The sequence below is a fragment of the Sutcliffiella horikoshii genome (assembly GCF_008180725.1).
Lineage (GTDB): Bacteria > Bacillota > Bacilli > Bacillales > Bacillaceae_I > Sutcliffiella_A > Sutcliffiella_A horikoshii_B.
Genome location: NZ_VTEV01000009.1, coordinates 57,672 through 115,342, shown reverse-complemented (window position 1 = coordinate 115,342; position 57,671 = coordinate 57,672). Strand labels below are relative to the sequence as shown.

53 protein-coding genes (2 of these 53 cut by a window edge) are annotated in these 57,671 nt (G+C 39.7%); 6 read left to right on the top strand and 47 right to left on the bottom strand.

Annotated elements, in window-relative coordinates; all coding sequences use genetic code 11:
• The 9 genes from FZC76_RS19435 to FZC76_RS19390 all read right to left on the bottom strand — a co-directional run.
• On the bottom strand, positions 1 to 5,194 hold the 5' portion of the coding sequence (locus tag FZC76_RS19435; RefSeq protein WP_148989831.1) for a DNRLRE domain-containing protein. The gene continues 548 nt to the left of window position 1, outside the view; the window shows 5,194 of its 5,742 coding nt (coding positions 1–5,194); its start codon is at positions 5,192 to 5,194; the stop codon falls past the left edge of the window.
• Between the two features lie 777 nt (positions 5,195 to 5,971).
• On the bottom strand, positions 5,972 to 7,174 hold the full coding sequence (locus FZC76_RS19430) for a toxic anion resistance protein (protein WP_148989830.1): 1,203 nt from the start codon (positions 7,172 to 7,174) through the stop codon (positions 5,972 to 5,974).
• An 18-nt stretch (positions 7,175 to 7,192) separates the two neighbouring features.
• The gene (locus tag FZC76_RS19425; RefSeq protein ID WP_148989829.1) at positions 7,193 to 7,831 is read right to left on the bottom strand and encodes a 5-bromo-4-chloroindolyl phosphate hydrolysis family protein; all 639 of its coding nucleotides are present in this window, start codon (positions 7,829 to 7,831) and stop codon (positions 7,193 to 7,195) included.
• A 195-nt stretch (positions 7,832 to 8,026) separates the two neighbouring features.
• Positions 8,027 to 9,427 carry an NAD-dependent succinate-semialdehyde dehydrogenase gene (locus tag FZC76_RS19420; protein WP_187442159.1) on the bottom strand — a complete coding sequence of 467 codons (1,401 nt, stop codon included), beginning with the start codon at positions 9,425 to 9,427 and terminating at the stop codon, positions 8,027 to 8,029.
• A gap of 108 nt (positions 9,428 to 9,535) precedes the next feature.
• The gene (locus FZC76_RS19415; RefSeq protein ID WP_148989827.1) at positions 9,536 to 10,741 is read right to left on the bottom strand and encodes an MFS transporter; all 1,206 of its coding nucleotides are present in this window, start codon (positions 10,739 to 10,741) and stop codon (positions 9,536 to 9,538) included.
• A gap of 445 nt (positions 10,742 to 11,186) precedes the next feature.
• The gene (locus tag FZC76_RS19405) at positions 11,187 to 11,927 is read right to left on the bottom strand and encodes a phosphatase PAP2 family protein (protein WP_148989825.1); all 741 of its coding nucleotides are present in this window, start codon (positions 11,925 to 11,927) and stop codon (positions 11,187 to 11,189) included.
• A gap of 62 nt (positions 11,928 to 11,989) precedes the next feature.
• Complete coding sequence (locus FZC76_RS19400) at positions 11,990 to 13,915, bottom strand: vWA domain-containing protein (protein WP_148989824.1); 1,926 nt, start codon at positions 13,913 to 13,915, stop codon at positions 11,990 to 11,992.
• Between the two features lie 10 nt (positions 13,916 to 13,925).
• Entirely contained in the window at positions 13,926 to 14,798 is an 873-nt protein-coding gene (locus tag FZC76_RS19395; protein ID WP_148989823.1) for an ATP-binding protein, read from the bottom strand.
• 150 nt (positions 14,799 to 14,948) lie between these two features.
• Positions 14,949 to 15,731, bottom strand: a complete 783-nt coding sequence (locus tag FZC76_RS19390) for a TerC family protein (protein ID WP_148989822.1) — start codon at positions 15,729 to 15,731, stop codon at positions 14,949 to 14,951.
• A 419-nt stretch (positions 15,732 to 16,150) separates the two neighbouring features.
• Here FZC76_RS19390 and FZC76_RS19385 point away from each other — a divergent pair, with 419 nt between their 5' ends.
• Positions 16,151 to 17,515, top strand: a complete 1,365-nt coding sequence (locus FZC76_RS19385) for an MATE family efflux transporter (protein ID WP_148989821.1) — start codon at positions 16,151 to 16,153, stop codon at positions 17,513 to 17,515.
• 91 nt (positions 17,516 to 17,606) lie between these two features.
• Entirely contained in the window at positions 17,607 to 17,984 is a 378-nt protein-coding gene (locus FZC76_RS19380; protein ID WP_148989820.1) for a hypothetical protein, read from the top strand.
• 42 nt (positions 17,985 to 18,026) lie between these two features.
• Here the strand turns inward: FZC76_RS19380 and FZC76_RS19375 are convergent, their stop codons facing one another.
• The 16 genes from FZC76_RS19375 to FZC76_RS19300 all read right to left on the bottom strand — a co-directional run bounded on the left by FZC76_RS19375 (position 18,027) and on the right by FZC76_RS19300 (position 36,004).
• A complete protein-coding gene (locus FZC76_RS19375; protein ID WP_148989819.1) occupies positions 18,027 to 18,881 on the bottom strand; it encodes a CAP domain-containing protein in 855 nt (284 codons plus the stop codon).
• A 380-nt stretch (positions 18,882 to 19,261) separates the two neighbouring features.
• Entirely contained in the window at positions 19,262 to 20,413 is a 1,152-nt protein-coding gene (locus FZC76_RS19370) for a homogentisate 1,2-dioxygenase (protein WP_148989818.1), read from the bottom strand.
• Between the two features lie 23 nt (positions 20,414 to 20,436).
• The gene (locus tag FZC76_RS19365) at positions 20,437 to 21,348 is read right to left on the bottom strand and encodes a fumarylacetoacetate hydrolase family protein (RefSeq protein ID WP_148989817.1); all 912 of its coding nucleotides are present in this window, start codon (positions 21,346 to 21,348) and stop codon (positions 20,437 to 20,439) included.
• Positions 21,349 to 21,367: 19 nt separating this feature from the next.
• Positions 21,368 to 21,976, bottom strand: a complete 609-nt coding sequence (locus FZC76_RS19360; protein ID WP_148989816.1) for a flavin reductase family protein — start codon at positions 21,974 to 21,976, stop codon at positions 21,368 to 21,370.
• Positions 21,977 to 21,995: 19 nt separating this feature from the next.
• The gene (hisC, locus tag FZC76_RS19355; RefSeq protein ID WP_148989815.1) at positions 21,996 to 23,084 is read right to left on the bottom strand and encodes a histidinol-phosphate transaminase; all 1,089 of its coding nucleotides are present in this window, start codon (positions 23,082 to 23,084) and stop codon (positions 21,996 to 21,998) included.
• 58 nt (positions 23,085 to 23,142) lie between these two features.
• Positions 23,143 to 24,261 carry a 4-hydroxyphenylpyruvate dioxygenase gene (gene hppD / locus FZC76_RS19350; protein WP_148989814.1) on the bottom strand — a complete coding sequence of 373 codons (1,119 nt, stop codon included), beginning with the start codon at positions 24,259 to 24,261 and terminating at the stop codon, positions 23,143 to 23,145.
• Between the two features lie 119 nt (positions 24,262 to 24,380).
• Positions 24,381 to 25,817 (bottom strand): dihydrolipoyl dehydrogenase, encoded by a 1,437-nt coding sequence (lpdA, locus tag FZC76_RS19345; RefSeq protein WP_148989813.1) that lies wholly within the window; start codon positions 25,815 to 25,817, stop codon positions 24,381 to 24,383.
• Positions 25,818 to 27,071, bottom strand: a complete 1,254-nt coding sequence (locus FZC76_RS19340; protein WP_187442157.1) for a dihydrolipoamide acetyltransferase family protein — start codon at positions 27,069 to 27,071, stop codon at positions 25,818 to 25,820.
• An 18-nt stretch (positions 27,072 to 27,089) separates the two neighbouring features.
• Positions 27,090 to 28,052 (bottom strand): alpha-ketoacid dehydrogenase subunit beta, encoded by a 963-nt coding sequence (locus FZC76_RS19335; protein ID WP_187442158.1) that lies wholly within the window; start codon positions 28,050 to 28,052, stop codon positions 27,090 to 27,092.
• A 32-nt stretch (positions 28,053 to 28,084) separates the two neighbouring features.
• Positions 28,085 to 29,149, bottom strand: coding sequence for a pyruvate dehydrogenase (acetyl-transferring) E1 component subunit alpha (gene pdhA / locus FZC76_RS19330; RefSeq protein ID WP_148989811.1), 1,065 nt, complete (start codon positions 29,147 to 29,149; stop codon positions 28,085 to 28,087).
• A gap of 16 nt (positions 29,150 to 29,165) precedes the next feature.
• On the bottom strand, positions 29,166 to 30,302 hold the full coding sequence (locus FZC76_RS19325; protein ID WP_010193997.1) for a Leu/Phe/Val dehydrogenase: 1,137 nt from the start codon (positions 30,300 to 30,302) through the stop codon (positions 29,166 to 29,168).
• 36 nt (positions 30,303 to 30,338) lie between these two features.
• Positions 30,339 to 30,722 carry a thioesterase family protein gene (locus tag FZC76_RS19320; protein WP_148989810.1) on the bottom strand — a complete coding sequence of 128 codons (384 nt, stop codon included), beginning with the start codon at positions 30,720 to 30,722 and terminating at the stop codon, positions 30,339 to 30,341.
• Between the two features lie 1,239 nt (positions 30,723 to 31,961).
• On the bottom strand, positions 31,962 to 32,756 hold the full coding sequence (locus tag FZC76_RS19315) for an ABC transporter ATP-binding protein (RefSeq protein ID WP_148989809.1): 795 nt from the start codon (positions 32,754 to 32,756) through the stop codon (positions 31,962 to 31,964).
• Positions 32,734 to 33,756 (bottom strand): ABC transporter permease, encoded by a 1,023-nt coding sequence (locus tag FZC76_RS19310; protein WP_148989808.1) that lies wholly within the window; start codon positions 33,754 to 33,756, stop codon positions 32,734 to 32,736. The genes FZC76_RS19315 and FZC76_RS19310 overlap by 23 nt, the downstream gene beginning before the upstream one ends.
• Positions 33,757 to 33,789: 33 nt before the next feature.
• On the bottom strand, positions 33,790 to 34,788 hold the full coding sequence (locus FZC76_RS19305; RefSeq protein ID WP_148989807.1) for an ABC transporter substrate-binding protein: 999 nt from the start codon (positions 34,786 to 34,788) through the stop codon (positions 33,790 to 33,792).
• A 268-nt stretch (positions 34,789 to 35,056) separates the two neighbouring features.
• The gene (locus tag FZC76_RS19300; RefSeq protein ID WP_148989840.1) at positions 35,057 to 36,004 is read right to left on the bottom strand and encodes an NAD(P)H-dependent flavin oxidoreductase; all 948 of its coding nucleotides are present in this window, start codon (positions 36,002 to 36,004) and stop codon (positions 35,057 to 35,059) included.
• A gap of 78 nt (positions 36,005 to 36,082) precedes the next feature.
• Between FZC76_RS19300 and FZC76_RS19295 the strand changes: the two genes are divergently transcribed.
• On the top strand, positions 36,083 to 36,598 hold the full coding sequence (locus FZC76_RS19295) for a gamma carbonic anhydrase family protein (RefSeq protein ID WP_148989806.1): 516 nt from the start codon (positions 36,083 to 36,085) through the stop codon (positions 36,596 to 36,598).
• Between the two features lie 833 nt (positions 36,599 to 37,431).
• On the opposite strand, the gene paaX is transcribed toward FZC76_RS19295, so the two are convergent.
• The 17 genes from paaX to FZC76_RS19215 all read right to left on the bottom strand — a co-directional run bounded on the left by paaX (position 37,432) and on the right by FZC76_RS19215 (position 52,052).
• Positions 37,432 to 38,307, bottom strand: coding sequence for a phenylacetic acid degradation operon negative regulatory protein PaaX (gene paaX / locus FZC76_RS19290; RefSeq protein WP_148989805.1), 876 nt, complete (start codon positions 38,305 to 38,307; stop codon positions 37,432 to 37,434).
• Positions 38,308 to 38,453: 146 nt separating this feature from the next.
• Positions 38,454 to 39,665: a 3-oxoadipyl-CoA thiolase gene (pcaF, locus tag FZC76_RS19285; protein WP_148989804.1), complete on the bottom strand. Its 1,212-nt coding sequence runs from the start codon at positions 39,663 to 39,665 to the stop codon at positions 38,454 to 38,456.
• Positions 39,666 to 39,686: 21 nt separating this feature from the next.
• Positions 39,687 to 40,532: a 3-hydroxyacyl-CoA dehydrogenase gene (locus FZC76_RS19280; protein ID WP_148989803.1), complete on the bottom strand. Its 846-nt coding sequence runs from the start codon at positions 40,530 to 40,532 to the stop codon at positions 39,687 to 39,689.
• Positions 40,533 to 40,614: 82 nt separating this feature from the next.
• A complete protein-coding gene (locus tag FZC76_RS19275; RefSeq protein ID WP_148989802.1) occupies positions 40,615 to 42,132 on the bottom strand; it encodes an aldehyde dehydrogenase family protein in 1,518 nt (505 codons plus the stop codon).
• A 24-nt stretch (positions 42,133 to 42,156) separates the two neighbouring features.
• Positions 42,157 to 42,930 (bottom strand): enoyl-CoA hydratase-related protein, encoded by a 774-nt coding sequence (locus tag FZC76_RS19270; protein ID WP_148989801.1) that lies wholly within the window; start codon positions 42,928 to 42,930, stop codon positions 42,157 to 42,159.
• 12 nt (positions 42,931 to 42,942) lie between these two features.
• On the bottom strand, positions 42,943 to 43,722 hold the full coding sequence (locus FZC76_RS19265) for an enoyl-CoA hydratase/isomerase family protein (RefSeq protein WP_148989800.1): 780 nt from the start codon (positions 43,720 to 43,722) through the stop codon (positions 42,943 to 42,945).
• Entirely contained in the window at positions 43,715 to 44,023 is a 309-nt protein-coding gene (locus FZC76_RS19260) for an EthD family reductase (protein ID WP_148989799.1), read from the bottom strand. Before FZC76_RS19260 ends, FZC76_RS19265 begins: the two co-directional genes overlap by 8 nt.
• 233 nt (positions 44,024 to 44,256) lie before the next feature.
• Positions 44,257 to 44,748 carry a 1,2-phenylacetyl-CoA epoxidase subunit PaaD gene (gene paaD, locus FZC76_RS19255; protein ID WP_148989798.1) on the bottom strand — a complete coding sequence of 164 codons (492 nt, stop codon included), beginning with the start codon at positions 44,746 to 44,748 and terminating at the stop codon, positions 44,257 to 44,259.
• A gap of 41 nt (positions 44,749 to 44,789) precedes the next feature.
• Complete coding sequence (gene paaC / locus FZC76_RS19250; RefSeq protein WP_148989797.1) at positions 44,790 to 45,611, bottom strand: 1,2-phenylacetyl-CoA epoxidase subunit PaaC; 822 nt, start codon at positions 45,609 to 45,611, stop codon at positions 44,790 to 44,792.
• Positions 45,608 to 45,955: a 1,2-phenylacetyl-CoA epoxidase subunit PaaB gene (gene paaB / locus FZC76_RS19245; protein WP_148989796.1), complete on the bottom strand. Its 348-nt coding sequence runs from the start codon at positions 45,953 to 45,955 to the stop codon at positions 45,608 to 45,610. The genes paaC and paaB overlap by 4 nt, the downstream gene beginning before the upstream one ends.
• 17 nt (positions 45,956 to 45,972) lie before the next feature.
• Positions 45,973 to 46,941 carry a 1,2-phenylacetyl-CoA epoxidase subunit PaaA gene (gene paaA / locus FZC76_RS19240; protein WP_148989795.1) on the bottom strand — a complete coding sequence of 323 codons (969 nt, stop codon included), beginning with the start codon at positions 46,939 to 46,941 and terminating at the stop codon, positions 45,973 to 45,975.
• An 89-nt stretch (positions 46,942 to 47,030) separates the two neighbouring features.
• Entirely contained in the window at positions 47,031 to 48,350 is a 1,320-nt protein-coding gene (locus FZC76_RS19235; RefSeq protein WP_148989794.1) for a phenylacetate--CoA ligase family protein, read from the bottom strand.
• A gap of 155 nt (positions 48,351 to 48,505) precedes the next feature.
• Entirely contained in the window at positions 48,506 to 49,687 is a 1,182-nt protein-coding gene (locus FZC76_RS19230) for a DUF2812 domain-containing protein (RefSeq protein ID WP_148989793.1), read from the bottom strand.
• 94 nt (positions 49,688 to 49,781) lie between these two features.
• Entirely contained in the window at positions 49,782 to 49,922 is a 141-nt protein-coding gene (locus FZC76_RS23270; protein ID WP_187442156.1) for a hypothetical protein, read from the bottom strand.
• Between the two features lie 381 nt (positions 49,923 to 50,303).
• Complete coding sequence (bshB2, locus tag FZC76_RS19225; protein WP_148989839.1) at positions 50,304 to 50,969, bottom strand: bacillithiol biosynthesis deacetylase BshB2; 666 nt, start codon at positions 50,967 to 50,969, stop codon at positions 50,304 to 50,306.
• Positions 50,970 to 50,987: 18 nt separating this feature from the next.
• A complete protein-coding gene (locus FZC76_RS19220; protein ID WP_148989792.1) occupies positions 50,988 to 51,329 on the bottom strand; it encodes a YojF family protein in 342 nt (113 codons plus the stop codon).
• Between the two features lie 129 nt (positions 51,330 to 51,458).
• Positions 51,459 to 52,052, bottom strand: coding sequence for an alpha/beta hydrolase (locus tag FZC76_RS19215; protein ID WP_148989791.1), 594 nt, complete (start codon positions 52,050 to 52,052; stop codon positions 51,459 to 51,461).
• Positions 52,053 to 52,200: 148 nt separating this feature from the next.
• Between FZC76_RS19215 and FZC76_RS19210 the strand changes: the two genes are divergently transcribed.
• Positions 52,201 to 52,701 carry a hypothetical protein gene (locus FZC76_RS19210; protein WP_148989790.1) on the top strand — a complete coding sequence of 167 codons (501 nt, stop codon included), beginning with the start codon at positions 52,201 to 52,203 and terminating at the stop codon, positions 52,699 to 52,701.
• Between the two features lie 40 nt (positions 52,702 to 52,741).
• Here the strand turns inward: FZC76_RS19210 and FZC76_RS19205 are convergent, their stop codons facing one another.
• The gene (locus FZC76_RS19205) at positions 52,742 to 53,869 is read right to left on the bottom strand and encodes a hypothetical protein (protein ID WP_148989789.1); all 1,128 of its coding nucleotides are present in this window, start codon (positions 53,867 to 53,869) and stop codon (positions 52,742 to 52,744) included.
• Between the two features lie 127 nt (positions 53,870 to 53,996).
• On the opposite strand from FZC76_RS19205, the gene FZC76_RS19200 reads away from it, so the two are divergent.
• The gene (locus FZC76_RS19200) at positions 53,997 to 54,728 is read left to right on the top strand and encodes a ZIP family metal transporter (RefSeq protein ID WP_148989788.1); all 732 of its coding nucleotides are present in this window, start codon (positions 53,997 to 53,999) and stop codon (positions 54,726 to 54,728) included.
• 42 nt (positions 54,729 to 54,770) lie between these two features.
• On the opposite strand, the gene FZC76_RS19195 is transcribed toward FZC76_RS19200, so the two are convergent.
• The 3 genes from FZC76_RS19195 to deoD all read right to left on the bottom strand — a co-directional run bounded on the left by FZC76_RS19195 (position 54,771) and on the right by deoD (position 56,980).
• Positions 54,771 to 55,622 carry a M15 family metallopeptidase gene (locus FZC76_RS19195; RefSeq protein ID WP_148989787.1) on the bottom strand — a complete coding sequence of 284 codons (852 nt, stop codon included), beginning with the start codon at positions 55,620 to 55,622 and terminating at the stop codon, positions 54,771 to 54,773.
• Between the two features lie 183 nt (positions 55,623 to 55,805).
• Positions 55,806 to 56,213: a secondary thiamine-phosphate synthase enzyme YjbQ gene (locus tag FZC76_RS19190; RefSeq protein WP_148989786.1), complete on the bottom strand. Its 408-nt coding sequence runs from the start codon at positions 56,211 to 56,213 to the stop codon at positions 55,806 to 55,808.
• Positions 56,214 to 56,275: 62 nt separating this feature from the next.
• Entirely contained in the window at positions 56,276 to 56,980 is a 705-nt protein-coding gene (gene deoD, locus FZC76_RS19185; protein ID WP_148989785.1) for a purine-nucleoside phosphorylase, read from the bottom strand.
• Positions 56,981 to 57,302: 322 nt separating this feature from the next.
• On the opposite strand from deoD, the gene FZC76_RS23265 reads away from it, so the two are divergent.
• Positions 57,303 to 57,446, top strand: a complete 144-nt coding sequence (locus tag FZC76_RS23265) for a hypothetical protein (RefSeq protein WP_187442155.1) — start codon at positions 57,303 to 57,305, stop codon at positions 57,444 to 57,446.
• A gap of 39 nt (positions 57,447 to 57,485) precedes the next feature.
• On the opposite strand, the gene FZC76_RS19180 is transcribed toward FZC76_RS23265, so the two are convergent.
• Positions 57,486 to 57,671, bottom strand: partial view of a YodL domain-containing protein gene (locus tag FZC76_RS19180; protein ID WP_148989784.1) — the 3' portion only. It continues 129 nt past the right edge of the window; the window shows 186 of its 315 coding nt (coding positions 130–315); its start codon lies beyond the right edge, outside the window; its stop codon occupies positions 57,486 to 57,488.

The following is a 57,671-nucleotide window of genomic DNA, read 5'->3' as shown; positions in this document are numbered from 1 at the left end:
ATGGGTCATATTCATAACTAGCTACTGTCTTTCCTGTTGTATCAATTATTTTGGAGACATCACCACGGTAATTGGTCACATAATAGAACGTGGTCCCTTGTTGATTGGTCATGCTTACTGGTTTACCACTCAACCATGTAAAGCTCCAAACAGTCACATTATTTGTATTGGTGATACGGATCAGTTCGGTCCCATCATAATGATAATTGAATGTATTGGACCCAACCTTTTTACTTTTTCTTAATCCATTTGGATGGTACGTATAGCTAGAAAGTGTAGATCCACTTAAATTCTTTACTTCTGTAAGTTGACCCAGCCCATCCCATAGGTACGAATATTTATCATCTTTAACAAGTTGGCCAGCATTATCATAAGTAAATGTTGCTACTTCATTCGCTTTATTAAAACTTAATGATTTTCCATTTGGATTTAGGAGGTTACCAGATTTATCATATTGATAATTTACTTGCGTACCTTTATGTTTCCAAGTCTCTAAGCGGCCTGCAAAATCATAGGTGAACTCTTGGGTAGTAGCCCCATCTGTATAGCTTTGCATATTCCCATCTGACTTATACAGATATTTAAATTGATGCTGCTCTAAACCAACTAAAGTTTGCTGTTTGTATAAACCATTCTCATCGAACTCCTGATAGTAATTGGTGGAACCATATTTCACACGAACCGGATTGCTTTTCTCATCATAATGGAACTCGAGCTTTCCGGAACCCGGTGCAGTTACATCTGTTACCCTACCAAGGATATCATGGTTATAACTGGTGGTAAATGAAGCATTCCCAACAGTTTCTATCATAGTTTTACGTAAACCATTGGAGAGGCTTGTTTCTACTGTATCATAAACATTTACTAATTTAATTCCACTTGGTTCTTGTGCCATTTTCACTCGCTTATTATCATCATACTTATACACGTAAGCCTGCTGATTTGCGAGTATCTGTTTTTTGATATTTCCTACTTTGTCATATTCATTCGTAAATAGCTTTAGTCCGTTTACCCACGTTTCTGTTTGTTGATCTTTCCGATCGTACTTATATTCTACTTTAGAAAGAATACTTGATCCCTTACCTCGTTCAACTAACTTTGTGTTACCGGCTTCATCGTAATCATATTGAATAAATTTACCTTCGGGATCCGTTTCTTTTGTAACTTGGTTTACGGCATTGTATTCAAAATCCGTGATGTACCCCCTAGGCTCTATTCTTTGTTTAAGGTTTCCTTGATTATCAAAGTGATAGTTTGTATGAATGCTATTGGCACTGTTAGGGTCGACAATGGATATTCTCGTAAGCCTATCTAAAAAGTCATAGTCATATGCTAAATGTTTACCAGTAGAGTTCGTAAATTTAATCTTGTTTCCATTATTATCGTACTCATAATTAGTGGCATTATTTAAGCTATTTAGTTGTTTTTCTACAAAATTACCATCTTTATAAAAAGTTTCACTTGTTGAACCATTCTCTTCCACTTTAATATTATCGAAGAATACTTCCCCGGTTTGTTGTCCATTAAAGATAGCGTAGATTTTCGCGGATATAATTTCCTTGTCTGCAAAAATGGTTTTCTTCGCAAATTGCCATTGATTCAAAACGTCTGGTTGAAATGGGATGGAATAAGGACCACTCTCCGTGTTATCCGGATGTCTTAACCACATTCGCAATTCAAACTCTTTATCTTTCGCATAGGGAACTGCATGGGTCGCATATGCCCAACCTGAAAAGGTTATCGGGGTATTTGCTTTTCCCTTTATAGGAAGTTCTTGCCCAATAAATCGTTTTCCGGATGAACCATGGATTTTAAAAGACTGAAGCCCTCTTCTTTTTCTCTCTGTGGTCAACCCGTCAATGGCTGTATTAATGGAATTGAGTGTCCATGAATCCGCTATATCCCATTCCATACCTGCATTTTCATTGGAATAATAAGTGTCAACCACTCTTCCATACATAACTTGGATGGCATCAAATGAAGCAGATCCCGTTCCTGTTACCAACAAGTCCACCCGTATAGAAGCCGTGTTGGAAGGTGCCTTAATAAAATCGGAAATCTGTGTCCAGCCTTGAGTTCCTTTTATTGTGGGGGTGAAATGACGAATGGATACGCCTTGAGCATCCGTAATAGTTTTATTCTGACTATCCAAGAAATACAGTCGCAATTGTGCTCCGTCACCCGTTAGGTTCTCTGTTTTAATAAAAGAAGATATCGTATATGCTTTGTCCGACTCATCCGGATCCACAGGAAATATTTGAGATAAGTACCCCGCATCCTCAGAACTTGATAAGGATATTTTTGCACTTTGGTTTCCTTTCGGAGCATCCGAGCTGATAGAATATTGACCGATACTTCGTTTAGTCCAATATTTTGGAAGTCCGTTGGTTGCGGATAATTCAAAATTACTATTTTTAATACGATTATGGGTAAGCCTTGTTGGAGTTGCATTCGACACGATATTCCCGTAAACATCATAGGTATTATAATCTGTTTCTCTGTAGTTATTGGAAGTAGAAACTAGATTACTTTTCGCATCATAGATATGTTCTTCAAAGGAACCATTAATAAGCATCTCTTTAGTTAAATTTGATTTATCATCATAATTATTGGTAACTTTTATATTGTTTGGTTCTACAACTTCTGTTACATTCCCTTTGTTGTCATATTCTGCTGTAGAAACTGCACCACTAGATGCACCAGAGATGCTGTCGGGTTCTGTAACTTTTGTTATCGTATTTCTATACCACTCATATTTTGTGGTTGCTGCAGTCGTCCCGCCAAAGTCCTCTGTTATCTCTATTACATTAGCCGTTGCCTTATTCTCATGATTGTCATGTTTATAATGCGTTTGATGACCTCTAGCATCTTTAAAGATAGTAGTAGATGAAGAAGGATACGTAATAGATGCAAAGTAACTTGTACTTCTTGGATCAATAATCTTCGTAGCTCTATTGGAAGCATCATACTCGAATGCACCTTTATTACCTAATGCATCCAAAACTTCTGTCAGGTAGTGGTTAGGGTTATAATTGAATCCTACAAGTTTCTTTTGAAGATCAGTCCGATTTGAAGCAAAAGTAATACTTTTTAAGCGTGTTTTTGTATTAACAGATTCATAGGTAAAAGAGGTTTCCGTACCCCTAAAGTCTTTTATTTTGTCCAGCATTCCATTATCCGTCCGATAGACAAGACTGATACTTCGTCCTGGTGTACCATTAAAACTTTCTGATATGGTGATAAGTTTTTTTGAGGAATTAAATCCATAATGTATAGTATTACCTTTTTCGTCTACTATACTTGTATTTTTTCCTTCTTCATCAAAATAATAAGCCGTTTCACTTGGATCTGTCATTTTGTATCCAGTTGGTGTTTTTTCCAGATTTAAAAAGACACCTTCAGGTGCGGAGTAACTGTTTGTACTATCATGTTGTTGCTTATTAAAATGATACCTCGTTCCATTACCATCCACATACTCCACAATAGATTTGTCTGAATTTGGCATTAAATGCCTTTGTCCACTAAACGTCCAACCGTATCCATAATTACCTGAATGATAGGACCGGCTATTATAGACCATTTTTAGATTAAAGGCATCTGTTTTACTTGGAAGGTTAAGAACATTTATATCGTAAACCACATTGCCATTTATGACATTGACGACTGCAGTACCTTCTCCTTGAAATAAATCAGGTGTATAGGTCCAATAATCCGTTAATCCTAATAATTCTTTCGGACGGTAGGTAATGACAAGCTTCGGTTTACCAATAATAGAACCATTCGGATTATTCCATTCTGAAGTACGGAAACGATGATTTTTTTTCTTGGCAGACTCCTCTGCGCTTGTTTGTTTTAGAATGAATCCGTAGTTAGGAAACTCATTGTTATACCAACCTTTAACTAAGGATGTAACATTAAGATAAGTTGGCCAGGAGGAGTTAATATTAAATTGATTAATACTAGCAACTGGAGTGGTGAGAAATGATGGCATGGTATCCCAACGTAACGTTTTAATGTCTGAAAAATTGCTAGTAATTCGATGAAGGTGTAACGACGGTGTTCCTGTATCATTATTTTCAAATATATTGATACCAAGTTTAGCATCGACAATTTCAGCATTAGGAATGGTTGGGAGCTGATTCCATTTCATGATACTTCTCGTATTTCCGTAATAGTCTGTATGCCCAACAGACATAAAGTCTAAATTATGATAGTTATCAGTAGGTCTAGCACTGGATAAGAACGTATCCTGAGGATAAAACAAATCTAACCATGGATCTATAATAACTGGATAAACTCTATCAGGGTGAGATAGGTATTCTTCGCTAGCAGTAATAACTAGAGTAAAAGTATCCTCAGATACTTCTATAATTTCCTGTGAGACATCCAGGGATATCTCATCATTTTCTTGGTTAGAATCAAACATAAACGGAGATTGAATATAAAACAAAAATTCTTTGGTGCCTTTATCAAGAAATTCTATACTTCCATCCTCTCGAGTTTGAGGAAGTACTCCTTCTGCGTGAATATTAAACTTAAATACATTTTTCCCGTTATAGGAATCAAGAATTATATTTTCTTTAATTCTGCTTCCATCCAAAATATATTCAAACTTGACACCAGGGTATAGATTCTCGTATGTTATCTTATTTTCTTCGCTAGTAGCTTTAATAGGTTGGATATCTGTATGAGTATCTGGATCGTCACTATCAGTATCATCAACAGCAGAGATAGTTACCACTTTTTCACCAATAGTATAACTGAAAATTGAATTATCTTTATAACTTGGTTCCTGGTTAAATGTTACGTCAAAAGAGTTTGAACTATTTGTATACACTTCATCTTCTTTTGAATAAGAAAATGTATTCTCAATTTCTTGCCATTCATTTTCCTCAAGAAAATGAATAGGCTCTAGATAGACTTCAGCAGTATAGGTCCCGTTATCGTTTTCATATACTTTTGAATTTTCGCTTCTGAGTGTTACTATTTCTTTATCTTCTGAAAGCTGTTCTATATTGTTATAGTCTATTAATTCTTGTTGCTCTATTGTTTCATTTTCAACTTCTTGATCTTCACTTAAGCTGTTGTTTGATAGTGCTTTTACATTCATTTTTTCATATGGGATGGAACTAAAAACTAACAAGATAACCAATGTAAAAATTACGAATTTCCTCAGTGTTTGCACTTCTTTCATTTCTCCTCTTTTTTAAAAGTTTTAAGCATCTTTAACCATTAACCTACACTATTTTTTTCATCATCCCCATCCCAGTAATGTAATAGCTTAATATTTCCACAAGCTATTAATTTGAACTTAGCAATTTCTTTCATTTATGTAAAGATTTATTTTTGAATAGGCAAGAAAAAGAAAAGAGCTGAGAATTATTGACCTAATCGGTCATTTAATTTGTTCAGCTCATCTGTCTTGGTTATTTCAGTATTTAATTCTAGATATAACAAATCATTTTCTACATTCATACCAGCCATAATAGATATACCAAGCAATTCGCTAATATCACTTGGGTTTAAACAAGTAATGGGTAGAAAGAATTACCTCCAAGACATGATTAGATTATCCACTAAAAATTCTAACTAAATGCTTCTAGGAGGTTTAATCTTTTCTTGGACTTATTAAACTTTTTCTTTGTCTAATCAAGTGTGCAATTAAACCGATTATAATACCTGCTGAAAAAGCAATTAATGTTGTTTGTAACATATGATAATCCTTCTTTACTTTCTAATATTAATTCGTCAACTCAGGAAGCAAATCCTTGTTCAAATGGTCAATTGGTTTTGAAGCACTTAATTTCATTCTATTATCTCGAATTCGAGTATTCCATATAATGGCCCGTTTGTTGAATAAGCCATTTTATTTTAGCCGGTGTAAAAACTAATGAAATCAAGAGGCTAAGGTATGGCATCTATAAAAAAACAGGTCTAATCCTTCATAGGACCAGACCTGTTTTTTGATATATCAGTCCCGTTTCGCTTTCGAACGGACTTCTAGTAGTTTGTTTTTGAGGTCGTTTTCCATTTGGACGAGTTCTAGTTCTACTTGATGGCGTTTTTCTCGGCCTTCTTGTTGGATCTGTAAGGTTTCTTCAAGTGTTTCGATTAGGTTTTCTTGCGTTTTCTTCAGCGTTTCTATGTCAACAAGACCTCGTTCGTTTTCACGTGCTGCAGAAATTGTGTTTTGTTTAAGCATTTCGGAATTTCGCAATAATAGTTCATTGGTAGTCTCAGAAACATTTTTCTGTGTATCTACCGCCTTTTGTTGATTATATAAGGATACCGCAATAACCAGTTGGTTTTTCCATAGTGGTATGGCTGTAAGGATGGAAGATTGAATTCTCTCCACCAGTGTCTGATTTGTATGTTGGATCATCCTGATTTGCGGTGCCATTTGCAAGGTGATTTGACGGCTAATTTTTAGGTCGTGTGTGCGCTTTTGAAGGCGGTCTGCAAATTGCATCATATCACTAACGGCCTGTACATCCATTTGATTGTTCGTTTGCCTTGCTTTTTGTTCTAGCTTCGGAATAATGGTTGCTTGAATTTCATCAAATTTATGTTCCGCTGCTGCGATATAAATATTTAATGCCTGGAAGTAATCTTTGTTTTTGTCGTATAAAGATTCAAGCATAATATTGTCACGCTGCAGCACCTTTTTAAAGCTTTCCAGTTGATCAGAAATTTTATCGATTTCAAAACCAATTTTGCGGTATTTCGCAAAAAGTTGTTGTACTGAATTATTGACACCTCCAAAAAGTTTTCCAAAGAATCCTTTTTTCTGAGATTCAAGTTCTCCAGGTTTCACTTCTTTGATTTTTTTCATTAATTCAGAAACGACTTCTCCTACCGGGCCTGCGTCCTTTGCCTGAACATGGGACAATATCGAGTTGGAAAAAGTAGACAGTTCATTTTGAGCCGTAACACCGTAGGAAGATATGGCCTGTTGATCATTCGGATCAATTTGTTTTGCAATATCGATTGCTTTCGCTTTGTACTCTTCAGAAAGTGTATCCATTACCTTTTCTCTTTTAGGTTCTGATTGAACCTCATTTAGATCTTGCGTCATCATTTCGTTTTCCATTTTAGGTGTCGCGAATGGATTGTTTAATAAGTCATTCAGTGTATCTTCTTTTACTTGATTTTTTACCTGGTCATTGTTTTTCATTGTCACTCACCCCATAAGCTACTTCTTCTCAATTATTCTCTTATCTGTATCAATCTGTTGATAATTCATAAGTTTGATTTCTGTCGTAAGATTATTCATATCCCCTGACAGTACTGCCATCATCTCTTTTTCCATGCTGCGTTCTAATTGTTTTAAAGCACCTTCCGTTTCTCTAAGAGCTAGAGAAACTTCATGAGTCCGCACTGGTTGATTTAGTAGATGAACATATTTTTCAGTGATGATAGCAGATGAATCCAGGTGATGGTGAAAGAAGTTTTGTGCTGTACGGTACCGTACCGGCTCCTTTTCCACCATTTTAATGATCTTTGTTGAAATCTTAGATAATTTTGTTATCGTTTGATAAACAAAAATTGAGCGTACTTTAAATCTTGAACTATTAATTTTCTTTGCCTTTTCTTTAGCTTCTTTTAATTGAGCAATAACATATTTTTTCTCTTTACGTTCAATCTTTTCCAAGTCATTATTAGGAAGCAGTTTTCTCTTCAAAGCCCAGTAGCTTCCGAGAAAGCCGCCAAAAGCGCCAAGGATACCGAGTTGAATTTGATTACCAGTTAGAAGAAATACTATTAAAAAACCGATGGCAGCTAAATTAAACGATAGTATGATAATAAAACTGTGCAGTAAAAACCGTTTCATAACTTCACTCCTCACCTTTTAAAAGGCTTAAAATAAACTATATCTTTCTTACGTTTTTAACAACGGAAAGGTTTCAATTAATTATAGTTTTATTATAAGGGATAGAAGTCGGAATACGAAATATTTTATATATCAGCCAATAGAATAAATGAAAATAGCCCTTGATTATGTTGATATCAAGGGCTTTAAAGTTTATTAAATTCCTATGGAAACATATTTCACTTCTAAATATTCTTCCATCCCGTGATGTCCGCCTTCTCTGCCGATACCACTTTCTTTCAATCCGCCAAATGGAGCCTGTGCCACAGATGGTGCCCCATCATTCACACCAATAATGCCATAATCAAGCCCCTCTGTAACTCGATAAATCCTGGACATTTTCTCGGTGAATACATACGCTGCCAATCCATAAGGAGAATTGTTAGCTCTCTTGATTGCCTCTTCTTCCTCTTTAAATGTGGTAATTGGAGCAAGAGGACCAAATGTTTCTTCGTTCATGCAAAGCATTTCGTCTGTTACGCCAGTAATGACTGTCGGTTCCATGAACGTTTTTTCTTTCACTTCGCCACCAAAAGCAACGTCTGCCCCTTTTTCTTTGGCATCACTTAAGTGCTCTTTCACTTTTTCTAATGCATCTTCATCAATCAGTGGTCCAAGGTCCACTCCGCGTTCCATCCCGTTTCCTACTTTTAGTTTAGAAACCTCTTTGACAAAAAGTGACGTGAATTCTTCCGCTACACTCTCCTGCACATATATTCTATTGGCACAAATACATGTCTGACCGGCATTTCTGAATTTTGACTGAACAAGTCCTTTTGCTGCCTTCTCAAGATCGGCATCATCAAATATGATAAACGGGGCATGTCCGCCAAGCTCCAATGATAATTTCTTGACTGTGTGAGATGCTTGTTCCATTAATTTCTTACCAATCTCCGTAGAGCCTGTGAAAGTAAGCTTTTTCACATCTTTATGTTTCATTAAAGACTCACCAATGACAGAAGACTTACCCGTGATGACTTGCAGAACTCCTTTTGGGACCCCTGCTTCATCTGCATATTTTGCCAAAAGCAAAGCAGTTAGTGGAGTCTGTCCAGCTGGCTTCACGATCACCGTACATCCCGCAGCTAGAGCAGGAGCAACTTTCCTAGTAATCATAGCGGCTGGGAAATTCCACGGCGTGATTGCGGCAACAACGCCAACCGGCTGTTTTTGAATTAGGACTCTTTTGTCCTTTGAAGAAGATGGAATAGTTTCTCCGTATATTCTTTTACCTTCCTCTTTGTACCAATCTACAAAACTATTCGCATACCCAACCTCTCCCAATGCTTCGCGGAACGGTTTGCCTTGCTCCTTTGTAAGGGTTTCTGCAATATGCTTTTTATTTTCCTCTAATAAAAGGAACCATTTATTTAAAATATCTGCACGTTCATATGCCGTATAGTTCCTCCAAGTTTGAAAGGCTTCTTCTGCATGTTGAACCACATTTTCCAGTTGGTCCTCTGAGATGCTAGGTACCGTACCAATCACTTCTCCTGTTGCTGGGTTGGTCACCTCAATAACTTCCTCGGTATTCACCCATTCCCCGTTTATGTACATCGAATATTTTTCCATTATGTTCCCTCCATTCAAAGTTTTCAGGACATTCTCTTTAATATATTCACTCTTTATGGGACATTCCCTTTATTGAACACAAAAAAACACCCGTTAAGGTGTTTTTTGTTCGGCAACTGCAACTGGTTGACGAAATAATCTTAAACCATATATTAAAATCAATGTTAAAGATAACATCCCAAAAACAATAGCCATCATTTGAAGTCCAATAGTATCGAGGAAAAGCCCTGTTCCAAGAAGAACTACCTGGAACAACACGCGATCCAACATATTCCGGAATGAGAAAAAGCGTCCATGGTACTCTTTCGGTATTTTTGTTTGAAAGATGGTTGCTGCAATTGGGAAGAAACATCCAACCGCCAAGCCAAATAACCCAAAAGAAAATAGTGTCATCCATTTAATGTCTGCAAAAAACAAACTCAGGTGAGAAATTGCGATGAGTGTAACAAAGAAAAACATTAACGGTACCATATTGTTATCATTGGATATACGTTTTACGGCAAATGCTCCGATCATAAAGCAGACACCTTCAATCGTGTAAATCCAGCTTTTAATTGTTTGATCATCTTGAATTTCACTGATGTTGATGACCATCAGGTTGAAACCGCCAATGAATAAAAATGGGATAAACGTTAGAATTAATACGGTAAGAGCTATCGGTGTTTCCTTTAAAACCGGCAGGACCTCTTTGAAGTCTCCCGATTTTTTGTTCTTGCCTTCTAGTGCATCGTTTTGGTTTGGTTCTTCAAAGTTTAGTAAAAAGGTAAGTAAGAATAGTATTCCATAAGCAACCATAGAAGCCATATACAAGGAAGATAAGCTCATAATGACTAGCATCGCACCTGCAAGGGCTGTCCCTGCAATTCTAGAAACAGTGGATACATTCATGTGTACCCCGTTCATTTCTAATAAGTCTTTGTCTTTCACAATCAGAGGTATAGATGATTGCAACGCCGGAAAATAAAATGCAGCTGACAGCTGAATGGCAATCATGAAAATGATCATGAAAAGAATAGATTGATATTCAATTGCTAGAAACATAAATACTACGCTGATCATCCGTCCAAATCCTGAAATTAGCATTACTCGCTTTTTACTTGTTGAATCAATAATTTTACCGGCTAATGGTCCTACCATCACCCCTGCAAGTAACCCTGCAAACAGAATAAGAGACTTGGCAAAGTCTGAAGGAACCAATGCCTGCATAAACTCCAAGTTTCCTATAATACCAGTCCATAAGCCTAGACCCGCGATAAATTCACCTATTAAAATAATCCATACATTCCGGTTTTTCCACATTATAGTTTCTCCGATCGGTTGTGTTGTTGTAAGAAAACTATACCACGGAATGAATTAATTCGCTACTCGAAATTTCTGTTAGTAAGCTTACATTCAGCACAAAAGCAGTTACCCCCGGGATTAAGGTAAGGCCTTTAACTGGCGATGAGGACTTCTCTCCTCTTGTTTTCTCATCAATGAGGTCTTCATAACGGTGATGAGGACTTCTCTCTTCTTGTTTCCTCGTCAATGAGGTCTTCATAACGGTGATGAGGACTTCCTTCCTCCTTTTCCCTCGTCACTGAAGTCTTCATAACGGCGATGAGGACTTCTCTCCTCTTGTTTCCTCGTCACTGAGGTCTTCATAACGGCGATGAGGACTTCTCTCCTCTTGTTTCCTCGTCACTGAGGTCTTCATAACGGTGATGAGGACTTCTCTCTGCCCTTTTCCTCGTCACCAAGGTCTTCATAACGGCGATGAGGACTTCTCTCCGTCTTTTTCCTCGTCACAAAGGTCTTCATCACAGCGATGAGGACTTCTCTCATCCTTTTTCCTCGTCACTGAGGTCTTCATCACTGTCTTTTTGTTATGTACAACTTTTAAATAAATTCCACCTAAAAACAATAACCATGAAGCACCCATTGCAAATCCACCCAATACATCAAGCGGGTAGTGCACCCCTAAATAAACCCTGCTAAATCCAATTAGTCCTATTAAAACGAAACAAACAGTCATCAAAGTATTCCTTATCCAGTTTTTCTTAATCATCCAGTAACACAAGAATGCAATAGCCCCGAAGAAAGCCATGGAATTCATCGAGTGTCCACTTGGAAAGCTATAGAAACCTGCTTCTACTACATGATCTAAGCTTGGTCTGTCTCTTGAAAAAATCGTCTTTAAAAATGTATTTAGCATTCGCACGCCTACAAGATTTACCCAAAGAAATAAAGCTAAATACCAGTTTCTTTTCCAAAGAATGAATAGGGTCATAACAACAAGTGCCGGGTAGAAAAACAGCTTTGATCCTATATAGGATAAAAAAATAAAAAAACCATCCCTCTCACCTATTCTATAAAGCCTTTCACCCACCATCCTGTCCCATGACTCAGTTGGCTCAAGATGAATCAATAATGTTACCAAGAGAAAGATAAAAAAAAGAATACCACTTACTTTAAACATAGCGTTTGGTTTTATATTACTATTCATGATGTCACTCCCGACAAAAAAGGCTAACTCCCTGTATCTTAGAGTTAGCCTTAATCCTGGGATTATAAGCTTTTTAGCAATAATTTTTTCAATAACGGAAAGAGCACATCTGGTAACTCTTCAATATCCGGAACTAAAATACTATACTTGCCATACATATTTTGAATGGTTTTTACTTGTCCCTCATCAATTTCTCCGTTAGCCAAGAATACGTTGATGACTTCAAGTCCGTTTTTCCTAGCTTCCATAACAGCTTGATGTGTATCGACTATCCCGTTCTTTTCGTAGTCCATCGCCGCGGGTTCCCCGTCAGAGAAAACGAGTAGGAATTTTTGTTTTTCACTTCGATTCACAAGTCTTTTCGTCATATGTCTAATCGCATAACCATCCCTGTTATCTTCTTCAGGTTCAAGCTGTAAAATTTCTGGCCCTGATGCAGGTCTGAGACTTGAGTTGAAGTCTATCACTGTTTTAAAGTAGTTCGGTTGATTTGTTTTTGTTGCATCATTTGTATCTTCCCAGAATCCTACCACTTCATGTGGGACAAAGACGGATTTTAAAGCTTCATGAAAAAGAGTGATTCCAAACTTAGTCTGTTCCATTTTATCGAACATGGAAGCCGAGCAATCAACCAAAAGTGAGAAAACAGCATCAATTTCAATTGAGGGATTATCTTTTTTATAGAAAACTTTTGGGTTTTCTTCTGTAAACCAAGGTAAGAGCTTTTTGCTTAATCTGCCGAATGGAAGATCACTTCTTGGCATGATTTTTTTGTGCTCCAACGTTTTCTGTATCAGTTGTTTTAATTTCTTTTGATAGGTGGAGACAAACAGTTTATATTCTTCATAATCTGAAAAATGTTCCGCTGATATCATCTCGGGTTTTAAGAAGACCGGATACGCGAATTTGTTTTCTTTTCCAAACTCTGCGCCGCTGCCTCCTTCTTTTTTTGTATCATTCAGAACGTCTAGTGCTTCTAGCTTCGAATAATCATTTTTATTCGTCTGCTGACTCTCGCCTTGGACAAAGCCCATAGCCTGGTCTCCATCTTCCCCTTCACGAACGCCTTCTCCCATTAGATCGGTTTTCGTTCCTTGTTCCATATCAAACTGGAGAAAGCTTTTATTGTTGCTTTCTGATTCACGATGCCAAGTCGGTAGTTTGTCTTCATGAACGTCTTCTTCGTCATCCTCATTATCATGTTGTTTTATATCGTCATTTTTCAGTTCGCTTTTTCTTTTCATCTCATCAAAGGTCGGGGACTCGTCTTCTTCTTGCATCTCTGAAAAGTCCGGTAGGAAAAAATACGTATTAAGCATATCCTTTTCCAAGAGGTCTTCTACCACTTCTACGATGGTTTGGACACTACGATAAATATCTTTCGTAGTTTTTGCTTCATAAGATTTAGCAATTTCGTCCCGAAGAAATGGGAGAGCTAGGTCTAACTCCTCATTTAATGGAGGTACTTCCTCCAAAGGATTATCGGTGGTCAATAAGAGATACAATAGATTGTAAAGTGCATCAGTCATAATATTTCTTTCCATATTGACCGTAAGTTGGCTTCTAAAATATTTACGATATTCCACTCTTCTCACCAGAAAGGTTTTCGTGGTGCCTGGTCTCTCTCGTTTGCAGAGTTCCTCAAGTCTTATGTCTTCCATCAGAATAAACAATTGTCTGCTAAAGCTTGATAAGCGAGTTCTTTTCATAAAAGCAAAAAGCTGTTTAATCACTTTATAGTCAGTATGTGCAACAGATCCCACACTTCGTAAATACACATCGCTTTTCATGCCATGTAGTTTTTCAAAATGAGGATGGTTATCCCAAAATAAACTGATATACATTTTATTCGAATATGGGTCATAGTAGGACTTGAAGGCATATTCCACTTCAAGGTCCTTTTTCTTTGAAAGCGAAGTCGCTAAGTCCGATAGCTCCATAAATAGAAAGGAATCAATTTTTTTATCATTAAAAACGATAGGTCTCACGTTAATCTCCTCATTCAAACAAAGTTTGTGCGATGTTTAAGATAGCGGCTTTTTCTCTATCATCTTCCAACTTTTCAACAATACCACGCTTTATTGCTCTAAGCGGCGGCAAATATACACTAAGATCACAAGTGTCTAATAATGCGCGCACAGACGCAGCTTCTTCGGATAGATTTCCGTTTTCAACAAGCGCGATAAGGTCAGCAGATAATGTTACATACTTACTTAGCAGCTTTTCATCTTCCAACTTGGATTGACTTTTCAGGACTTGAAGTAAAACCTCTCCCTGTACATACGGTACATCAATGACAACAAAACGATTTTTCAATGCTTCATTTAATGGTACCGTTCCCACATACCCTTCATTAATGGCAGCAATAACGCCAAAGTCCAGATTTGCTTTGACTACTTCACCAGTAAAAGGATTCGTAATGGTTTTACGGTAGTCCAATACTCCGTTTAGAATCGGCAAGGTTTCTGGTTTCGCCATATTTATCTCATCTATATATAAAAGGTTTCCTTGCTTCATCGCATTGATTACTGGACCTGGCACAAACTCTATCGTCGCTTTTCCATCATTATTGTGAATTGTCTTAAAGCCAAGTAGTGCTTCAGCATCTAAATCTACAGAGCAGTTGATACTATGCATCGGTTGATGAAAAATGGAAGATAACGTTTCTGCCAACTTCGTTTTTCCAGAGCCGGTTGGTCCCTTTAAAAGAACGTTCTTCCCCATAGATAAGGCAATGATACAATCAAACAGCACGTCATCGTCAGCTGATGTGTAACCTGCAGCTCCAATAAGGGAACTGGTTCCTTCTTTTTCTTTATTGCTTTTTATCTTTTCTTGAATAGCTGTAGGTAATTGATCTATAGCAAACATTTTTCCGTCTCCTTTTAACTTATTCCATTTAGTATCCCACAATATGAGCGTAGATATCGTATTATTGAAAAAGGCTGCTGACAATAGATTGTCAACAGCCTAGTATATTATATCAATTATTCTATGTTACTTGAAGTAAAAAGAGTTAGCTTACTTAATGCTATCCACTTCTTGGACTGCTTTGTTTTTCCCCGAAACAATCCAACCGCCAACAGCGATACCAATCAAGACAATCCAGAACATCGCTTTAAACAGGGGACTGTGCGGGAAGTGGTATGGAAGCACGCCAACACTTGGGTGTGCCAATGTGTACATAGCAAGCTTGAACCCTACCCAACCAACTATTAAAAATGCTGCTGTTTCCAAACTTGGTCTTTCTTTTAGCAACTTAACGAACAAGGTAGCAGCAAAACGCATAATAACTACCCCGATAAATCCACCAAGGAAGATGATGATGAATTGACCTCCATCAATACCTCCAATTGGAGGCAAGTTTGTTTTTGGCAATGTCATGGCCAATGCGAAAGCCGCAAGGATAGAATCCACTGCAAATGCAATGTCAGCAAGTTCAACTTTGAATACTGTCATCCAAAAACCGGACTGTTTTTTTGGTGTATCAACAGTCGCAGCATGCTCCACTTTTGCCACTGCAAACCGTCGCCATATATGGTTGAGCGCAATAAACAGCAAGTATGCGGCTCCAATCGCCTGCACCTGCCAAATACCTACTAAGAATGAAATGGCAAACAAAGATCCAAGCCTGAAGACGAGTGCCCCTGCCAGACCGTAGAATAACGCCTTTTTACGTGCCTCTTCTGGTAGGTGCTTAACCATAATTGCTAGTACTAGTGCGTTGTCTGCCGCTAAAATACCTTCAAGTGCAATCAAGACAAGAAGAACCCAGCCGTATTCCAATAATAATGATATCTCCATGGTTTCCTCTCCTTTTTACATAACAAAAGCCTTTCCTAGAAACAGGTAAAGGCTTTTATGAACACATAAAAGACCTTTACCTAGAACTGTCCAATTTCCAGTTTAGGCAAAGGTCTTGCTAACAACATTTTCGTTGCCGATAAAGCCGGTGCTGATTGATTCAGTCACGTCATGACGGCAATATCGTTCTCATAGCTACTCCCCTTTGATTGGGCTTGTGCATATGTAGTTTTAATATATAACTATTCTAGTAGGTTTATAGAAGAGTGTCAACACAATATTTTTTCGGAAATCAAGTAGGTATTGGAAGGCCAATATCTTAAATTTCAAATAATTTATTTCTACACTCTAAATTTTTTTTTTGTGATATAATCCATAACATTATTATCTATTTCAATATTAAAGGTCGTGGGATTAGTATGCATCAGGTATTTTCTTATAAAGAACGTCTCCATCTTTTCATTAAAATTGTCGTACCTATTCTGATAACACAACTTGGCTTATTTTCCATGAATCTGTTTGACATCATGATGACGGGAAACGTAGGGGCTACCGACTTGGCTGGTGTTGCGATTGCTTCTGGACTTTGGGTCCCAGTTTACACTGGCCTAAGCGGAATACTACTCTCCATTACACCAATTGTCGCACAGCTTGTTGGCGCTAAAAAGACAGAAGGTGTCCCGTTTTCCATTACCCAAGGTGTGTATGTCGCGTTTGTCATGAGTATTCTTGTTATCTGTATTGGGGCAGTGTTAATCAATCCGATTCTTACGGGTATGAACTTAGAAGCAGAAGTTAGATATGTAGCAAAATACTATTTGATTGCACTTGGCTTCGGAATAGTACCGCTCTTTGTTTATACAGTACTTCGTTGTTTTATTGATGCGCTAGGGCACACAAGAACGTCTATGATCATCACTCTTCTGTCCTTACCTATTAATGTCTTGCTAAACTACTTATTGATTTTCGGTAAACTTGGACTTCCTGCCCTTGGCGGTATTGGTGCAGGAGTAGCATCTGCTTTGACTTATTGGCTCATTATGATTATTTCATTATATATTGTTCTAAAGAAGAGGCCGTTTACCAAGTATCCACTTTTCAAAAAACTATATCCCATTTCTTTTTCAAAGTGGAAGGAAATATTACTGATCGGGGTTCCGATAGGACTTTCTATTTTCTTTGAAACAAGTATTTTTTCAGCTGTGACTCTTTTGATGAGTTCTTTTGACACTGTGACAATCGCCTCTCATCAAGTAGCACTGAATTTTGCTTCCCTTCTTTACATGATACCGCTTAGTATTTCCATGGCCTTAACCATTTTGGTTGGATTTGAAGTTGGAGCTGGACGCATTCAAGATGCTAAACAATACACCATTATGGGAGTAGTTTCTGCTGTCCTTCTTTCTTCCATTTGTGCTGTATTGCTATATTTCTTTAGAGCAGAAGTTGCATATCTTTACACAAAAGATCCAGAAGTTATTTCCCTAACTACCGCTTTCCTTTTATACGCCATTTTCTTTCAGCTTTCTGATGCCATTGCTGCACCAATACAGGGAGCACTACGCGGATATAAAGATGTAAATGTTACGTTTATGCTTGCTTTTGTATCTTATTGGATTATTGGTTTACCAATTGGGTATATATTGGCAAACTATACTGATTTCGGAGCATTTGGTTATTGGATTGGTTTAATTTGCGGTTTAGCAGCAGGAGCAATCGGTCTTTCTTGGAGATTAAGCATACTCCAGAATAGATATATGACTATGTCAGCAATTAAAAAGTAAATATAACTATTCTTATAGGAATAAAAAAAGGAGTTGTGTAGTAAATTGTCGAAAAAAGTCATATGATAATTTTTTAAGTGAGGTAATACCGATGAATGATTATGATATGGAAAAAGTCCGAGCTTCTTTACACTATTTTCGACATGAGCTTAAAATTCTTCTTGATTTGTTAGAAAGCTATGAAATGGCAAACTATGAGCAGAAGACAAAATTACATGAAGACTTGATCATACAATTCAAAAAATACAAAGTAAAGTTGAAAAGAGAAATTAAAATCTTGATTGAATACGATACTAATCTTTTGAGTTCAGACTTTCTCTTACCTTCCTTGGCTGTTGCTTTTGCCTATTTGCAGGATATTGGAGTCAACCGCATTAATCCTAACAGTATCCAAAAGGTGGTCCAACAAATAAAGAAGGCCTACTTTTTTATGGAGCGTTGTGATCAACGCTTTAAAATAGAAACATAGGAAAAAGGCAGCCAGTCGGCTGCCTTTTAATTAGTTCCTATATTATTTTCCAATAAACATTTGAGTCCAGTAGTTACCTTCTTCTACATGACCTACACCGATGTGAGTGAAGTTTTCGTTCATGATATTAGCACGGTGTCCTTGAGAATTCATCCATGCATTTACTACCTCTTCAGGGCTTTGTTGACCTTGAGCGATGTTTTCACCAGCTGTACGGTATTCTACTCCAAATTGTTTCATCATATCAAATGGAGATCCGTAAGTTGGGCTGTTATGAGAGAAGTAATTATTTTGTTGCATATCTTTAGATTTCTCTTTTGCTACTTTGCTTAATTCTACATCTAACTCTAATGGAGCTAGACCTTGTTTTTGACGCTCAGCGTTTGTTAATTCTACTACTTTCTTTTCAAATTCACTTACAGAACCAGCAGTTTGTTCAGTAGCTGGTTTTTCAGCATTTTGCTGTGGTGCTTGTTGTTGTGGTGCCTGAGCTTCTTGCTTTGGTGCTTCCTGTTTCGGTGCTTCAGCAGGAGCTTCCGCTTTTTCTTCCTTAGGAGCTTCTACTTTTTCAGCAGGTTTCTGCTCAGCTTGTTTTGGTGCTTCTTGCTTTGGAGCTTCCTTTTCAGCCGCTTCAGCAGATGGTGCGCCATTTAAGTTTACTTTTACGCCGTATTTTTCTTCAAGTTCTTTTACATAACCGTCTAAGAATGCTTTTGCATCTTCTTGATTAGTAAAAGTTTTATTTATATTAAATGAAGTGACCTTATTTGTTAAGTCACAAGTTGGCTTTGTTGGTGCGTTGTTTGATTCTGCTTTAGCATTCATTCCGAATGGTGCGGCTGTTAATACAGCTGCAGTTGTTACAGCAGTGATGATTGACTTTTTGTTGATTTTCATAGGTGTGTTTCCCCCTTGAAAGTTTTTTGTGTTGCTTTCTTGCTACACGAAAATCATATCATGGGTTTTGTGTAATATTAGAGGAATAATGTGGAAGATAAATATGTCTGCTTTCTATCATTATCCATATACTCCGAAAATCTTTATGTATCAACGGATTTCAATCAATGGCTAATCTAATGATATTTGAAGTGTTTTTCCAGTAAAATGAAACAGATTAAAATTATACTAAAAAAATGGTGTTGACAAGTTTTAAAACGGTCCATTTTATTACAAGATAGTACAGTAATATTACATTCTTTACAAGAAATCTTACTTTTTTGGATAATAAAACCATAAAAACACCAAGCTTTTTGGAAAGCCTGGTGTTTTACACAGATTTATTTTTCTATCCAAGTAAACATATACTTTTTATCTTCAATACCGTGAGCTTTTTTTACCACCTTCAAAGGCTTGAAGGTATCTATCATGACTGCAAGCTCCAAGGTTTCCTTCTTTCCGATACTAGCCTCGGTCGTACCAGGATGAGGTCCATGCGGGATTCCTGATGGATGTAACGTGATAGATCCTTCCTCAATTCCTTTGCGGCTCATGAAGTTCCCTGCTACATAATAAAGTAATTCATCACTGTTCACATTACTATGATAATACGGAGCTGGTATCGCTTCTGGGTGATAGTCGTATAACCTTGGCACAAAGGAACAGACAACAAAATTATGACCTTCAAAAGTCTGATGAACAGGAGGTGGCTGATGGACCCTGCCTGTTATTGGTTCAAAATCTTCTATATTAAATACCCAAGGATAGAGATATCCGTCCCAACCTACAACATCAAGCGGGTGGTGACCAAGTACATGTGAATGCAAATAACCCCTTGTTTTGGTGATTACTTCATACTCACCTTTGTCCGTATATGTTTCTAACGTTTCAGGCCCTCTGAAGTCACGTTCGCAAAATGGACTGTGTTCTAACATCTGGCCATATTCATTACGATACCTTCTAGGGGTGGTTAGTTGACTGAAAGATTCAATGAAGAGAATTTTCGTTTCTTCATTAGGTACAACACGGTAGATTGTACCGATTGGAATAGTCACATAATCCCCCGGACGATAGGTGAGGGTCCCAAACATGGTCTCTACTTTACCTGAACCGAAATGGATGAATAGCAGTTCGTCTCCATCCCCATTTCGGTAATAATTCTCCATTTTTTCTGTGACCAGCGCTGTACCTATTAATAGGTCACTGTTTCCTAATAAGTATTCTCTTGCATCTAACGCATTTCCTTTGGTCTCTAATGATGTAGTTAGTAGGTGGCGATGATTCAGTGCTTCTTGTTCTTCATATTCCGGCATATAGCTGCCAAGTACCGTGGATTTTACTACTTCTGTTGGCAAATAGTGATGGTACAAGATGGATTGAGTACCTGAGAATCCTTTTGTTCCCATTACCTGTTCTCTAAATAATGTGCCATCTTCTTTTTTGAACATCGTATGGCGTTTATGTGGTACTTCTCCCATTTTACGATAATACATGAGCTCACCTCATATTATAGTAGTTATCTAATTGTGTTTTTCAACGTCCCTAAACCTGTGATGGATAATTCTACTTCATCACCAGGTTGTAGCCAGCGGTGTACTTCTGTTCCGAGTTCTAGGATGCAGCCGGTTCCAACTGTCCCAGATCCTATAACTTCTCCAGGGTATAATGTAACATCGGCTGATGCTCTTTCAATCATTTGAGCAAAGGTATAGTGGATCTGCTCGAAATTCCCTTTAGAAAGTAAACTTCCATTTACAGAAGCAGTCATTTCTAAATTATAGCCTTTCTTTGTCTTACACGATTCAAGTTCGTCAGGTGTCACAATGACAGGTCCTAAGGATGTGGCAAAATCTTTTCCCTTTGCTGGGCCCAATCCTACCTTCATCTCTTTTGCTTGTAGGTCCCTTGCACTCCAGTCATTCATGATGCAATAACCGAATATATGTTGATCAGCTTCATGAGCTTTAATATTTCTGCCTTCTTTTCCAATGATGCAGGCTATTTCTAGCTCATAATCCAGCCACTCGCAAGCTGAAGGTCTTTCAATCAAGTCATCTGGTCCCTTTATGGCCAAATGATTCGTAAAATAAAAAACGGGAATCTCATACCACTCCGGAATTACATCCAGCCCCCTTCTGCCCCTTGCAGTCTTTACATGTTCCTCAAACGCGTAGAAATCCCGAACGCTTACTGGTCTAGGTAAAGGTGCAAGAAGGGTGACTTCCTCTCTTTTGTATCTTCCTTTTTTGCTGTCACTTTCTAAATGCAGTATTACTATATCTCTAAATTTCTCATAATGCTTTATCAATGTAAGAAGGTCGCTTGGTAATAGACCATCTGATGCTTCGTTCATATCGACAACAATGTCATGATTTATCCAGCCGGCTTTTATCTCACCAGAGCTATTTTTAAAGGTAATATACTTCATGACAAACCCTCACATTTCCTTATTTACGTTGAAGTTCGAACATATCACTTATGGCCCTTGTGTACATGCTCCCTGCCATTCTACCTACAGGATTCAATTTTTTTGTATCAATCTTTCCATCGAAATAGAGGTCATCTGAAATGTGGAAACTCTCTACTTTTCCGATAACAAGGCTGCCTGAACCTGGTACATCACCGAAATGCAGCACTTCATGCAGTGAGCACTCCATTTGGACAAGGCTTTCTTTGACCCGCGGTGGTGCCACTATTGAACTTGGTTCTTTCGTGAAACCCGATTCTACAAATTCATCCACTTCGCTTGGATATTCAGTTGCGGTGTTATTCATCTGCTCCACAATTTCCTCACTGACAATATTGATGACAAACTCCTTCGTACTTTCAATATTCAATAAGGTATCCTTTTTGGACCCATCTGTCCCTCTTCTCATAGGAGAAAAGCAGACAAGCATCGGCTCTGCACTGATAGCTGTAAAAAAACTGAAAGGAGCGATGTTTGCAACTCCTTCCTTATTAATAGAAGAAACTAGAGCAATGGGTCTTGGCAAGATAGAACCCACCATTAGCTTGTATGCATCTTTCCAGGCAAGATTGCTTGGTTGGATATCCATGTTTGTCACCTGCACTTTGCTACAAATTTTTTAGCGTCTCGATAAAATAACGGTTATCTTCCATGGAGCAGATGGTGACCCTTATACTGTTTGGATACCCCAAGACTGCTCCTGATTTAACCATGATCCCTTTTGTTAATAATTTTTGTGTGATTTTATTTCCATCTCTGCCGATATGTATCATCATAAAATTTGCTTGTGTAGGGAAATAGGGATAACCTAGTTCATCTAGTTCTGACTCCAAGTACGCTCTTCCTTCTTCGTTGCGAAGTATACAGACTCTTCTAAATTCCTGATCCATAATGGCTTCCATTGCAGCTGCTTGAGCAAGCTGATTTACATTGAAAACCTCTTTCACTTTGTTTAATTCTGCTGATATGGAAGGATCCATGATGCCATACCCAATTCTTAATCCAGCCAAGCCATATACTTTAGAAAAAGTTCTTAAGATAACAAGATTGGCATGTTTCTCTAATAGAGAGATGGATTGGAGATATTCCTCACTTGTTGCATATTCATAGTAAGCCTCATCTAACACAATCAAGATATGCTCTGGTACTTTTTCAATGAAGGAAATAAGATCATCCTTATTTACAATTGTCCCTGTTGGATTGTTAGGATTGCATACAAAAATCATTTTTGTCTGTTCTGTAATATTAGCGAGCATGGCAGTCAAATCATGCACGCCATTTATTAATGGAACGATTACCGGCTTTCCGCCTTCAATGGAGACATTGGTTTTATATCTTGGGAATGTTATATCAGCCATAATCGCTTCTTCTTCCGTATTAAGGAAAGCTCGAATGAGCAGCCTGATTATTTCATCTGAACCATTCCCGATGAACAACTGATTTTGTGCTACTCCCAAAAAATCCCCCAATTTGGTAGAGAGAGCTCTTGCCGAACCATCAGGATATGTAAATAAATAATCTAGCCTTTGCATTAATTGTTTTTTTACAAGCGGTGAACATCCAAACACATTTTCAATTTCAGACATGTTTCTTATATATGCAATTCCTAATTCCGACTGTATATCCTGCAAGCTTTTCCCTAAAGGGTAGGCAGCAATATGCTGGAGAATTTCTCGGCTTTTTACTTTTACCACCATGCTTAAATCTACCTCCTATAAAAAAGGGAGGAAACTGGTCCTCCCCTTAGTGACTTGCTTACAGATTTCCTCTTAATTCTTGCTCTCTTTCAATGGATTCAAATAACGCTTTAAAGTTTCCTTCCCCAAAGCCTTTTGCCCCTTTACGTTGGATCACTTCAATAAACAGAGTTGGTCTGTCTACAATAGGTTTAGTGAAAATCTGAAGTAGATAACCTTCATCGTCTCGGTCAACCAGAATGCTCAGCTCGCGAAGCTTTGCAATCTCCTCGTCAATTTCTCCTACTCTTTCTGATAACATTTCGTAGTAAGTGTCAGGAGTATTAAGGAACTCGACTCCATTTTCTTTTAGTTTGCTTACTGTTTGAACAATATCTTCCGTTAGTATTGCAATATGCTGAACACCGGCACCATTATAGAACTCCAAGTATTCTTCGATTTGCGATTTTCTTTTTCCTTCAGCAGGTTCATTGATTGGGAATTTGATTCTGCCGCCATTGTGCATTACTTTAGACATTAGCGCGGAATATTCTGTGTTAATATCTTTATCTGTGAAATGCGTCATTTCTTTAAAGCCCATCACTTTTTCGTAATAAGCAACCCATTCTTCCATTTGCTCTACGTTTCCTACCACGTGATCAATCCCGATAATCCCTGCATCTTTAACAGGTGTAGTGTTCGTGTATGCTTTGAATCCAGGCATGAAAACTCCACTATAATTTTTGCGTTCAACCAATGTATGAATGGTATCCCCGTATGTAGCGATTACCGCTTTCTTTAATGTTCCGTGCTCGTCTGTTAATTCTTGTGGTGGCTGAATGGCAATTGCTCCTCTTTCCACCGCTCCATTGTAAGCACTCTCAACATCTTCCACGACAAGCGCAATATCCTTTACTCCGTCTCCATGCTTTTTAACAAACTCAGAAATTTTTGTATCCTGTTTAAGGGAACCTGTAATGACCAGTCGTACATTACGTTGCTTTAACACATAGGAAACCGTCTCCCTGTTGCCTGTTTCTAATCCAGAATAGGCGATAGGTTGAAATCCGAATGTGGTTGCAAAAAAGTGTGATGCTTGTTTAGCGTTACCAGTGTAGATCTCCAAATAGTCAACATCTTTGACTGGAAATACTTCTTCTGCTTGATCTTTTACTTGCATCGTTTTTTCTACGTTCATAAATACCCCTCCTGATTTTTATCTAAAAAATATTATTATTCTGAATATAATATAATCTATTATTTTCATAGTCTGCAAGAGTCTCGTTTAAAGCTAGAATGCTTTGACGCGCCAACGTATCATGACGAAGTTACTTTTTGTTTTGTCGCTTTTGGGGCTTTATGAATTGCTTTTCCTTCTAGATCTTCCACCGACTCCCACATGCTTTCGTTTACACTCGGGTGCGGGTAGGAAGGAAACAGCAAATCTTCTTGTCTTGCTACCATTTCTAAAGCAAGTGTTCCGGTACTAATCATTTCTACCGCTTGGGCTCCCATCATATGAATACCCAAAATCAATCCTGTTTTCGCATCTGTTACCGTCTTACTGAAACCTTCTTTTTGTCCAAGAATACTTGCATACCCATTTGTTTGGAGAGTGCTTTCCCCTACCTTCACTTCAAACCCATTTCCAATCGCATCTGTTTCCGTCATTCCGACTGTTGCAATCGGTGGGATGGTTTGAACGATTCTAGGTAGAAATGTAAAATCACACTCAGAATGTTGGCCTGCTATGTTTTCCGCCGCAACTTTCCCTTGTTTAATCGCTTTAACTGCCAAGGCAGGGCCTTCTGTAATATCTCCAATGGCATAAACGGATGGTACATTAGTACCGCTTGCTTTATTTATTTTTATAAAACCTTCGTCGGTCAAATGTACGCCTGCACGCTGAACACCAAGTGAATCCGTTGACTGTTTTCTTTCTTCCGCACAATAAAGATGTGAACTTTCCAACATAACTGATTCATTCTTCCCCTGCTCCAATTCTACTTCCCATTGATTCTCACCGAACCTAAACTGAGGAGTTGCATCGGCCTTATAGAGCTTTATTTTTTGCTTTTTTAACTGTCTCTGCAGTTCTTTGTTTATGGAAGGGTCAAATGTAAATTCATGTTGACCTGGTGGAAGAATCCATGTCACCTTTGATCCTAAACTGTTAAATGTGGTTGCAACTTCAAGGGTGAAGTCGTCGTTTCCATATAAAATAAGCTCACTTGGCAATTCTTCCAGGTTCCATATTGAAGTTGGTGTTAGAGCTTGATGGGATATTTCAGCGATTGGCTTCTTATTGCACCCGGCTGCAATAATTACATCGTTGAAAGTGAAAGTATCATATTGATGCCCATTCTCCACCCCTATTTTACTGGCGGATATAAAAGAAGCTTCTCCCTCTATGATCTCGATTTTATTTGCTTTACATAATGCCACAACACCTTGAAGCAGTTGCTCCACTACCTTTTGTTTGTGTTCCTGTAACCTTGGTAAATCGAATGAAACTCCGCTTGTATCTAGCCCGAACTGCTGAAAAGGTTTCATCCGTTGGAAGACCTGAGCTGCTGCAGTATGTACTTTGGATGGGATGCATCCTTCATTTAAGCAGACGCCGCCAAGCTTGTTTTTCTCAATGATGGTAACCTGTCGCCCTAACTGAGCCGCTCGGATTGCAGCGTGATAACCACCCGGGCCTCCACCGATCACGATTACATCACGTTCTTGAGTAAGTTCACCTACAACCATTTAAACCAGCTCCAGCATTAATAATTTTGGTTCTTCTAAAAGTTGAGTCAGCCTGTTTGTAAAGGCGACTGCTGTCGCTCCATCTGCCACACGGTGATCAAAGGACATAGAAATGTTCATGATAGACCGTATAACAATCTCTTCCTGCTCATTTACAACCGGCCGCTTTTGGGTTTTATGGAAAGAAATCAATCCCACTTCCGGCTGATTAATGATTGGTGTGGCACCAATACTCCCTCCAAGAGGACCAACATTACTGATGGTAAAACTGCCCCCAGTCAATTCTTTCATGGAAAGCTTATTCTCCTGTGCCTTTTTTGTGAGCTCTTTTAAATTGACATGAATTTCTTTTAGTGACTTTCTCTCCACATTACGGATTACAGGGACAATCAGGCCATCTTCTGTATCTGTCGCAATTCCTATATGATGTTCTTTCATCAACTCTATTGTCTCTTCCTGTTCGTTCAATCTTGCATTAAAGATTGGATAATCTTTCAAGGCGATGGATATGGCTTTTAAAAATAGAGCAGTTGCTGATATGCTTTGATTGCTTTTTTTCCAAATCTCCCTGAGTTCTAAAATGTTTGTCACATCTACTTCTTCAAAATGAGTGCAATGCGGGATTGTGAGAAGTGACTGTGCCATTTTCTTGCCGATTTGTTTTCTTCGTCCTCTGTATGGAATGATCGTAGAAGGTTCTTGATGATTACTAGATTCTGTTTTAGTTTGACTTTGCTGGACTGGCTGTTCCTTCACTTCCACTTTAGTTGTAGGCTGCTCTTTACTCTCTATGAATCTATAGACATCTTCATCTGTAATCCTACCAGCAGGGCCGGTCCCTTCAATCTGTTCAATATCAACTCCTGAGTCCCTTGCAATCTTTCTTGTATATGGGGCAGCCATGATTCTAAATGAATGCAACTTTGTTGGAGGTTGATGCTCTCTTGTTGTTTCGGTCGCTTTTGTGGAAGTGTTTGAATGTGTATCTTTGTTAGAAGTTATTGTCTCTTTTCCAGCCGATTCAGCTTCTAACAAAAATAAAGTGGTGCCAACGGGTATGGTTTCCCCTTCTTTCACCAATATTTCTTTGATTACTCCAGCAAGCGGTGCCGGTATTTCAGCAGTCATTTTATCTGTCTGTACCTCAACTAGAGGCTCATCTGGCTTCACCTTATCTCCTTTTTTAACAAAAAAAGATAAAATATCAGCCTGTGTCATGCCTTCCCCAATATCATGAAGTTTGACCTCAATCATACATTGAACCTCCTTTTACTAAAACTTCATCACTTTATTTACTGCCGTAACCACCCTGTCAGTAGTTGGCAGGTAGTAGTCTTCAAATCCGAAATAAGGAACAGGCACATCAAATCCCGTTACTCGCTCCACTGGCGCCTTTTGATAGAGGAACGATGTTTCATTGATGATGGCAAGCACATCCCCACTTACACTTGTTGCCGCATGCGCTTCGTGTACAATAACCGTTCTACCAGTTTTCTGTACAGATTCTGCAATGATATCTTTATCAATTGGGTAGAGGCTTCTAAGGTCAATTACTTCGCAACTTACACCCTCAGATTCTAGTTTCTTCGCAGATTGAAGGGCAACGGGAACCATAGCTCCCCACGCAATAATGGTGACATCCTCGCCTTCCCTGCAAATCTTTCCTTTCCCGATCTCCACCGTATATTTTCCTTCAGGCACTTCTTCTCTGACAGAACGATAACAGCGCATCGGTTCCAAGAATAATACAGGATCTGGATCCTCGATTGCGGCAATCAATAATCCTTTGGCGTCATAAGGGTTTGACGGGCACACCACTTTAATACCAGGCATATGGGTAAAAATCGCCTCTGTACTATCTGAGTGGATTTCTGGTGCCCTAACTCCTGCCCCATATGGTGCACGGATGACCATTGGGACGGTATAATGGCCCATCGTTCTAGCCCTGATTCTTGATGCATGGGTCATAATTTGTTCGTAGGCAGGATAAATAAATCCAAGAAATTGTATTTCTGTAACCGGACGGAAACCATTTATCGCCATCCCAATTGCAGCTCCGATGAAACCAGCTTCACTTAACGGGGTATCTATGACACGGTCTTCGCCGAATTTTTGCTGCAACCCTTCTGTAGCCCGGAAAACACCACCATTTACCCCAATGTCTTCGCCCATGAGAAGTACATGTTCGTTTTCACGGAGCATAGTATCTAGTCCATCCGTAATCGCTTGAACCATAGTCAATGTTTTCGTTTTCAATGCTGTTTCCACTATGCTTCACCTCTCATCTGTTGAAGAAGTTCCTTTTTCTGTTGCTCAATTCCCCATGTCGGCTTTTCAAACACGTAGTCAAACATGTCAGAAGGATCTGCCTTTGGAAAATTCTCCATTTCTTCTATTGCAGTATCGACTTCTTGAGAAAGCTCTACTAACATTGATTCTTTCCAGTCTTCTGTAAACCAGCCTTGATTTTTCATAAAGCGTTCTAATCGAAGAACAGGGTCATTCTCGCGTCTTTTCTCGTTTTCAGATTGATCTCGATATTTGGTTGGATCATCAGCAGTGGTGTGTGCGCCATATCTCCATGTTACCGCTTCAATTAAGGTTGGCCCCTCCCCGTTTCTTGCTTGTTCTAATGAATCCAACGTATGAAAATAAACGGCGAAAACATCATTACCATCAATTCGGACGCTTCTCATATCATAAGCAAGTGCTTTCTGAGCAATTGTTTCGGTATTCATTTGTTTGGATAAAGGGACAGAAATGGCAAAATGATTGTTCTGGTTAAAAAATACAACCGGCGCCTTCAGAACGCTGGCAAAGTTTAACCCTTCATGAAAATCCCCTTCAGATGTTGCTCCATCCCCGAAATAAACGATACTCGCATTATTCGTTCCTTTTCTTTTTTCTGCATAGGCTGCACCTACCGCGTGTGGAAGTTGCGTGGCAATCGGAATTCCCGGTGGAAAAACTTTCTTGCCATTGGCCGGAATACACCCTTCATTTCTCCCATTCCAAAACAAGAGAATATTGCGAAGGGAGTGACCGAACGTCATGGTAGCACCGTGATCCCTATAAGAAGGAAATAGCCAGTCTTCATCCTTTAATGCCAACGCACTCCCTACTTGAGAAGCTTCTTGCCCCTCGTACGGAGCATAGGTACCGATGCGGCCTTGTCGCTGAAGACTAATACATTTTTTGTCAAATGTACGAATTCTAAGTAAATGTCTATACATAGACTTTGCAAGATCTTCTGTGATTCTTTCTTCATATGTGTTATCAAGGATATTTCCTTGATTATCGATAATCTGAATGATAGGAAATTGATTAGTCACCTTATTTCCCCCTCTATTAAACTCGTACCGACCATTTTGGTCGCTTGGAATGGGTAAAGAAGCTGTTCCTTCTGCTTCTGTCTACTAATCTTTGCTCACAGAAATTATTTGCCGCTTCCACCGTCGTAATATTCATTTTCTCTGCTTCTTTATATACATCCATTAAAGAGTTATAGATAGCCATAGTTTTGCGAAGAACACGTTCTTTGTTTGGTTCATATAGTTCATCTGCCACTTGAATCAATCCACCGGCATTGACGATGTAATCAGGTGCATAAAGGATCCCTTTTTCTTGCAGCATCGCACAGTGATGGTTTTCGATTAGTTGGTTGTTGGCAGAACCTACTACCGCTTTTACTTTCAGCTGTTCTATCGTCTGGTCGTTAATGATTCCTCCAAGGGCGCACGGTACAAACACATCTGCATCAACTGAGTAGATTTCATCTCCGCCTACCACTTTGATACCTGCTCCAATCTCTTTCGCTTTGGAGACCAGTTGGTTAATGGCGAATTCATTGATGTCAGATACATAAATGTCAGCTCCAGCATGCATTAGCTGTTCTGCCACTTTTGCCCCAACCTTCCCTAGGCCTTGGATTGCATAACTTTTTCCGTAAAGGTTTTTCGAACCCCATAGTGTAAGGTTTGTCGCTTCAATTCCATATATAACCCCTTGAGCTGTTGGAACAGATGAATCCCCACTTCCGCCATACACCTCATCCACACCTACAATACAATTTGTTTCTTTTAAGGCATGCACGAAATCCTCAGGAGAAGTGCCCATATCAGTACCAGTATAAAATCGACCATTTAACGATTCGACAAATTGACCGAACGCTCTAAATAGTTCTGGAGTTTTGTCTTTATTCGGGTCACCAATGATGACCGCTTTCCCCCCGCCAAAATCAACGTCAGCTGCTGCGCATTTATAGGTCATCCCTTTTGAAAGCCGAAGAACATCATATAAAGCAGCATCCACTGATTGATATGGTTGCATACGACATCCGCCCAAAGCAGGCCCTAACGTTGTGTTATGTATCGCAATTATGGCCTTCAACCCTGTATCTGGATCATTACAAAAAACTACTTGTTGGTGTTGTTGAATTTTATCGAACATCTCCATTCCTCCAACTTCTGAAGTAAGCGTTTTCATATTTGTCAAAGCAACCACCCTTTTTCCATTATTCTTTTAGTCTATCATTGTGTTGATTTTACTTTTTGGTAATATTACTTGCGTAACTTCCCCTTCGCCAACAACTCGATCTTTAGAAAATATTAAGACTTTTGTGATGATGAAGTTCTTTTTAAGACCCACTACCGTTGCTTCTAACGTCAACAAGGTTCCTTCTGTTACCGGTGCCAGATGCTTTACTTTAACTTCTGCACCCATTCCTTCTTCTGTCTCTTCCAAAACCTTTAAAATAATTTGGCGGGACACCCACTCCATGTGATACACCATCGTTGCTGTGGAATACACGGGATGCACTAGTTCCCCTTCAAACTGGGCAAACATTTTGTTGGTAACGGTGATTTGAATGGAATGTTTCGTACCTATGGTTAGTTCCTGCTTCATGTGTTCACCCCAAAACGTATAACGTTTATTCAACGCTATAATAACATTCCGTTAAATGAACCGTCAATAAATTGTAGAAATTTTATAAATAGTCAATCATACATGGTAAAAATTTAAGTTGATTGGTTTATCACCGCTGTTCCTTTCCGCAAATGGCTTCGCTTTCCCCGGGACGGTGCTTGAGCCTCCCTCAATTCGTTGCGGGGTCTCAACACTGTCGCTACCCTCCCGCAGGAGTCTCCGCTATTTGCTCCAATACACAGCTGAAAAATGTATAAATGTTAAATGAATGCTTTTTAATCTACTCCAGTTAAAGTTGCCTTTTCATAACCTCTTAAATTTAAGTAGCTTTCTTGTTGATTGAAGTGGAAGGCGTGCGATTGTCTTTGACTATTTCAATAAGCTTCATAGTGGTGACGATGAGGACCTCTCTACTCCTAATTTCTCGTCTCTGAGGTCTTCATAACGGCGATGAGGACCTCGCTACTCCTGTTTTCTAGTCCCTGAGGTCTTCATATCGGTGATGAGGACCTCTCTACTCCTGATTCCTCGTCACTGAGGTCTTCATAACGACGATAAGGACCTCGCTACTCCTGTTTTCTCGTCTCTGAGGTCTTCATAGTGGCGATGAGGACCTCTCTACTCCTGATTCCTCGTCCCTGAGGTCTTCATAACGGCGATGAGGACCTTGCTACTCCTGTTTTCTAGTCCCTGAGGTCTTCATAACGGCGATGAGGACCTCGCTACTCCTGTTTTCTCGTCTCTGAGGTCTTCATATCGGCGATGAGGACCTCGCTACTCCTGACTCCTCGTCTTTGAGGTCTTCATATCGGCGATGAGGACCTCGCTACTCCTGATTCCTCGTCTCTGAGGTCTTCATAACGGCGATGAGGACCTCGCTACTCCTGTTTTCTCGTCTCTGAGGTCTTCATAACGGCGATGAGGACCTTGCTACTCCTGACTCCTCGTCTCTGAGGTCTTCATAACGGCGATGAGGACCTCGCTACACCTGTTTTCTCGTCTCTGAGGTCTTCATATCGGCGATGAGGACCTCGCTACTCCTGTTTTTTCGTCTCTGAGGTCTTCATAGTGGCGATGAGGACCTCGCTACTCCTGACTCCTCGTCTCTGAGGTCTTCACAACGACGATCAAGAATTACTCTGAAGACAATCCACAATTTGATCTTCTCAAACAATAAAAAAAGAGGAAAATGACCAGGCCATTCCCCTCTTTTTATTATCAACTTAATAATGCTCTGTCGTTAGTCATTGCTTGTCCGCGTATTCGCTGGAATTCAGCTAACAAACGTTCAATAGTAAGAGATTTCTTTTCTTCCTCTCCTACTTCCAAAATAATTTGTCCCTTGTCCATCATAATCAATCGATTCCCAAGATCAAGTGCCTGTTGCATGTTATGGGTTACCATCAATGTCGTCAACCCTTTATCTGCAACAATTTCTTTTGTGATGTTGGTGATCAATTCTGCACGAGATGGATCAAGCGCTGCCGTATGTTCATCTAAAAGAAGAATATCCGGTTCCGTAAATGTTGCCATTAACAGGGACAATGCTTGTCTTTCCCCACCTGAAAGCAATCCAACTTTTGCACTCAATCTATTTTCCAAACCAAGGTGCAACGTCTCCAGAACTTCTTTAAAATATGCTTTTCTCTTTTTAGTGACGCCCATCTTTAATGTGCGATTTTTATTCCGGGAAAAAGCCATTGCTAAATTCTCTTCAATCGTCATCGTCGGAGCCGTTCCTGCCATCGGGTCCTGAAACACTCTTCCGATATATTTTGCCCTTCTGTGCTCTGCCATATAGGTGACATCGCGCCCATCAATTTCTACTTTTCCGGTATCAGGCGTCAGTACTCCTGAAATCATATTCATTAAAGTAGACTTACCGGCACCGTTACTACCAATGATGGTGACGAAATCCCCTTTTTTCAGAGAAAGGTTGATGGTATCAAGTGCATTTTTTTCATCTAGTGTTCCTTCATTGAAGATTTTGTTAATCTGTGTTAAGTGTAGCACGTTGATCCCCCTTTTCATTTGCAGAATGAAGAGTTCCAAGCTTTAACAGCTTCTGTTTCTTCCGCTTTCTATCTTTATAACTTTCAATGAATTTAGGGGTGATAAGTGCCAAAATAACAATCGTTGCCGTTATGGCTTTCAGGTCACCTGTTTCTAAGAATTCTACCCTTAATGCAAGCGTCACGACTATACGATAGATGATGGCGCCACCAATAACAGCAAAAGTGGTCCATGCAATTGTTCTTGTACCGAAAATGGCCTCTCCGATAATAACAGATGCCAAGCCGATGATAATCATCCCGATCCCCATTCCAACATCTGCATACCCGCCATGCTGGGCAATCAATGCACCTGAGAATGCAACCATGGCATTGGAGATTCCCAAACCAAGAATAACTAGTCCGCTTGTATTGGCTGAAAGGCTTCGAATCATCCGCTTATTATCACCTGTCGCTCTGATAGCCAAGCCAATTTCCGTTTTTAAAAACAAATCTGCTAAAACTTTTATCGCGAATGTAACAATCAACATAATGACGATAATTCCCCATGTTCTCGGAACGAAACCGCCTAATCCAATAGATGTAAAGATATTGTTTAAAAACTCATCTATTCCTGTGTTCCCCCACCAGGAACGGATGTTGGTGAAAAAAGTATCACTATTTAATAATGGCACATTGGACCTTCCCATTATTCGCAAATTAATAGAATAAAGAGCAATCATCATTAAAATACCAGATAAAAGTGGATTGATTTTTCCAAACGTATGTAAGGAACCGGTAATACAGCCTGCGATAAATCCTGCAAACATCGCTACCACTGTTGCTGTAACGGGACTATACCCGCTGACAATCATTGTCGCAGCAACTGCAGCGCCAGTTACAAAGCTACCATCTACCGTCAAATCGGGAAAATCAAGGACCCTAAAGGAAAGATATACCCCTAGGGCCATGATTGCGTAGATGATTCCCAATTCAACTGAACCAAAAATTGCTGTTATCATGTCAGAATCATCTCCTCGTTGTCTTATAAACTCTTATTTTTCATCATAAAACTCTGCCATTTCACTCCAAGCATCCTGCACTTCCAAACCTTGAGCTTCTGCAGCATCTGTATTAATTGTTAACTTCAGACTCTGTGGATAGGATACCGGAATTTCAGAAGGGTCTTTTTCCCCTTTTAGAACTTGAACAGCCATCAAGCCAGTCTCATAACCTAAGTCATAGTAATTAAATCCACTTGCTGCCACTGCCCCTGCTTCCATGGAATCAAGATCTCCTGCAAACAAAGGAATCTTTTCTGTAGTCGCCACACTAATAAGCGACTGAATCGCTGATACAACCGTATTATCAGTTGGCATATAGATAGCATCTACTCTTCCAATTAAAGATTCTGCAGCCTGCTGAACCTCTGCAGATGTAGAAACTGATGCTTCTACCAAGGATCCACCTTTTTCTTCAACTAGGCTTTTCACAGCCTCTACCTGAACAACGGAGTTTTGTTCTCCAGTATTATAGATTACACCGATGTTTTTCGCACCAAGCTCGTCCACCATGAAATTAATGGTAGTGGCAATCGCATCAGGGTGTGTATCTGAAGTACCTGTAATGTTATCCCCTGGCTTTTCAAAGGACTCTACTAACTGGGCACCAACAGGATCTGTTACTGATGTAAAAATGATTGGAATATCTTTTGTTGCCTGCAAAGCACTTTGTGCACTTGGAGTGGAGTTTGCAAAAATCATATCTACTTCATCTGCTACAAATTTATCTGCAATAGGCTTGTTATTATTTGGATCTCCTTGGGCGTTTTGAACATCATATTTAACATTCTCGCCTTCTTTGTAGCCGTTGTCTTCTAATGCTTTCTTAAATCCTTCGAATGCTGCATCCAAAGAAGGATGTTCTGCAATTTGGGTAACACCAATCACTACTTCGTCCTTTGCATCCCCGCTTGTTGAGTCGGAACTGCACCCGACCAATAACGCAGCACATGCCATACTAGCCAAAATAGATTTCATCTTAAATTTTTTCATTCTTATCCCCCTTATATATGTTTTTAAGCTACATAAAATTATGTAAGCTTTTGAAACCGTTTACATTATATGTCTATCTATGATGAGTAAAACGTTATTCGTTTTTTCAACGTTATATTACCACCTAAAATCAAATAGTGTCAATATATTCGAAAAATTTAAATAAATATATTATTTTACAATAAATACGCCATTTTCCCCTAAAACCCTTTTTCTTTTTTGTAAATAAAAAAAGAAACCTCTGAGTGGATAAGAGGTTTCTTGCTACTTAAAATTGCGCCATGGCTTTATGAAGCTGCTCTTTTGCTTCTGTCACCATCTGCTCCAATAGTTCACTAACAGTTGGTATCGTATTTATGATACTGGATATTTGACCACCGTTGATAAAACCTTGTTCCAGCTCTCCCTCTACTGCACCTTTAATATGGTGATCTTCGGTAGTCAGCAAATTAAACTCCTCAAGCGTAATCCCTTCCTGCTCTTTTTTAAGGAGCTGGTCTGCATATGGAGTACGAAGAACCCTCCTCACCCTTCCGACAGATCTGCCCACAATGACAGTACCCTGATCGTCAGCTGCTAAGATGGAGTTTTTATAATGACTATGAAACGGTGCTTCTTTCGTTGCAATTAACCTTGTCCCCATTTGCACTCCAGAGGCACCAAGGGCCAAAGCTGCAGCTAGCCCTTTTCCATTCCCTATTCCACCTGCCGCTATTACTGGAATGGACACAGCCTCTACCACTTGTGGTATCAAAGTCATAGTGGTGGTTTCAAGGTTTGAATTGATACCGGCAGCTTCATAACCTTCTGCCACAATAATATCAGCTCCAGCATTTTCTGCTTTTATTGCCTGTTTTGGTGAAGCAACCACACATATGACCGTTATGCCATTTTCTTTTAGCTTTGGAATGTAAGGAGCGGGATTCCCTGCGGAAAGGGAAACAACCGGAACTTGGTGCTTAATAATGAGTTTCAATACCTCTTTTGTGTAAGGAGAAACAGACAGCGCGACATTCACAGCAAAAGGTTTATCGGTAAGTTTTTTGGTTTGTTTGATGATTTCTTCCACGTCTTCCGGCTTCATCGTACCTGCCCCTATTGTACCAAGACCTCCTGCATTGGAGACCGCTGAAGTTAATGGCGCATTACTGATGTTTCCCATTCCACCTTGAATGATCGGAAAGTTTATGTTGAGAATTTCTTGTATTTTATTCATCATTTATTTCACCCCTCGTAAAAATAATGTTATACTAATTTTAATATTTAGACAATAATAATTGGGAGTGAGTGATGAATGATTTATCCTTTTGGTGGGAAGAAACCACAACTTCATGATTCAGTATTTGTAGCACCTGGCGCACGAATTATTGGTGACGTTACCATTGGGGAAGAATCGACCGTTTGGTTTAACGCCGTTCTTCGAGGTGATGAAGGACCAATAACAATTGGGAAAAGATGCAGCATCCAGGATAATGTAACTGCGCATTTATATGAAGGATTTCCTTTGGTGGTGGAGGATGAGGTAACAGTAGGACATACTGCCATTCTTCACGGCTGTACAGTTAGAAAGCGATGCATTGTAGGAATGGGTTCCACTATTTTGGATGGAGCTGATATTGGTGAAGAAAGTATCATTGGTGCCAATACTTTAATTCCTTCCGGTAAAAAGATTCCTCCACGTTCATTGGTCGTAGGGTCTCCAGGAAAAGTTATTCGTGAGTTAACAGACAAGGATTTGGAGCTTATACAGCTATCGATTGATACATATGTGCAAAAAGGGAAAGATTATCTGGAGGAATTGGGAGATTGAGGGACGGGAGTTGCGTGTGGGACCGGGCTAGTATTTAGATGGCCCGGTTTTTTGTTTGTGGTGATGAGGAGCCCTGTGAGAAGGATTAAGGAGTAGAGAGGAATTCATGATATTGATGAAGGACTTCGATGACGAGAAAATAGGGGTAGAGAGGTTCTCATAGACGGGATGAAGACTTCGATGACGAGAAAATAGTAGTAGAGAGGTTCTCATAGACGGGATGAAGACTTCGATGATGAGAAAATTGGGATAGAGAGGTTCTCATAGATGGGATGAAGACTTCGATGACGAGAAAATAGTAGTAGAGAGGTTCTCATAGACGTGATGAAGACTTCGATGACGTGAAAAGAGGGATAGAGAGGTTCTCATAGACGGGATGAAGACTTCGATGACGAGAAAAGAGGGATAGAGAGGTTCTCATAGACGGGATGAAGACTTCGATGACGAGAAAATAGTAGTAGAGAGGTCTTCATAAAGGTGCTTTTTAATTTAATTCGATATTTGATGAATTGATTGATTTTTTGGTTCTGTCTTTTTAGATTGAGTTTGCTTGGTTCTACAACTTTATATTGATTTTGTACATTAAAATATGAAACATCTACACTTTCTTAAGGACCTTCTACCAGAAATAACGAACCTTCTACACTTTCCAGCTGACCTTCTACTATAAATAACGAACCTTCTACACTTTCCAGCCGACCTTCTACCTTTCAACAATAATCGACAACAGTTATGCCAACCATAATAATGTTATGTAAACAAATATCTCAAACACCCACCACCCGAAAACAATAAAAAAAGCACTCCCACCAACCCTAGTGGAAATGCTCCCTTCACTCCATAATATAAGGATGATTCATCACATCATACTTCTTATCCTTCAATTCCAACTCATTACCATCCTCAAAGACCTCTTCAAAAAACCGAGAAGCAGGCTCTGCCAATTCTTTGTAATACTCACTAAACAAAGATGCAGCATGACTGCCCAGCCACATATCTGGCAACAGCTCCTCTGGCAGTCCTGGATCAACGAACAAAAACTTTCTGTATTCATGTACAAGCTTGGTCCGCTCCACGAAACATTCCGCGTCTGTCATTTGGCCTTTCCCAATTTTATTCTTATCGATAATATATTTTTGACTGTATTCTTGAATGAATTGTTGATACCTGCCATTAATCTCATTAAGATCCCAACTTTTCATGACAAGTCGTTCATTTTCAAAAGGCCCGTGATACTCCGAAATGAAAAAGTCTACATACTCTTCTATTTCGTATTTGGAAATTAAATCGTGTACTTGTTTTTCTAGTGAATTGGGTGAAATCCAACAGCTATTTGATAATGTACCAAAGCCACTCCACACCAATTCTTTACGCAATTCATCTCGAACACTTCTTATTTCTTCTGGAATGGTATACATCAGCATGCGCCATTTCCCATCCCAGCTATCGGTCTTCAGCTTGAAAATACGTTTCGCCGCTTCGTCAATTCTCTTCACGCCTCGTTCTGTCAAAAAATAATAACTTTTGTTTCCTTTTTTCTCCGCTTGAACCCATCCCTGCTTATTCATTCGCGATATCGCAGCTCGCACCGCTTGGTCATTATGTCCAAACTCATTTAGTAATTTGATTAAGCTTCCGATCCAAATTTTATTCCCATAATGCCTAACATAATCACCATATAAGGTAAAAATCATTGATCTCGTATTCATTTCCTGCATCCTCTTCCTACTACAAATATCAAATCGTTATATTACACTAATTTAATTTTAACAGAGTAACGCGTTATAGAAAAGGTGGAAATGGAAACGCACCCACACATCCAAAAGCACCTCAAAGAACCATAGAGCATTATGCCCTACGATTCTTGTGGTCTCTCTACTATTGTCGCGATCCCCTGACCTACCCCTACACACATTGTTGCTAGGCCGTATCGCACGTCCCGCTTGTTCATTTCATGCACAAGCGTCGTTAAGATCCTCGCCCCGCTGGCACCAAGAGGATGTCCAAACGCAATTGCCCCCCCGTTAACATTCACTCTACTTGGATCTAATTCTAGTTTCCGTATACATTCAAGCGATTGGGATGCAAATGCTTCATTTAATTCGATGAGGTCAAGATTTCCAACAGACAGACCTGCCCTAGTGAGTGCTTTCCTTGTGGCATATATCGGCCCAATCCCCATAATGGAAGGAGTAAGTCCAGCTGCGGCAGAAGTTACATACTTCGCTAACGGCGTTAAGCCAAGCTCCTTCGCTTTTTCTGCACTCATCAAAAGCAATGCCGATGCGCCATCATTCACTCCGGAAGCGTTGCCTGCTGTGATTGTCGTACCTTCGCCAAAAATAGGCTTCAGATTGCTCAGTTTCTCCAAAGTTGTATCAGGTCGAGGGTGTTCGTCGCAGTCTACAATTGTTTCTTTGCCTTTTCTATCCACAATAGTGACTGGTACCATTTCTTCTTTAAAGCGACCGGATTCCATTGCCATTTTTGCTTTTTGCTGGCTTTCATAAGCAAATACGTCTTGATCTTCACGGGAGACGGAGAATTCTTTTGCCACGTTTTCAGCCGTTTGCGGCATCGTATCTACTCCGTACATTTTTTCAAGTTTTCTGTTTGTGAATCTCCAGCCGATGGTGGTATCCATCAGTTCCATGTTTCCTCGAGGATAGTCCATTTCTGGTTTTGCCATGACAAAAGGAGCCCTTGTCATGCTCTCAGTCCCGCCAGCTATGAAAATGTCGCCTTCTCCTACCATAATGGCCCGTGCCGCATAATTCACCGCATCAAGACCGGAACCGCATAAACGGTTGATCGTAGTCCCTGCAACCTCTACAGGAAGACCAGCCAATAGTGCACTCATCCTCGCTACATTACGGTTATCTTCTCCTGCTTGATTGGCATTACCGAACACGACTTCCTCTATTTCATTGACAGGTACATCTTGGTTTCGTTCTACTAGGGCCTTAATGACAATCGCCCCAAGGTCATCTGGTCGGACGCTCTTTAAAGCGCCTTTATACCTTCCAATCGGTGTTCGGCAAGCATCTACAATTACTACTTCCTTCATAATGGACACCTCTCTCGTTGTTTATTGGTAGTCATAAACTCCTTTTCCACTCTTCCTGCCCAGTCTTCCAGCTTTCACATACTTTTCTAGCAGAGGTGCAGGGCGATACTTTTCGCCTAACTTTTCATGAAGATATTTCAGGTTATTTAAGCGTGTATCCAATCCCACCAGGTCTCCAAGTTCGAATGGTCCCATCGGATAATTGAGTCCAAGTTTGATTGCTTTATCAATCTCTTCAGGTGTACCCACCCCTTCTTGCAACATATAAAAGGCTTCATTTCCTACAAGGGCACTGATTCTGCTTGTCACAAACCCGGGAAATTCATTGACAACCACTGTTTCTTTTCCCATTCGTTCTGCTGCATTTCGGATAAATTCTGCCGTTTCATCGCTTGTTTCCAAACCACGGACAATTTCGACCAATTTCATCTTATGTACAGGATTAAAGAAGTGCATCGCGATCACTTTTTCAGGCCTTGATGTGAAGCTTCCTATTTCAGTTGGACTCATCGTAGAGGTATTGGAAGCAAAATAACAATGTGCAGGTGCTACCTTGTCTATCTTTTCGTAAACGGATTTCTTGATTTCCATGTTTTCAGGTACTGCTTCTATAATAAGATTGGCTTCCTTCACAGCTTCCTCAATTTCTGTAGAATAAAATAGGTTTTCCCTTAATTCTCCTGCTGTTTGATCTGTTAATTTTCCTTTTTCCAACCCTTTGGAGATGATGACCTCTATTTCTTTTCTAGCTCCTGCAAGTTGTTCTTCTTTTACGTCGATTAGCGTTGTATGGTAGCCGCCTAGCGCGCTTACATAGGCAATGCCGCGACCCATAACTCCTGAACCGATGACCACTACTCTTTCCATGTAGGCTCTCCTCCTTCATCATGCTGTAAAAAAAGCAAAGAGGACCATCCCCCTTTGCTCCAAAGATTAAGATTTATTCTTTTTATACACCAAACGGATTGAGCGGACGGTTTCCAAAATAGGAAATGATGCTCTTCGTTTCTGTGTAAAGATCAAGTGTTTCAATGCAAAGCTCACGTCCGAATCCGGATTGCTTGTATCCTCCGAACGGCGTTCCAGGGAATGCGGAGAATGGGCAGTTGACCATCACGATACCTGCTTGAATTTGTTTAGCAACGCGTGTTGCACGGCCGTGGTCTTTCGTCCAGATAGCTGAACCAAGTCCATATTCGCTGTCATTAGCAAGTTTAACTGCCTCTTTCTCATCGCTGAATGGCATAACAACCACTACAGGTCCGAAAATCTCTTCTTTTACCACTTTCATTTCGTGGGTCACACCTGTAATAATAGTTGGCTCATACCAGAAACCATTCTCATAGCCTTCCACTTTCGCCACTTTCCCACCTAAAACGATGTTAGCTCCCTCTTCTTTTGCAGATTGAACATATCCGTCAATAACATCTAATTGACCTTGGTTGATAATGGCACCAATATGGGTTTCTTTTGCGAAAGGATTACCAAGAGAAAGTTTTTTCGCTTTTTCTACGAACTTCTCCATAAACGCGTCATAGATATTTTCGTGAACATACAAACGAGAGCGTGCTTCACAAGATTGACCTGTGTTATAGAATATTCCAAATAAAGATCCGTCTACTGCTGCATCAATGTCTGCATCTTCAAATACTAGGTTAGGAGACTTGCCGCCAAGTTCCAATGTTACTCGTTTAAGCGTTTGGGAAGCTTTCTCCATAATGTCTTTTCCGATTGGAGTAGACCCAGTAAATGCTACTTTGTCTACTTGAGGATGCTCAACCAAGTAGTTTCCAACGTCAGATCCGGCACCTGGGATGATGTTAACAACTCCTTCAGGAACTCCTGCCTCAACGCATATTTCACCTAAAACAATGGCAGTCAGTGGAGTTAACGTTGCTGGTTTTACGACAACGGAACAGCCTACCGCTATTGCCGGGGCAATCTTCCATGCTGCCATCATTAAAGGATAGTTCCAAGGGATGATTTGCGCACAAACTCCTACTGGTTCTTTTTCTGTGAAGTTGTGGAATTGTCCTGGAACGTTATTAACTGATCCACGGTGTCCAACGATAGCGCCTGCATAGAACTCGAAGTCTTCGATTGCTTGCATGACTTGGCCTTGTGCAGCAGAAAGGGATTTACCAGTATCTAAAATCTCTAATTCTACCAGCTCATTGAAACGGGAGCGCATGATAGATGCAATTTTATTTAACGTTCTTGCACGTTTGTTTAAAGGAAACAGTTTCCATTTCCCTTTATCAAAGGCTTGACGCGCTGCTTGAACTGCTTTCTCTGCATCTTCTTTAGAAGCCTTCGCGATCGTAGCAACCGCTTCTCCTGTTGCAGGATTGTAAGTCGTAAACGTCTCTCCTGTCGAACTGTCCATGCGTTGACCTGCGATAATAAGTTGATAAGTGTCTCGTTTCATATCAAGTTGTTCCATTTTTTGCTCTTTAACTGTAGACATACTCTCATCTCCTTTAAGTTTGTATTATCTTCCTTTAAATGCCGGTTTTCTTTTTTCTATAAAAGAAGTAACTCCTTCTTTATGGTCTTCTGATAGACCGGCAATTCGCTGCCCATATGCTTCTTGCTCCAAGTATTCTTCATACGTAACATTCCAACTTGCCTGTATGGATCGTTTAATGAGTCCAATTGCTTGTGTAGGCATGTTAGCAAGTTTGTTTGCAAAAGCTTCTACTTCTTCGTTCCAATTGTCTACTGGAACTACTTTCGTAACAAGTCCAAGGTCTTTTGCTTGATCTGCCTTTATTTTCTCTCCCAATATAGCTAACTCCAATGCTTTTGCAGTACCTACTAATTTAGGGAGAAAATACAGATTACCAGAGTCAGGTATTAACCCGACATGTATGAATGCCTGGACAAAGCTTGCTTTTTCAGATGCAAGACGAAAATCACATGCTAAGGCGAGGCTGAAGCCTGCACCGGCAGCAACTCCATTTACTGCTGCAATAACTGGCTTTTCACATCGTGCCAACTGCTTCATCATCGGACCATATCTTGTACGCAAGACATGCCTGTGATCCATATTTTCATCCACTTCTGCAAGGTCCTGACCTGAGGAGAATGCCCTGCCTTCCCCAGTTATGACAATGGCCCGAACGCTCTCATCCACACTTGCCTGTTTTAATGCTTTGGTAATCTCTTTGTTCATCTGTTCGGTAAACGCATTTAATTTATCTGGCCGGTTCATAATGATCCATGCAACCTGGTTTACTATTTCATATTTAATGGTTTCAAACATGGTGTATCCCCCTTATTCCCCTTCAAATTTAGGCTTGCGCTTTTCCTTAAATGCTCGCATGCCTTCTTTTTGATCGTTGGATGCAAACAAAAGATAAAAATTCTTTCGCTCATACTGCATCCCTTCATAGACGGAATAGTCCACAGCCTTATGGACAGATTCTTTGATCAATCGAAGGGAAAGAGGTGGTTGTTTAGCTATTTTTTGTGCAAAGTTCATTGTTTCTTCTATTAATAGCTCTTTCGGGATGACACGGTTGATGACTCCATAATGCAATGCTTCCTTTGCACTCATTCTGTCACCGGTAAGCAGCCACTCCATCGCTTTTGATTTTCCCATTAGTTTCGTCAATCTCTGGGTTCCCCCGGCCCCTGGCATGACCCCGAGGCTAATTTCAGGAAAGCCGAACTCAGCATCATGTGCGGCAAATAAGATGTCACAGCACAGGGCAAGTTCAAAGCCTCCGCCAAGGGCAAACCCTTGAACTGCTCCAATAATCGGTTTCTTCACCCAAGCAAGGCGATCCCATTCGGTGAATTGATTTAAGAGCTCAAGTTCGATGGCTGTAGCTTCTGCCATTTCATCAATATCTGCCCCAGCTGCAAACGCGCGTCCGTTACCAGCCAGTACCATAGCTTTGACTTCATCGTTTCGGTCAAACTCTTCCAATACTGTCACAATTTCAGTTACCATCGGCCTGTTAATGGCGTTCAGCACTTTTGGTCTATTGAGTTTGACGATGCCTATCGAGCTTTCAATGGAAACTTCGATATATTCGTACGTTTTACTCATTCACTTCTTCACCAATCATCAAAGTGACAAGATTGCCGGCGAAGCTCATTAAATCCTTTCCAGATGCTTTCGCTTCATCTGTTCTCATCGCTTGCTTTAATGCATCATGGTTATCGTAGTACATTTCACACATTAGATAGTACTTACCTTCTCCGCCCATTGGACTGCCTACTACTTTCGTAACTTCCATTTTGCGTAAGCCAGGGATTTTAGCAGTGATAGGTGCATGCGTGTCGAAGTAGTGCTGATCGAAAGCTTCCTTGTTTTCCGGGTGTTTGTAAAGCGCGATTAATTTTACCATTCTAAATCTCTCCTTTTTATGGGCTCTGATTTAACCGTTGTTGATTTCCGTACAGGACTTCGCTTTCCGCGGGGCGACCTTGAGCCTCCTCGGGCTGCGCCCTGCGGGGTCTCAAGATTGTCGCTACTCCCCCGCTGGAGTCTTCGCCCTGTACTCCAATCAACAACTATGGTCTTAACAGGCCAGTTATTTATGTAATTGCCCTACAGATTTTTTCTGTAAGGCAGTGGTACTCACATCATGGTTGATACTGGTTTCATTGCCTCGAATGGATTTTTGCACCCTTTGCAGTAGAGAATGCTTCGACATGCGGTCGGACCGAAGATGTTATCTAATGTTGTATAGGTCGATCCGCAATAGGGGCAATCCACATGCCATTCCCCGGAGTCATCCAGTGTCGGCGGTGGAGCAATTCCAAATTCTTGCAAATGGATTCGGCCTTGTGCAGTAATACGGTCAGAAGTCCATGGTGGCTGGTAGATGAATTGAACCTCCACCTTTTTGAATAATCCTAGGTTATTAATCTCGTTTTCAACATTCTTCTTAATAATCTCAAGTGCAGGACACCCCATAAATGTAGGCAGCATTTGAATAATTACTTCATGATTGCTTACATCAACTGCTTCCACCATTCCGAGATCCACGACACTAACAGAATCTATTTCAGGATCTTTTACATGCTGCAGGGCATCCCAAACCTTCATGATATTTGCTTCTTCCTGCATGATGTCATCATTCCTTTTTGTAGGGGTAAAAGGTTATGCATTTACCACACTGCTGCTGGATTGCTGTTATATACCTCGCTCAGTGTTAAGAGGGCATCATCCAAATCCTTGGTGTGTTCACCTTTTCTGCCGTTCCCACTTTTCATTCCCATATTGGTAGGAAAAGCAAGCCCCACTTTTTCGAACATATTTGTCATTTCTTCTGTAAAACGAAGGCGAATATCTTCCTCTGAATCTATTAGTTGGTTCTGTGTAATTTGAACACCACTTGGCCCCAATGACAATACACCTTCAAATTCTTCTACCACTCTATCAATGGCTGCTTTCATTCTAGTTTTAGCTTCACCATTTGCAGTACACAACTGTCTAAACCAAGTTCTCCAATGTAGCAAGTGATAATAAAGTTCCATATTCACTTTTACAGCTACATGTTTCAGAGGTTCATAGGAGGAATTTTTCAAGGCCTCCACTTTGATTTTCTTGGCTTGAGTGTAAAAGTAATGCCTTACAACGGTAAATGCCCAATCATATTTTGGTTCCGTAAGATACGTACCCGGCCCGTTGACTTTTTCCAATAATACCGCGTTTACTCGTTCTGTTGTTTTTCTACCATGGGCAAGTGCATTCATATCTCCTTCGCCAAGATCCTCAAGCAACTGATAAAACATGGTGGCATGCCCCATGGTATCTTGATTAATAGAAGAGAAAGCAACATCTTCCTCAATATGGGGGGCAAGGCCCAACCACTCAGAACCTCGGTAGGCAATAATGAAATCATCGTCGGCCAGTTGATATAATAACGCTGTTAGGGCATTATAATAGGATGCATCCTTTTTGGCTTCTTCTACAGTTGCTCTATTCATCCTTTTTTCTTCCCTCCCCAAGACATGATTTCCTGTTCATCAAGCATCCCCTGTTCATAGTGACGCCATTTTTTCTTCAAATACCCATAGCCTTTCGTGTTTCGGTAGTCTTTGTTGTCAATTCTCTGCAAGGATTGACGCTCTTCTTGAGACATCTTCCGAATATCACTCCGTTGCACCACCCAAATATCCACGGCTGGTTCCCGCCTCATAAAGTTTTCTTGTGCCATGACAAGCGCAATCTCTTCGTTTGGAGCAAGTAGGCTGAACTGATATTGCATCGGAGCTGTATGGGTTCTCTTACTAAATACTTCAAACTCTTTATAAAAGCCTTTTGTACTCAATTTCTAAGCTCCTCCCCTTAGCCTGCTGATGTTTCGGAGCTTAACGCTTCTCGAACCCATGCATTATTTTCGTGTGCTATTATCCGCAATCTCAGGCGATCCTGTGATTTAGGACCTTTATTTCTGATAATGTCTTTAAAGTTGTTCCAATTGGGTTGTTTGTAGATCCATTTTTCTTCTTTTTCATTATAGTGCATCGTTTCATCCGGCAATGTTAGGCCAAGGGATAACACCCTTGGGATATATTTTGTAAAAAAGTCTTGACGTAGTTCTTCATTGCTCTTGGTGCGGATATTATACTTCATTGTGATATCTTGCTTTGATGTACCAGTGGTAGAGGCATCTGCCGGCCCGAAGAACATTAATAAAGCTTCCCACCAGCGATTGATAGAATCTTGTATCATATTTCTTTGTTCTTCAGTTCCTTCAGCAAGCGCCATAATAATAGCCTCGCCGTGTTGAGCATGAAAAACTTCTTCTGCACATATTCTTTTTAATGCCCTTGCATACGGCCCATAGGATGCATCAAGCATATTCGTCTGGGATATAATGGCCGCTCCGTCAACAAGCCATCCGATCAGCCCTGCATCCCCCCATGTTGGTGCTTCCATGTGAAAAACATTATGAAACTTTAAATCTCCTGAAAATAAATCTTGCATTATTTCTTCACGGGACTTTCCGTAAGGTTCCATTAAATCTTCTGCCACTCGCAACAATAGCTGACCATGGCCCATTTCATCTTGAACTTTCGCCATAATCCCAAGCTTCCTTTGTAAAGTCGGAGCTTTTGGTACCCACTCCTTTTCTGGAAGCGCTCCCATTATTTCGCTGATGGCATGCATGGAGATTAGTTTAATTAATGTTTTACGATATTCTTCTGGCATCCAATCGTCTGCTTCAATCTTTTCCCCGGCCTGGATACGTTGCATAAAATGCTCATGTTTCTCTTCTTCCGTCAAGCGGTCAAACGATAATGAGTTGGTCATTTTCGCCGCCTCCTATTTCTATAACGTTTATTTAACGTCATTATAATATAATGTTATACGTTTTTCAACACAGAAAGTTCTGAACATTTTTAAGCATGAGAAAACCTTGTATCGACAATACGTACCGCTTTCCCTTCTGAACGGGGGATTGTTCGAGGTTCTACAACGCTTGCCTTCACATGAATCAAGCATTTGGACTTCAAATCGTATTCCACCTTTTGTGCGATTGCACTCATCATTTTCATTCTTTTTACAGGATCTGTCTGCATAAATGTATGCGCTTGCATTTCTACTTGAACTTCTACAGAATCTAAGTTTTTCTCACGAGATACGAAAAGCTGATAATGTGGTGCTACATCTTTTATTTGCAATAATGTATGTTCAATCTCGGAAGGAAAAATATTTACCCCCCTAATAATTAACATATCATCTACTCTTCCTTTGACTCTCGACATTTTTGTTGTCGTCCGACCGCATGTACATGTCTCTCTTTTTATGGAAGCTATGTCACCAGTTCTATAACGAATGATAGGCATGGCTTGTTTTGTAAGGCTTGTAAAGACAAGCTCTCCTACTTCCCCCTCTGGCAGTATTTCCAGGGTCTTTGGATCAATCACTTCTACATAAAAATGATCTTCTGCAACATGCAGACCATCCTGCGCCTCAGAACATTCCATTGCCACTCCTGGTCCAATTACTTCACTTAATCCATATATATCGCATGCTTTGATCGCTAATTTATCCTCTAATGTTCTTCTCATCTCTTCTGACCAAGGCTCTGCTCCAAAAATTCCATACTTTAAAGATGTCTCTTTTGGATTAATCCCTAGATCTATCATCCTGTCAGCGATGTTGAGCACATAGGAAGGTGTTCCACAAATAACAGTTGGCTGGAAATCCTGAATTAATTGGATTTGTCTTTCTGTGTTCCCGCCAGAAACCGGAACTGTGATCATTCCAAGCTTTTCACTACCATAATGCAGTCCAAGTCCTCCAGTAAAAAGGCCGTAACCGTAAGCATTATGAAGGATGTCTCCTTTTTTTCCTCCAGCCATTGAAATGGCACGTGCTGCAATTTCACTCCACATGTTGATATCTTCTTGGGAGTAGGCAACAACTGTAGGCTTCCCGCTAGTCCCAGATGAGGCATGGAGCCTCGTTATTTGGCTGCGAGGGATAGCAAATAATCCGAACGGATAGTTCTCGCGCAGTTCTTTTTTGGTAGTAAAAGGTAGTATGTGAATGTCATCAGTGGTTCGAACATCAGAAGGTGTAATCGTAAAGTTAGTTAACTTTTTTCTATAAAAAGGAACATGTTGAAAGACTTTCTGTACGGTGTCTCTCAACCTCGTGGATTGAAGGAGTTGCATCTCTGATAAAGAAAGTGTTTCAGAATCATGTAAGATCATCGATATTTCCCCTTTCACTTTTTTAATATAACGAATTTATTCCGACATCATACAATATGTAATATTATTCAACATCATTAAAATAACCTTGAAGGGAAGAAATGTCAACTGATAATTCTGAAGATTCTTTTTTCATAATAAAAAAGCAGAGGTCATTAGCTCCTCTGCGCTTCGTCTGTTAGCAATAATTCCATCGCATGTATGATTTCTTCTACTGATTCTTTGCCGTAATAAGTCACATAATAAATGATATGTCCTTTTCTCGAGAGAACAGAATTCTCTAAAACAACCAGCTCATCAAATACGGTTGTGTTAGGAAATGTTGCATCGCCTCTATGAAGCTCTTCTTCACTGTCTATTAGATATTGGAATAGTCTTTTGGCTAATACCTCGTTTAAGAAAATATATTGACGTGAGGTCAAGGAAGGGCGATAAGGTCCGCTTCCATCTTCCCATTTCTCTCCTTCTACCTCAACATGTTGTTGTAATTCATATTGTTCAGGCACAAGGATGCTGGAATTTACCGAGTAGTAATTGTCACGATTACTATTTTGATCATAAAAATAGGGCTTATGGTTGGTTTTATCTGTAAAATCATCCATTTGGACGACTGGTAATTCTTTTTCTGGAATAGGAGGAAAACTTTTTGCCAATGTTGTATTACCCGATTTACTAAATTCATATAGGAAAAAAACTGCAAAAAACGAAATCACGCTTAATCCTATTATCTTATTTTGATAATATTTTTTTCGGAAGTCAGGTACAGGTTGAATCCTTTGGTTTGATTGGAGTATTTTTATTAACTTATTTAAGTGGATTAGTCCCTTTAAAATCAACAAATTTATACCAATGAAGATAAAGATTTGTATGATGGGAGACAAAAACTCATCATTTAGATAGTTTCTAACAGGATCTAATGTAAGCATGAATACAGCCAAAGCTATGCCTATCAATGTGAGTAGGGCTATCAAATATGCTCTTATCTTTAAGCTGGTTTTTAAAAGCCTTATAGTTTCGGCTTGATGGATTGGATCTGTATGGATTTCTTTAACTGTGCTTTGTGAGTTGTTCCTGAAGAAATGCAGGTGGCCTCTTGATGCAACATATCTCCAGCCGGCTTGTTCATATTGTTTCAGTTGCTCAGGATTTTGACTGATTGGTTCTTTGAAAATATCTGTTTTATACGTAATCGTTTGAGGTGCTGCTTTCTTAAAGTTAGCGGTAAGCCCAGTCATCTTTGTAAGTTCCCAGCCTTTTGCGGCCTTATCAGCGAGCCACGCTTCTTGTTCGGCTATCTGCCATAAATCCAACCACAAGATCTTTCTCTTTGTTTTCAAATGCTAGTCACCCTTCCCCAACCGATCTGCGCTCTAAACTTAATATTATATTAGAACGATTTGGGGGTAAAGGGAATATTTTCAAAAATAGAACCTATCTTATGATTTTGGTGGATTGGTTAACCGGCCATGAGGACCTCTCTCCTTCTTCTTTCTCGTCTCTGAGGTCTTCATCACGGCCATGAGGACCTCTCTCCTTCTTCTTTCTCGTCACTGAGGTCTTCATCATGGCCATGAGGACCTCTCTCCTCCTTTTTCCTTGTCACTGAGGTCTTCATCATGGCCATGAGGACCTCTCTCCTTCTTCTTTCTCGTCACTGAGGTCTTCATCACGGCGAAGAGGACCTCTCTCCTCCTTCTTACTCATCACTGAGGTCTTCATCACGCCCATGAGGACCTCTCTCCTCCTTTTTCCTTGTCACTCAGGTCTTCATACCTACCATGAGGACTCCTCTACTCCTTTTTCCTTTTCATTTAGGTCTTCATAACTACCATGAGGACTCCTCTACTCCTATTTCCTTGTCACTCAGGTCTTCATACCCAAGATGAAGAAGTAGCATGAAGACTAATTCCTTTAACGACAAAAAAATCAGGAGACCAAATCCCCTGATTTCTCTTATACTATATACGTCCAGAATGTTTCTCGGTATAACCAATCCTCTATTTCTGGTGCGTTTTCTTTCAACTGTTTTTCCATCAGCTCTACCCATCCACTCGTTTGGGATTTGTGTGCTTTAATGGCTTTCAGCTTATCTTCTGCAACAGATCGAATATCAATTGTCACATCTGGTTCACCTATTAGTTCTACACTATTTTTCAAAATGGCTTTTCCATAAACTGTTGGTCTGTCCTGTTCAGGTAGCCTACCGACTGCAATCGCGACCGCATTGCTCATAGCATCATGATCAGGATGAACGCCGTGTCCTGGGTAGAAAGTAAGTACCAAGCTTGGGTTCAACTCAACTAGCGCTTCATGAACAATGTCAGCAAGATATTCTTCATCCTCAAACTCCAAAGTTTTATCATGAAGGCCTAACATGCGCAAATCATCTATTCCCATGACTTTGCATGCTTCTAATAATTCTTTTCTGCGAACCTCTGGTAACGTCTCGCGGTTGGCAAATAGCGGATTGCCAAGATTACGCCCCATTTGTCCAAGTGTGCCGCATAAGTAAGTAACAGGAACTCCGCTTTGGGTAAACAGTTTAATGGTGCCAGAGGAACTAAATGCTTCATCATCTGGATGTGGAAATACAACCAGAACGTGTCTTTCTGCTTCCATTCTTTTCTCTCCCTTCACTCAAAATGGCTCCTGGCTAATTTGCAATGCAACTGCAAGTTTTCCTTCTGGATTTAAGCCAGCTAGTAGCAGACGATTTTTATCATCTACTTCATAATGTGTAACACCTTCTGCATAGACCCAGCCGTGTTTGAGCTTTAAACCAATTCGATACGGTCCGTTTCCAACTATTTTTGCCCGCTCATATTTCAATGGGACATTGCGTATGAATGCTCCCACTGCAAGACCAGTATTGTGGTGGCCGGCATAAGCACCATTTGTCGTCTCCAAATGGACGAATACTTCAACATTTATAAATCTGTCTAATTCGGCTTGCACATGTTTTTGGTCAATAATCTTCATTCTGTTCCTCCAAAGGTATGTACAGATTTTATTTCTTCCTTCAGTTTAATATATGAAGCAATGGAAAGAAAATGGTTTGCTCATTTATCAATACGAAAACGGAGTGAAGATTATCTCACTCCGCTTTCTTCAGATAGTATCATACCACTTTTTTGACGCTTGGACTTCTGAGTGTGTTAATTGATGCCCTTGATATTCCCAGTGAACCTCAACTTTTGATCCTGCATCTTCTAGTATCTTGCTAAGCTCTTCGGTTTCTGCTGCGGGACAAATCGGATCATTTTTCCCCGCTCCAATAAATACTGGTGTTTCGCTTAAGTCTGGGATTTCAACACCTCTTCTTGGAACCATCGGATGATATAAAACAGCAGCTTTTAGAGTGTCTTTATAATGGAAAAGCAGACTTCCGGCAATATTTGCACCATTAGAATATCCAATAGCTATGAGATTGTTGCGATCAAATTCATACTTTTCTGCTGCTTCATCTAAAAACTCATGGAGCTCTTTTGTACGAAAGATTAGATCCTCTTCGTCAAAAACTCCTTCTGACAAACGTCTAAAGAAACGCGGCATGCCATTTTCGGAAACATTTCCTCTTACACTTAGTACAGAAGCTTGAGGGTCAATCATATCTGCTAGAGGAAGAAGATCTTGTTCAGTTCCTCCTGTTCCATGCAATAAAAGTAAGACTCGCTGGGAACCTTTTTTAAAAATGTGTTTCATGATCAGCCACTCCTTTTGTAATAATATCTTGAATTCGAGATTAATTTAGTATAGTAAAAAAAATGGCCAACGTCAAACAATTGGTTCTAACATATTACATTAGAAAAGAATAGTTTAGAGTAAGAAAGTCATATTGGAGGAATTTAAAATGCTACCTTGGAACAAGATGTTTCCATTTCCAAAGGATTACATGAAACAGGATATATTCAAACAAACAGATGTGGAAAACTGGATGTCAAAAGCAATGCAAGGGAAATTGCCCCCTAATCCGCAGGCGTTAGGTTCCACAGACTTTTTTGCACAGTCATTCGACCTATTGAAATCTGCCCAAGCAAAAAAGAAAAAAAGGAAAACGGGGTTTGAGGCAAAAGTATTCGAAACACATGAAGAAGTATTTGTCCGCTTTCCGGTTGCATCTGAAGACCAACTATCCCAAATAAAAACTTCTCATAATACAACTACTTTATTTGTTGACAATTTTCCCAATTCCGGCGACAAACAGACCATCACTTTACCTTGCATAGTTAAGGGAAATAGCACAAAGGCCAAATATCAAGATGGGATTGTAGAGATAAGAATATCAAAAGAAACAATAGTTCCGATAACCAAGGTTCCGATTGAAATCATAAAAACAAAGTCTAAAAAGTAGAGGAGACTCCTGGCCTGTCAAGGAGCCTCCAATCTTTTTCTTATAGCTGTTGCATTAAGTTGTCCAAATCAACAGTCCACGGCTCTTCTATTGACCCTCTGTAAAGTTGAAAAGTGACTTGCCTTGATTCCGTACCTGTTGTATCTCTGTGGATATATAACTTTACAGTAATTGGATAGTAAAGCTTCGTGTCATAATCTCGGTCGGCAGGTAAGTCAGAAAGCCTTTTTACAAGATCAATCTCTTCCAAAAATTTTATTTTTTCTTTCAACAGAACCCTGTTTTTATCATCAAGAACGGATGCAAGAATAAACCAGTCATGTTGGTGGATGGATAAAACGGTTGCATCCACAATTTCTGCAGGTGACAGCTTTTCTGTATGATCTAACCATTCACCTGCAGCTTTCTTTATCATAATGGAGTGTGCATGATCCATCTTTCGTGATTTATGGGTGATGCTGTCTTGGAAGTGTATACAGAAATGACCTGGAAACCCGTTCTGCAATGCCCCTTTTCCATGAGGCATTCCGTGCATGGAGGCAGCATATTTATGGTCTTGAGTTAGAATGAGAATTGCCCTACGGTCCCAACTCCATGTTCCCCTGTATATTTCTTTCATTATTTTCGTATCTTCGTTTGTTAAAGGTTGTACATCTGCATGATAGGAGCCTGCTCTCCTTTGAACCTCAAAGGTCCTCCCAGTGTCCAAATCTAGTACGGTAAAGCTGCTATAACGAGGCAATGCGCTATTGGCTTCATTCCACGTAATCAGATCTCCATAATGAATGCTGTATAGTTTCTTCATATCTTTTGTTAATTGATGAACCACCTTATCAGGCAGTTCCAAAATCGCCTTGTTCTCCTTTAAGTCATAAATATTCATTTGATGATCAATCGCATATTTTTTATCATTGTCTAGTTTAATGTATACATCTGTCGGAGGAACAGGATGGCTAATTTCAACCCATTCCCCATTTTTTATTGCTTTAATAACCGCCTTTGTAACTCGCATTTCGGATATATATTGAGAATCCAAAGAGGTTTGTGCATAATATCGTATCGTCCTCTCCTTTTCCCCAAAAGCGGAAACATAACCGGGTATGCTCATATTAAACAATATCAAACCGATAACAGTTGTTATCAATACATAAGGATAAAACCTGTTCACTTTCATTCCTCCTAACAATAAAACCAAGTACCTTTGTATTTTGTCAATAATACAATTAAAGTATGTTGTATTTTTTTTCGTACACATTAGTACTATAAGAATTCCAATGATAAGTCAGGTGAAAATTATGACAGGCGCTTTGTTATGGGGAGCAGTTGCTGGCGGAGCTTTATTGCTTGGAGCTATAGTTGGTCTATATATTCCAATCCCTCGAAAACTAACTGGATTCATTATGGCCTTTGGAACCGGCGTACTTATTGGCGCCGCATCATTTGAACTTATGGGAAAAGTAGAGGCGGAAAAAGGATACAGTTATGTCATTTTTGGATTTCTGATAGGGGCCGCTCTGTTCACCCTCTTAGAAATGGTGATTATAAAGAAGGGCGGAAAAGAGCGCAAACGTTCAAAGGAAAAAAGCGAAGGACATTCTGGCATGGCGATTTTTATCGGTTCGATCATGGATTCCATTCCTGAATCCGTCATTATTGGGGTAAGCCTGATAAAATCTAATTCGGTTAGCTGGGTGATTGTCCTGGCGATTTTTATCAGTAATATTCCCGAAGCGTTGTCAAGTTCCGTAGGCCTTAAAAAAGATGGTTATTCTAGAAAAAAAATATTGTTTCTTTGGACAATCGTCTTTATTTTGACCACATTAAGTTCGGTCTTTGGTTATGTAGTTTTTAAGGAATTAAATGAACTCTACATATATCTTGTAAGTGGTCTTGCAGCAGGCGGGATCATCGCAATGGTTGCTTCCACCATGATGCCTGAAGCATTTGAAGAAGGAGGTCCTATTGTTGGCCTCCTCTCCGCCCTGGGTCTACTCTGCTCCTATGTCCTCTCAAGCGGGATACTCTAAAAAAACCTCAACCAGATCAAATATGGTTGAGGTTTTCCTTTTTTACTGTTTTATCGCTCGGTCAAAAAATTCTTCTAAAGTTAGATCATGTTCATCGATATAAGCAGCGACCTCTTTACCTACATAACGAAGATGCCAAGGCTCATATTGATACCCTGTAATCACTTCCCCATCCTCAGGGTACCGGATAATGAAACCATGTTCACTTGCATGCTCTTTCACCCATTTTCCTTCAGGGGTGTTTCCAAATTCCTCCGTCAAATCTAGTGCTGCAGACCTGCTTGAAATGTCCATTGCAAGTCCCGTTTGATGTTCACTATGTCCTGGAATAGCAGAAACGGCATTCGTTTTTTCTTCTCCCCACTTTTTTAAGTAGGTATTATAGATTCCATACTGCGTTTCATAGGAACGATAACCCGATACAGCAAAGATCTCAACATTCTCAGCTTCTGCTGCAGCAAAAAGCTCTTCCAATGCACGTGCAGCTGCTTCCCTTAAATATTTTTTTTCATAGTCCCCTTCAAAGGAAAACGGGACATCCGGTATAGTCAAATCTTTGGGAACGTAATCAGCTGGCAGAGACTGATTTTTATTTACTAACACTAATAGGTTCTCCGTATTTTCAATTACCTTTTCTTCGTTCAAAACAGTGAAAAACGGCTCTTCCAGTACGTACTGGTTTTCATTTGTTTCTGGCGGGGCCTCAGTCTGTGGGCTTTCTTCCGGTTGCTCTTCTTCCACAGGTTCTTCTTCAGTTGGTGTCTCCTCTACAACCTCTTCTGCTGTATCGTTAGTAAAATACTCCCAAAACTTCCAGTTAACATCATCCAATTGTTTGGAACAGCCTGTTAACAAGAGTAATATTACCAATACAGAAAAATGTTTCTTTTTCATAAAATAATCACCTTTTACTATTCTAATATAATCATTATGAGTTGGTTAGTTCTAGCAATTAAAGTTTCACTCATGTAAAACATACTTAAACAGTTTACCATTAATCCATAACGCCGTAAAAAGATTTTACTGATAAAAAAGAAGATAAGAAAAAAGTCGCTATTCTATATGATGCTGGTGTGTTCATTCAGAATCTTTGAACACTTTAATATATATCTCTCGATGACGAGGCCCATCAAATTCACAGAAAAAAATACCCTGCCAAGTGCCGAGAACAAGCTGGCCATTATGAATTATAACCTGCTGGGAGTTCCCAAGTGTCATCGCTTTTAGATGAGCTGCTGTATTGCCTTCCATATGCCTGTATTTAGGATGTTGCCATGGGTATACTTCGTCGAGCCTCATTACAACGTCTTTTACCACATCAGGATCTGCATTCTCATTAATAGTGATTCCAGCAGTTGTATGTGGACAATAAACCATCACATGCCCCTCTATTATGCCTGATTTAGAAACGAGACTCTCCACTTTAGCTGTGATATCTTGCCACTCATCCCTCTTATGTGTTTGAAGATTTAATGTGTGGATCATAAAGTGTCATCCTTTCTTGTATAAAAAAGCCCTTGAGTAACATCCCAAGGGCTTAACGTGTATTATTTTTTTGTTACAGCTTCCAATGCCACTTCCATCATGTCGCTGAATGTGGATTGGCGCTCTTCGGAAGTCGTTTCTTCCCCAGTAAGGATATGGTCGCTTACAGTTAGGACAGATAAAGCATTTCGGCCGTATTTGGCAGCTAATGTGTAAAGCGCTGCAGATTCCATCTCAATTGCAAGGATCCCATACTTAGCCCACTTTTCAAGTTCACCATTGTCATTGTAGAACATGTCAGCCGTGAAGACATTACCAACTTTCAAGTTAAGACCTTTTTCCACTCCGACGTCATAGGCTTTTTTCAGAAGGTCGAAGTTAGCAGTCGGAGCATAATCCACTCCACCGAATGTTAAACGATTCATTTGAGAGTCAGTAGATGCACTCATTGCAAGGATTACATCGCGAACTTTTACATCTTTTTGGATAGCTCCGCATGTACCTACGCGAATTAAATTTTGCACGTTATATTCATTCATCAGTTCATTAATATAAATGGAAATAGATGGAACTCCCATACCGGTACCTTGAACAGAGATTCTTTCACCCTTATAAGTACCTGTATAACCTAACATTCCTCTTACTTCGTTGTAGCAGACTGCATCTTCAAGGAATGTTTCTGCGATGTATTTAGCACGTAACGGATCTCCAGGTAGTAGGATCGTTTCCGCTATATCACCTTGTTTTGCTCCAATATGTACGCTCATTATGTTACCTCCTAATAACTCTTACCATTGTTACTTTACAACAATGACTACTATACCATATATTACCCATGTTTCAAAAGAAACTCTCGCTAAAAAAGCGCATTCTTTTACAATTCCAGAAGAAAATAAAAGGGAAAGAAATTTCCTTTCAGGAAGGTGATCTAATTGAAAAAGAAACTAGAGCAAGCAGTAGAACATGCAAATGCTACGAACACAACAAAAAAGAAAACTGCTAAGCCACACACTTCCAGACAAGATAAGCAGCAAAGCTAGATCTATTATATACATGGCAGTTACCCTAAATAATAAGGAGCTGAAACTAATGGGAAAGAAACATCGAAACAGAATAAATGGACAAAAAAAGAACAACCATATCAGTCCAGAAGCTATTGAAGCAGAACATACTGCCCACAAAAAAGAGCATTCTCCTAAAGGCCGAAAAAATGGACCTGGGAATCATAATTAAATACGAAAGGGCAAAGTTTGAGCTTTGCCCTTTTCATCTTTATCGCACAGCAACTCGATTTATTTTCTTCCAGCCTCCAAATTCCAACCGGTAGTAGGTAATCCCCAATGTTCCCTCATCAATCATGATTATATCACCAGTAGCAATGAACCTGCCTTCATAATCACGTGGGATAGAGTCCGTAACATTGAATTTTTTATAAACCCGGTCCACTATTTCCTGATG

What these genes read in the sequence shown, in the direction of transcription:
- FZC76_RS19260 (WP_148989799.1), bottom strand. Translation starts at nt 44,023, where the DNA reads ATGGTAAAATTAATCGCGCTTTACAAACACCCGGAAAACAAGGAAGCT.
- FZC76_RS19320 (WP_148989810.1), bottom strand. Translation starts at nt 30,722, where the DNA reads ATGAAGCAGGAACTAACCATAGGTACGAAACATTCCATTCAAATCACC.
- FZC76_RS23265 (WP_187442155.1), top strand. Translation starts at nt 57,303, where the DNA reads ATGGGAAAGAAACATCGAAACAGAATAAATGGACAAAAAAAGAACAAC.
- FZC76_RS23270 (WP_187442156.1), bottom strand. Translation starts at nt 49,922, where the DNA reads ATGGCCATGATGAAGACCTCAGTGACGAGAAAGAAGAAGGAGAGAGGT.
- FZC76_RS19280 (WP_148989803.1), bottom strand. Translation starts at nt 40,532, where the DNA reads ATGGAAAGAGTAGTGGTCATCGGTTCAGGAGTTATGGGTCGCGGCATT.
- FZC76_RS19190 (WP_148989786.1), bottom strand. Translation starts at nt 56,213, where the DNA reads ATGATCCACACATTAAATCTTCAAACACATAAGAGGGATGAGTGGCAA.
- FZC76_RS19360 (WP_148989816.1), bottom strand. Translation starts at nt 21,976, where the DNA reads ATGGATATCCAACCAAGCAATCTTGCCTGGAAAGATGCATACAAGCTA.
- FZC76_RS19395 (WP_148989823.1), bottom strand. Translation starts at nt 14,798, where the DNA reads ATGTTTGCTATAGATCAATTACCTACAGCTATTCAAGAAAAGATAAAA.
- hppD (WP_148989814.1), bottom strand. Translation starts at nt 24,261, where the DNA reads ATGAACGTAGAAAAAACGATGCAAGTAAAAGATCAAGCAGAAGAAGTA.
- paaA (WP_148989795.1), bottom strand. Translation starts at nt 46,941, where the DNA reads ATGACCAACTCATTATCGTTTGACCGCTTGACGGAAGAAGAGAAACAT.
- FZC76_RS19340 (WP_187442157.1), bottom strand. Translation starts at nt 27,071, where the DNA reads ATGATTGAGGTCAAACTTCATGATATTGGGGAAGGCATGACACAGGCT.
- FZC76_RS19200 (WP_148989788.1), top strand. Translation starts at nt 53,997, where the DNA reads ATGACAGGCGCTTTGTTATGGGGAGCAGTTGCTGGCGGAGCTTTATTG.
- FZC76_RS19375 (WP_148989819.1), bottom strand. Translation starts at nt 18,881, where the DNA reads ATGAAAATCAACAAAAAGTCAATCATCACTGCTGTAACAACTGCAGCT.
- FZC76_RS19220 (WP_148989792.1), bottom strand. Translation starts at nt 51,329, where the DNA reads ATGAAGATTATTGACCAAAAACATGTGCAAGCCGAATTAGACAGATTT.
- FZC76_RS19295 (WP_148989806.1), top strand. Translation starts at nt 36,083, where the DNA reads ATGATTTATCCTTTTGGTGGGAAGAAACCACAACTTCATGATTCAGTA.
- FZC76_RS19195 (WP_148989787.1), bottom strand. Translation starts at nt 55,622, where the DNA reads ATGAAAAAGAAACATTTTTCTGTATTGGTAATATTACTCTTGTTAACA.
- FZC76_RS19305 (WP_148989807.1), bottom strand. Translation starts at nt 34,788, where the DNA reads ATGAAAAAATTTAAGATGAAATCTATTTTGGCTAGTATGGCATGTGCT.
- FZC76_RS19270 (WP_148989801.1), bottom strand. Translation starts at nt 42,930, where the DNA reads ATGTTTGAAACCATTAAATATGAAATAGTAAACCAGGTTGCATGGATC.
- paaC (WP_148989797.1), bottom strand. Translation starts at nt 45,611, where the DNA reads ATGAATAGAGCAACTGTAGAAGAAGCCAAAAAGGATGCATCCTATTAT.
- FZC76_RS19430 (WP_148989830.1), bottom strand. Translation starts at nt 7,174, where the DNA reads ATGAAAAACAATGACCAGGTAAAAAATCAAGTAAAAGAAGATACACTG.
- FZC76_RS19335 (WP_187442158.1), bottom strand. Translation starts at nt 28,052, where the DNA reads ATGGTTCAAGCGATTACGGATGGACTAGATACTATGCTCCGTGAAAAC.
- FZC76_RS19215 (WP_148989791.1), bottom strand. Translation starts at nt 52,052, where the DNA reads ATGAAACACATTTTTAAAAAAGGTTCCCAGCGAGTCTTACTTTTATTG.
- deoD (WP_148989785.1), bottom strand. Translation starts at nt 56,980, where the DNA reads ATGAGCGTACATATTGGAGCAAAACAAGGTGATATAGCGGAAACGATC.
- paaD (WP_148989798.1), bottom strand. Translation starts at nt 44,748, where the DNA reads ATGCAGGAAGAAGCAAATATCATGAAGGTTTGGGATGCCCTGCAGCAT.
- FZC76_RS19275 (WP_148989802.1), bottom strand. Translation starts at nt 42,132, where the DNA reads ATGTCTACAGTTAAAGAGCAAAAAATGGAACAACTTGATATGAAACGA.
- FZC76_RS19300 (WP_148989840.1), bottom strand. Translation starts at nt 36,004, where the DNA reads ATGAATAAAATACAAGAAATTCTCAACATAAACTTTCCGATCATTCAA.
- FZC76_RS19390 (WP_148989822.1), bottom strand. Translation starts at nt 15,731, where the DNA reads ATGGAGATATCATTATTATTGGAATACGGCTGGGTTCTTCTTGTCTTG.
- lpdA (WP_148989813.1), bottom strand. Translation starts at nt 25,817, where the DNA reads ATGGTTGTAGGTGAACTTACTCAAGAACGTGATGTAATCGTGATCGGT.
- FZC76_RS19425 (WP_148989829.1), bottom strand. Translation starts at nt 7,831, where the DNA reads ATGAAACGGTTTTTACTGCACAGTTTTATTATCATACTATCGTTTAAT.
- FZC76_RS19365 (WP_148989817.1), bottom strand. Translation starts at nt 21,348, where the DNA reads ATGAAGTATATTACCTTTAAAAATAGCTCTGGTGAGATAAAAGCCGGC.
- hisC (WP_148989815.1), bottom strand. Translation starts at nt 23,084, where the DNA reads ATGGTGGTAAAAGTAAAAAGCCGAGAAATTCTCCAGCATATTGCTGCC.
- FZC76_RS19325 (WP_010193997.1), bottom strand. Translation starts at nt 30,302, where the DNA reads ATGAAAACGCTTACTTCAGAAGTTGGAGGAATGGAGATGTTCGATAAA.
- pcaF (WP_148989804.1), bottom strand. Translation starts at nt 39,665, where the DNA reads ATGAAGGAAGTAGTAATTGTAGATGCTTGCCGAACACCGATTGGAAGG.
- FZC76_RS19405 (WP_148989825.1), bottom strand. Translation starts at nt 11,927, where the DNA reads ATGAATAGTAATATAAAACCAAACGCTATGTTTAAAGTAAGTGGTATT.
- paaX (WP_148989805.1), bottom strand. Translation starts at nt 38,307, where the DNA reads ATGAATACGAGATCAATGATTTTTACCTTATATGGTGATTATGTTAGG.
- FZC76_RS19420 (WP_187442159.1), bottom strand. Translation starts at nt 9,427, where the DNA reads ATGTACATAAACGGGGAATGGGTGAATACCGAGGAAGTTATTGAGGTG.
- bshB2 (WP_148989839.1), bottom strand. Translation starts at nt 50,969, where the DNA reads ATGGAAGCAGAAAGACACGTTCTGGTTGTATTTCCACATCCAGATGAT.
- FZC76_RS19370 (WP_148989818.1), bottom strand. Translation starts at nt 20,413, where the DNA reads ATGTATTATCGTAAAATGGGAGAAGTACCACATAAACGCCATACGATG.
- FZC76_RS19415 (WP_148989827.1), bottom strand. Translation starts at nt 10,741, where the DNA reads ATGTGGAAAAACCGGAATGTATGGATTATTTTAATAGGTGAATTTATC.
- FZC76_RS19235 (WP_148989794.1), bottom strand. Translation starts at nt 48,350, where the DNA reads ATGATCTTACATGATTCTGAAACACTTTCTTTATCAGAGATGCAACTC.
- FZC76_RS19265 (WP_148989800.1), bottom strand. Translation starts at nt 43,722, where the DNA reads ATGAGTAAAACGTACGAATATATCGAAGTTTCCATTGAAAGCTCGATA.
- FZC76_RS19380 (WP_148989820.1), top strand. Translation starts at nt 17,607, where the DNA reads ATGAATGATTATGATATGGAAAAAGTCCGAGCTTCTTTACACTATTTT.
- FZC76_RS19210 (WP_148989790.1), top strand. Translation starts at nt 52,201, where the DNA reads ATGCTACCTTGGAACAAGATGTTTCCATTTCCAAAGGATTACATGAAA.
- FZC76_RS19385 (WP_148989821.1), top strand. Translation starts at nt 16,151, where the DNA reads ATGCATCAGGTATTTTCTTATAAAGAACGTCTCCATCTTTTCATTAAA.
- FZC76_RS19310 (WP_148989808.1), bottom strand. Translation starts at nt 33,756, where the DNA reads ATGATAACAGCAATTTTTGGTTCAGTTGAATTGGGAATCATCTACGCA.